A 56,988-nucleotide genomic window follows, 5' to 3' on the forward strand; every position below is an offset into this window, starting at 1 on the left:
CAGCACTGCCCGCAGGCGCGAGGACGAGGAGACACTCCGGAGGGGCCCCGCCCCAACCGGCCGGTCCCGCCGAGGCAAAACCAGCCCCGCCGGCGTTTGAGGCGCGGGGTCCGGGGCGGAGCCCCGGCAGCGGAGCCCCGCCGGGCACGGCGATCGGGGCGCGGCGGCAGAGCCCCGCGGGGCACGGGCGGGACCCGCCCGAGGGAAACCGGCCCCGCCGGGAGGCTACGGGCGGCCCGTGATGACCGCGGCCAGGGCGGTCCCGCAGGGGAAGGCGCCCGACGCGGTGAGGTCGGCCAGGGCCCACAGGAGCTTCGCCACGTAGATCCGCTCCACCGGCAGCGCGTGCCGGTGCCCGAACTCCGTGGCGAAGGCCTCCAGGGGGGAGGGGATGCGGGCGTAGCCGCCGTGGTCGTACCCCTCGGCCAGGCTCCACTCCCCGGCCGGCCCCCCGAACGCGGCCGCCTGGAGGGAACGTATCTCCGCCCCCAGGAACCCGCCCGCCAGCACCGGGACGCCCAGCGCCCGCTGCCCGGGCTCCAGCCCGGCGGCCAGCCCGGCCAGGGTCCCGCCGGTCCCGCAGGCCACGGCGACCACATCGGCCGCACCGCGCAGCTCCCGGCCCAGTTCCGCGCAGCCCCGCAGGGCGAGGGCGTTGCTCCCGCCCTCCGGGACCACGTACGCGCCCTCCGCCCCGGCCTCGCCCACCAGCCGCGCCAGCACCTCCGGCTCGGCCTTGCGCCGGTACTCCGACCGGGCCACGAAGTGCAGCCGCATGCCGTCGGCCGCGCACCGGGCCAGCGAATCGTTGAGCGGCCGCCCGGCCAGCTCGTGCCCGCGCACGATCCCCACGGTCTCCATCGCGAGCAGCCGCCCGGCGGCCGCGGTGGCCCGCAGGTGGTTCGAGTACGCCCCGCCGAAGGTGACCAGGGCCCCGTGCCCCGCCTCCACGGCGGCCCGCAGGTTCGGCGCGAGCTTGCGCCACTTGTTCCCGGGCAGCTCGGGGTGGACCAGGTCGTCCCGCTTGAGCAGGAGACGGACGCCGTGCCGCTCGAACCTGTCGTCGCGGACCTCTTGCAGCGGCGAGGGCGGGCGGGGGCGCAGTTCGGGGTGGTCCACCCGTCCATTGTGGGGCGCCCCCGCCCGGGGCTACTTCAGGCGTTCCGTGATGCGGTCGCGCATGGACTGCATCGTGAAGCCCTTCGGGTCGATCTTGCCCGGCTGCCATTCCAGGTGGCCGATGACCGAGCGGGCCGTCCAGCCGTGGACCCGGCAGATCGCCGCCGCCGCGCGGGCGATGGCGTCCAGTTGGACCGCCGGCCACGGGTCCTTGCCGTCGCCGAGGTTCTCGCACTCGAAGCCGTAGAAGTGGCGGTTTCCGTCGGTGTCCGCCTCGTTGTCCGGCGGGAGGCGCTTCTCCGCGATGACGGCCGCCAGGACGTCGGAGTCCCCGGCGCCCGCGTGGTTGGCGCGGCCGTAGCCGACCAGGTGGACGCGGCCGTCCTTGGTGATCACGCCGTGGCAGAGGGGGCCGGGGAGGTCCTCGTCGCCCTCGCGGCAGAGCCGGACGGTGTAGGCGGTGCCGTGGGTGACGGTGTGGTGGATCATCACCCCGTTCACCGGGCCCCAGGGGCCCTTGTGGTTGCGGTTGTGGGTGCGCCAGGCGCCGACCTCGACGACGGTCAGCCCTTCGTGGCGCAGTGCGTTGATGAACCGGTCCGCGGACATGGGTGCGGCCATGGCCGCCTCCTTCGTTGCGGTGCTTGGCGGACACCCTGCGTGTCCGCCTGGTCACGCTACGGTTTAGTGGAGGCGGCCCTTCCGCCGCTAGGGCGGGATCCGGCCACTTATCAGGCGGAAGCCAGCCACATGTCGGGGCCGAACACCTCGTAGTGGATGTCCGCGGCCGGTACGCCCTTGGCGAGCAGCTGCTCGCGCACCGCCCGCATGAAGGGGAGCGGGCCGCAGAGGTAGGCCTTGGTGCCGGGGGCGACGGGGACGGACGCGAGGTCCATGAAGCCGGTGCGGTGGCCGGGTTCGGCCGATTCCTCGTACCAGAAGTGGGCGGCGGCGTCCGCGAGCTTGTGGGTCAGGGCCTGGTGGTCGCCCCGCAGCGGGTGGTCGGCCGGGGAGCGGTCCGCGTGCAGCACCGTGACCGGGGCGGCGTACGCGGTGTCGGCCAGGTGCTCCAGCATCGAGAGCATCGGGGTGCAGCCGATGCCCGCCGAGGCGAGCAGGACCGGCGCGCCGGAGTCCCGGAGGGTCAGATCGCCGTACGGCGCCGAGACGCGCAGGGTGTCGCCGGCGCGGACGCGGGCGTGCAGGTGGCCCGAGACCTCGCCGTCGGGGCCCGCCGCGGCCGGGCCGTGCACCCGCTTGACGGTGATGGCGCGGACCGGGGAGCCGGGGGAGGTGATGAGGCTGTACTGGCGGATCTGGCGGGCGCCGTCGGGGAGTTCGACCTGGACGGAGACGTACTGGCCGGGCAGGTGCGCGGGGGCGGGGGCGCCGTCCGCCGGGGTGATCCGGAAGGTGGCGCAGTCCGCGGTCTCCTCGACGCGGGCGGCGACCGTCCACTCGCGCCAGACGTCGCCGGCGAGCACCTGCTGCTCGGCGTACAGGCGCTCCTCGATGGCGATGAGGGCGTTCGCCATCAGCCAGTAGACCTCGTCCCAGGCGGCGGCGACGTCGGGGGTGACGGCCTCGCCGAGCACCTCCGCGATCGCCTCGAACAGGTGCTGGTGGACGACCGGGTACTGCTCGCGGGTGACGCCGAGCGACGCGTGCTTGTGGGCGATGCGGTTCAGCATCACGTCCGGGCGGGTGTCGGGGTGTTCGACGAGGTGCGTGGCGAAGGCCGCGATGGAGCCGGCGAGGGCCTGCTTCTGGAGGCCGGCGCTCTGGTTGCCCCGGTTGAAGAGGTCGCGGATCAGCTCCGGGTGGGCCGCGAACAGCTTCGTGTAGAAGAGTTCCGCGATCTCGCCCATGGCGGCCCCGACGGCGGGCAGGGTGGCTCGTACGGTCGCCGTCGACTTCTCGGAAAGCATGCGGAACTCCTCGCGTGTGGGTGGTGCAGGGGTGCAGATGGTGCAGTTAATTGGCATCTGAGATGCGTATTTTCGGCCCGAAAAAAGGTCCGCCGCGGTGCGGACCTCCGTTCGAGCTTGCCGTCAGCCTGAGCCTAGGCGGACCGGCGACGGGCGGAAACCGGCCATCAGGCCCTGGCCGTCAGGGACTTTCGGCCCCTGTCGGCGGCCCGCCCGAAATGCCCAGCAGCAGCGGCCCCGTCGGGGCCGCGACCAGGTCGTTCACCGTCAGCGGGTCCAGTGTGGCGAAGAAGGCCTCCTGGGCCCGGCGCAGCGCGCCGCGCAGCACGCAGGCGGAGCGGAGCGGACACGGCACGGTGCCGTCGCAGTCGACGACGTCGCCCGCACCCTCCAGCTCGCGGACCACGCCGCCCACCGAGGCGGCCCGGCCGGCGGGGGTCAGGGTGAGCCCGCCGCCCCGCCCGCGCCGGGCCTCGACCAGGCCGAGGTGCTGCAGCCTGGCGACCACCTTGGCGGTGTGCGTGTACGGCACCTGCATGGTCGCCGCGACGTCCCGCGTGGTCGGGAGGTCCGTCTCCGCGACGGCCAGGCGCATCAGGATGCGCAGCGCCAGGTCGGTGAATCGGGTCAGCCGCATGGGTCGACCGTAGAAAACTTGAATCCGAAGTGCAAATTAATGGCCGGAACTGGGTGGGGTGCGAGGTGCGCAGGGGGCGTGCGGGGGGAGCGGGCGACCCCAAAGGGTGCCCCGCGCTCGTACGGAGTAGTCCCACCCTTTTGTGTAATGGTCTCATCACGCTACGTACTGAAAGGCTGCATCCTGCAGATCCATGGAGTGATCGAAGGGGAAATTCATGTCGGTCCAGGCAGGTTCCGAGTCCGAGGCCCAGACGCCGCAGCGCAGTCTCGGGACATCGGCCGCACGGAACTTGGCAACCACGACCAAGTCCGCGCCGCAGATGCAGGAAATCACCTCGCGGTGGCTCCTGAAGATGCTCCCGTGGGTCTCGGTGCAGGGCGGCACCTACCGCGTCAACCGCCGGCTCAGCTACTCGGTCGGCAACGGCATCGTCGAGTTCGTCAAGACCGGGAGCCAGGTCCAGGTCATCCCCGCCGAGCTCGGCGAACTCCCGCTCCTGCGCGACTACGAGGACGAGGCGGTGCTCACCGAACTCGCCCAGCGCTGCCGGCAGATCGACTTCGAGCCCGGCCAGGAGCTGACCTCCTTCGGCAGCCCTTCCGACCAGGTGTTCCTCCTCGCCCACGGCCGCATCGACCACATCGGCCCCGGCCCCTACGGAGACGACGCCGTCCTGCGGACCGTCGCCGACGGCGCCTTCTTCGGCGAGGACGCGCTCGTCGACGAAGAATCGATTTGGGAGTACACCGCCCGCGCCGCCACCTCCGGCACCGCCCTGGTCCTGACCCGCCAGGACTTCCAGCTGCTCGCCGACCGCGTCGACTCCCTGCGCGCGCACGTGGAGCGCGTCCGGACCCTTCCCGAACAGCGCACCAACAAGTACGGCGAGGCCGCGATCGACCTCTCCGCCGGCCACCGCGGCGAGGCCGTGCTCCCCGGAACCTTCGTCGACTACGAGGCCCACCCGCGCGAGTACGAACTCTCCATCGCGCAGACGGTCCTGCGCGTGCACACGCGCGTCGCCGACCTCTACAACCAGCCGATGAACCAGACCGAGCAGCAGTTGCGGCTCACGGTCGAGGCGCTGCGCGAGCGCCAGGAGCACGAGATGCTCAACAACACCGACTTCGGCCTGCTCCACAACGCCGACTACGACCAGCGCATCCAGCCCCACGACGGCGCGCCCAGCCCCGACGACATGGACCAGCTGCTCAGCATGCGGCGCGGCTCCAAGCTCTTCCTCGCCCACCCCAAGGCGATCGCCGCCTTCGGCCGCGAGTGCAACAAGCGCGGGCTCTACCCGGAGTCGGTGGAGGTCGACGGCCACCGCGTGCCGTCCTGGCGCGGGGTGCCGATCTTCCCGAGCAGCAAGATCCCGATCAGTGACGCCCGCACCACCTCGATCCTCTGCATGCGCACCGGCGAGGACGAGCAGGGCGTGATCGGCCTGCACCAGCCCGGCATCCCCGACGAGATCGAGCCGAGCCTGTCGGTCCGCTTCATGGGGATCAGCGACCAGGCGATCATCTCGTACCTGGTCACCGCCTACTTCTCCGCCGCGGTGCTGGTGCCGGACGCGATCGGCGTACTGGAGAACGTCGAGATCGGCCGCTGGCGCTGAGCGCGGGGAGCGCCGGGAAGGCCGGGATCAGCGTGAACGCCATGAGCGCCGCCCTGACCGCGGGCGAGGGCCGGGAGGCCGCCGTCCTGCTGGAGCGGACGAGGGAAGAGGTCAACCCGCAGCTGCGCCGGACGGTCGAGAGCCTGCCCGGTTCGATGCGGCGGGTCGCGATGTACCACTTCGGCTGGGAGCACGCGGACGGCACGCCCGCCGCGGGCAACACGGGGAAGGCCATCCGGCCCGCCCTGGTCCTGGCCGCCGCCCAGGCCCTGCGGGGTCCGGGCGGGGAGCCGGACGACGCGGTACGGGCGGCGGCGGTCGCCGTGGAGCTGGCGCACAACTTCACGCTGCTGCACGACGACGTCATCGACCGGGACGTCCAGCGGCGCGGCCGGTCCACGGCCTGGACCGTCTTCGGGATACCGGACGCGATCATCACGGGTGACGCCATGATGGCGCTCGCGCTGCGGCTGCTCGCCGAGGACCCGCATCCTGCCTCCGCGGAGGCCGCGGCCCGGCTCACGGCCTGCGTCATCGAGCTGTGCGGGGGCCAGCAGGCGGACTGCGCCTTCGAGCAGCGCCCGCACGTCCCGCTCGACGAGTGCCTCACCATGGCCACCGCCAAGACCGGGGCGCTGCTCGGCTGCGCGTGCGCCCTGGGCGCGCTGTACGCGGGGGCCGGGCCGGAGGAGGTCGAGGCGATGGACGCCTTCGGCCGGGAGGCCGGGCTGGCCTTCCAGCTGATCGACGACCTGATCGGCATCTGGGGGGATCCGGGCCACACCGGCAAGCCCGCCGGGGCGGATCTGATCGCCCGCAAGAAGTCCCTCCCGGTCGTCGCCGCCCTCAACTCGGGCACCGCGGCGGGCGAGGAACTGGCCGCCCTGTACGCGGGCCCCATGACCGGGGACGACGTACGCAGGGCCGCCGAGGCGGTGGAACGGGCCGGCGGGCGCGACTGGGCGCAGGCCCAGGCCGCGGACCGGATGGGCCGGGCGGTGCAGCAGCTGTCCCGGGCCGTCGCGGACCTCGGGGCCGCGGGCGGGCTGCTGGCGCTGGCGGAGTTCGTCACGCGCCGCACGCGGTGAGCACGCGGTAGGCAGGCGGGGGAAGGCCTGTTCCGGCACCGTACGGCGCCGGAACAGGCCTTTCCGCATGATCGGGCCAACTCTAGGATCCCTCAAGGACGTTGGGACTTGAGCGAAGGGTGTGCCCAGTGGTAATGGAGATACGTCAGGCGGATCGGTCGGACCGGGACGCGGTGGCGCGCCTGCTCGACGAGGCCTTCCGCACCGACCCGGTGAGCAGCTGGGTCTTCCCGGATCCCGCGCACATGGCCGCGGTGCACGGCAAGTTCCTCGGAGTCTTCGTGGACGTGGCGCTCGCCGAGGGCCGCATCGACTACGCCGCGGACGGTTCGGCGGCCGCGCTGTGGCTCCGGATCCCCGCCGGAGAGCCGGAGGGCGAGGACGAGATCCCGGCGAAGATGCGGGCCGTGGCCGACCCGGACAACGAGCGCTGCGAGCTGGTCGGCCGGCTGACGGGTGCGGTGCACCCCACGGCGGAGGAGCACGAGTACCTGCTGATGATCGCCGTCGCTCCCGGCAGCCAGGGGCGGGGGCTGGGCTCCGCACTGATGCGCCCGGTGCTGGAGCGCTGCGACCGCGAGGGAGTCCCGGCCTACCTGGAGGCGAGCAGCGAGCGCAGCAAGGCGCTCTACGAGCGGCTGGGGTGGGAGTTCACCGGAGAGGCGGTGCAGCTGCCGGACGGGCCGCTGATGTGGCCGATGTGGCGCAAGCCGCAGTCGTAGGAAGGCGGGGCGGCGGGAGCTTGCGTAACCACTTCATCTGAAGTACTTTATTCGACGTGCCCCGGTGCGGTGGCACTGTCGAACGGAAGAGAATCGCTTGCGCAAGCTCACGTACTTCATCGCCACCACGGTCGACGGCTTCATCGGAGCCCCGGACGGCGATGCCGATTTCATCTACGCCTTCGTGGACCCCGAGTTCGTCGACCACCTGAAGGTCGAGTACCCGGAGACCATCTCCGCCGGCGGGCGCGAGCAGCTCGGGCTCGCGGACGCCGCGCCCCAGCGCTTCGACACGGTGATCATGGGGCGCAACACGTACGAGCCGGGCCTCAAGGTCGGGATGCCCAGCCCCTACGGCCACATGCGCGAGCAGTACGTCGTCTCGCGCTCACTCGCCGAGGCGCCGGACCCGGAGGTGCAGCTGATCAGCGGGGACGTCGTCGCGAAGGTCCGCGAGCTCAAGGCGCAGGACGGCCTGGACATCTGGCTCTGCGGCGGCGCCGACCTTGCGGCCCAGCTGGTGGACGAGATCGACGAGTACATCGTCAAGACCTACCCGGTGTTCGTGGGGACCGGTATGCCGATGTCCCGCGCCGGATTCGGGGTGCGCCCGCTGGAGCTCACCGGCTGCACCGCTCTCGGCGGCGGCCAGGTCATCACCTCGTACGCCGTCAAGCGCTGACCGGGCAAAAGTGGAAAACCGGCCTACCGTAGAGGTATGGCCGGTGAACAGCGGCGGCGCCCGCACGAGACGATCGCCCCGCACGCCGGGCACGAGCAGCAGACGTGCCCGACGTGCGGGAGCCCCGTCGAGACGGTGCTGAGGCGGCGCAAGTCCCTGGGGATCTTCATCCCGTACTGGACTCCGGGCCCCTGCCGGAACCCGGAGTGCCCGAGTTACGTCGCGGTCTCGGAGGGCAGCGGCTAGCGGTCAGCCCTTCGTCCCCGCTCCGGAGGCGACCAGGCCGTTGGCCCACAGCTGGTTCACGCGCGACCGCTCGGTGCTGTTCGGGTAGGGGTTCGTGCACGAGGTGCCCGGGCCGCCGCCCGACATCAGCTCGCTGCACGGACCCGAGTAGTGGTCCGGCAGGCCGAGCACGTGACCGGTCTCGTGCGCGGTCACCCGGGTGGAGTCGTACTGCTGGTTCTGGCGGTAGTCGAGGAAGATGTAGCCCCGTCCGTGCCCGTCCGTGCTCGCGTACGAGCCGCGGGAGTCATTGCCCTCGCGGTACGAGAAGTTCCCGCCCGAGGACACCTCCTGCAGCTTGACGTTGGAGACCGAGCTGTTCCATATCTGGGTGGAACGGGCTATCTGCGTACGGAAGCTCGGCGCGTTGCGGGTGTTGTACGTGACGGTCACGGCCAGCACGCCGGGGTTCGCGGCGCGCTGCTCGGCGACCGCACGCCGGACGGCGTCGAAGAAGGCGCGGTTGGCGGCCTCGTTCTCCGCCGAACGCTCGTACGCGGCGTACGTCGAGGCATTGCCGGCGGCGGGTGCGGCGCTGGCGGTGGGGGCGATTCCGCCGAGGGCGGCGGCGAGGCCGAGGCCGATGGTTCCGGCCAGCGCGGCCTTACGGGAGTGGCGCATGTGGGGGAGCTCCTACTCGTCCGGTGCGGTGGGGGGTGGTCGTTCGGTACCGGAGTCTGCGGGAGCGGAAGCGGGCGGCGGATGATGTCAGCCGCCGATAACGCGGGCTTATCGGGGAGGTTTCGGAAGGTCAACCTCCTTGAGAATGGCGGGATTCGAGGGCCTGAAGACGGCTGGTGCGGTTCGCCCGGCCCGGCCTACCCTCTGGGGCATGGAGCTTGAGGTCAGGCACCTGCGGGCGCTGTGCGCCATCGCCGACGCCGGCAGCCTGCACAAGGCCGCCCGGCAGCTCGGCGTGAGCCAGCCCGCCCTGACGACTCAGCTGCGCCGCATCGAACGGGCCCTGGAGGGCGAACTGTTCCTGCGCGAGCGCACCGGCTGCCGGCCCACCCCCTTCGGCCACGCGGTCCTCGGCAGGGCCCGGCCGCTGCTCGCGGAGATGGCCGCGCTGGTCGCGGACGCGCGGGCGCAGGCCCGCGGCCCCCGGCTGAACCTCGGCTCCACGGCCAGCCGGGCCCTGCCGGGGTGGCTGCGCCGGCTGCACCGGCGGATGCCGGACACCGAGACCTCCCTGGTGGTGGACGTCTCCGCCAACGCGCTGCTGAGGATGGTGGCTTCGGGCCAGCTGGACGTGGCGTTCGTGCACGAGGTGGAGGGCAGCCCGCTGACGGTGCCGGCGGGGCTGCAGCTGCGGGTGCTGATGGAGCGGGAGCCGCAGTTCGTGTCGATGTCCAGGGACCATCCCGCCGCGCGCTCGCCCGTGGTGGAGTTACGGGACCTGGCCGAGGACAGGTGGACGGTCGACCCCTCGGTCGACGGTGAATGGGACGGCCTGCGGCGGGTGTTCGCGGGGGCCGGGCTCGACCCGCCGGTACTGCACGCGGACTACCACACGGCGACCTCGCTGATCGTCTCCGGCGAGGCGGTGGCGCCGTGCCAGCCGACCTCCGGGCCGCGGGATGACATGGCCATCCGGCCGCTGTGCGGGGATCCGCTGGCGGTGCGGCTGCTGTTGGCGACGCGGCCGGGTGCGCACGGGGAGGTCTTCGAGGACCTCCGTGCGGCGTACCGCGAAGCGGCCCTGCGCGCCGCGCCGTACCGTGCATGGCTCCGCCACCACGCGAGCCCCCTCCTGGAAGCGGCCTAGGGGGTGTCCGGCGGATCATGGCCGGGCCCGGCCCGCCTGGCACCGCGGCTTGCCGCGTTGTCGTCGGTCGCCAATGCTCCGCAGTGGCTCCCTCCTCCGCCTTGCAATCCACGGCACCAGACGACCCGGGCTGTCCGACCCTGATCCGCCGGACACCCCCTAACCCCGCCCCCCGGGGCTCCGCCCCGGACCCCGCGCCTCAATCGCCGGCGGGGCTGGATCCGCCCCCTGCCGGCTCGTAGGTGTGCGCCTCTCCCAGCCCGTCCGGCGTTCGTCTTTCGGCCCCGCCGGCGGTTGAGGCAGGGGGTACCCCCAGCGGTAGCCGGGGGAGGGGCCGGGCGGAGCCCGGGGAACGGTGGAAGGGCGGGGCGGGGAGAGGCTCCGCGCAGCGGCACCCGAGGGTCCGGCGGCCCCGTCCTCGGCGCTCTCCGCATCGGCCCGGTCCGACTCGACCGGCCCCGTATCGGCCGCGCCCGTATCGGCCGCGCCCGCACCGGCCCCGGTCCGGCCCGCGTGGCCCCGCACCGATCCGCCCGCGCCCCCCGTCACGGCATTCGCTTGACTTCGCCCAACCGCGATATATCGTGTTGACCAGAAGACGCGATATGTTGCGAGCGTCGAGCCCCCGTCCGTGCACGCACCGAGAAAGGATCAGCACCATGGCAGAGCAGAAGACGTGGTCGGCCGCCGAACCGCAGAAGCTCACCTTCGAGGAGCCGGTGACCGAGCTCCGCGTCCGGCTCATCAGCGGCACGGTCAACGTCGTCGCGGCGGAAGACGGCCCGGCCCGGCTCGAGGTGACCGCGGTCGACGGGCCGCCGCTGTACGTGGTGCAGGAGGACGGCACCCTCACCGTCTCCTACGAGGACCTGCCCTGGAACGGCTCGCAGAGCTTCAAGACATGGCTCGAGTCCAAGCCCTGGAAGGCCTGGACCGGCAGCTCCGCCTCCGGCCGCAAGGCCTGGGAGCGCAGCGCGGCCGTCACCCTCACGGTCCCCGCCGCCACGCACGTACGGGTCGCCGTCGTCGACGCCACCGCGTTCGTGTCCGGGATCTCCGGCGGCACCGACGTCAACGGGGTGTCCGGCGACGCCACCCTCGTCGGCCTCTCCGGCCAGGTCAAGGCGCACACCGTCTCCGGCGGCGTCGAGGTGCAGTCCGTCACCGGCGAGCTCGGGTTCCACTCGGTCTCCGGCGGTCTGACCGTGGTCGACGGAACGGCCACGAGCGTACGGGCCGACTCGGTCAGCGGTGACATGCTCATCGACCTGGACCTCGACCCGGCCGCCGCCCGGCCCGTGGACATCGCGCTCACCTCGGTCTCCGGTCAGGTCGCGATCAGGCTCCCGCACCCCGCCGACGCGCGGATCGAGGCCAACACCGCCACCGGCGGGGTCTCCAACGCCTTCGAGGACCTGCGGGTCTCCGGCCAGTTCGGCTCCAAGCGGATCACCGGCACGCTCGGCGCCGGCACCGGCACCCTGCGGGCCACCACCGTGTCGGGAGGGATCGCGCTGCTGCGCCGCCCGGCCGCCGACACCACGGAAACCCCCCTCGCGCTCGACAAGAAGGTGCTCTGACATGCCGCCCGTCTTCGCCCACGGCCGCCTCCGCCTCTACCTCCTCAAGCTCCTGGACGAGGCCCCCCGCCACGGGTACGAGGTCATCCGGCTGCTGGAGGAGCGCTTCCAGGGCCTCTACGCGCCCTCCGCGGGCACGGTGTACCCGCGCCTGGCCAAGCTGGAGGCCGAGGGCCTGGTCACGTACGCCACCGAGGGCGGGCGCAAGGTGTACTCCATCACCGACGCGGGCCGCGCCGAACTGGCCGACCGCAGCGGTGAACTCGCAGACCTGGAGCTGGAGATCCGCGACTCCGTGACCGAACTGGCCGCCGAGATCCGCGACGACGTCCGGGGCGCGGCGGGTGACCTGCGGCGCGAGATGCGGGCGGCCGCGTCCGCCTCGGCGACCCGGGTCGACGACGAGTCATGGAAGACGATCAAGGAGGAGATGAGCAAGGCCCGCGCGGAGTGGAAGGAGCAGGCCCGTCGCGCCAAGGACGAGAGCCGCCGGGCCCGTGAGGAGGCGCAGACGGCCCGCCGCCAGGCCAAGGAGGCGCAGGAGCGGGCCCGCGAGGAGGTCCAGCGCATCGCGGGGCAGCTGCAGGAGCAGTTCGCCAAGTCGGGGGGCGTGCTGGGGAACCTGGCCGGTGCGTGGCTGGGTGGCGGCGGTACGGCGCACGCACCCGCGGGGGGTGCGGCTGCCGGGGCCGGCGGCTCTGCCGGTGGCGCTACCGCGGGGGACTGGGCCGAGGACCTGGTCGCGTCCGGGGACCCGGCCCGCGACCTGGACCGGCTGCTGGACCGCTTCCGCGACGAGGTCCGCGATGCGGCGCGCGACCACGGGGTGACGGCGGAACGGGTGGCCGAGGCGCGGGCCGACCTGGCGGCCGCCGCGGCCCGCCTCTCGGCCACCCTCCGCGCCAAGCCGTAGAACGGGCTGCGGGATGCCGCTGCGCGGAGCTGCTCCCCGCCCCGCCCTTCCGCCGTTCCCCGGGGCTCTGCCCCGGACCCCCGGTCCTCGAACGCCGGACGGGCTGAAACCGCCCGGACGTGCGAGTCAGGCTGCCAGGGCGGATTCTGCCGTGGTGTAGGTGACGCCGTGGTCCGTCAGGACTTCGGCGGGGGTGCCGGGGCGGGACAGGAGTGCCAGGAGCAGGTGCAGGGTGCCGATGTGGCGGTCCTTGCGGCCGAGCGCGATGCGCAGGGACTGCTCCAGGGCCTTCTTCGCGCCCTGGGTCAACCGGACGTGGCGGCCGGCCGGTTCCGGGCGGCCCAGGGCCGAGCGGAGCGAGTCGCCCAGCGTGCGCCTGCGCGGCCCCGGGGCCGACAGGGCGCCCTCGCCGTGGGTCTCCTCGATGCGGGTGACGATCTCCGTCACGTCGATGCCGAGGTCCGCCAGGGCCTCTTCGTCGGCCCTCGACATGCCGCCCCGGCGGCGGGCCGCGGCGAGGTCCGCGGCCACCGAGGCCCGGTCGACGCCCAGGGGGTCCAGGGCGCCCAGGGCCAGCAGGGAGAGGAGCAGGTGCTCCTCGGTGACCGTCGCGGCGCCCGCCTCGCGGGCCTCGGCGACGGCGCCCGTGACCGCGGCGCGGGCGTCCTGGGTGAATCGCTCGAACATCAAAGCCTCCCGTGCTTCTTGTGCACGGCCTGCCGGCTCACGCCCAGCTCGGCCGCGATCTCCTGCCAGGACCACCCCTGCGCGCGGGCACTGCGTACCTGTACGGCCTCCAGCTGCTCCAGCAGTCTGCGGAGGGCGGCCACGGCACGCAGGCCCACGCGCGGGTCACGGTCACCGGCCCGTTCGGCGAGGTCGGTAGCTTCCGTCATGCATGTCAATGTAGGTTGACGCGGGAGGTTCGTCAACCCCGGTTGACATGCCCGGAGGGGCGGGGCGTCAGGGCCGCAGGACCACCTTGCCGAAGAGGTCGCCCGATTCGACCTTCGCGAAGCCCTCCCGCGCCCGGTCCAGCGGCAGGACCTCGTCGATGACCGGCCGCAGGCCCGTCGTCGCGCAGAACGACAGCAGGTCCTCCAGCTCGTCCTTCGAGCCCATCGTGGAGCCGACGACCTTGAGCTCCAGGAAGAAGATCCGGGTCAGCTCGGCGTGCGCCGGGCGGTCTCCGCTCGTGGCGCCGGAGATGACCAGGGTGCCGCCGGGGCGCAGGGACTTCACCGAGTGGGACCAGGTGGCCGCGCCGACCGTCTCGATCACCGCGTCGACGCGGTGCGGGAGGCGGGCGCCCGGCTCGAAGGCGTCCACCGCGCCCAGCTCGACGGCCCGCTTGCGCTTGGCCTCGTCGCGGCTGGTGGCGTAGACCCGCAGGCCCGCCGCCTTGCCCAGCGCGATGGCGGCGGTCGCGACCCCGCCGCCCGCGCCCTGGACCAGTACCGAATCGCCGGGGCGGACGCCCGCGTTGGTGAAGAGCATGCGGTACGCGGTCAGCCAGGCGGTCGGGAGGCAGGCGGCCTCCTCGAAGGACAGCTCGGCGGGCTTGCGCAGCACGTTCCAGGCGGGGACGGACACCTGCTCGGCGAAGGTGCCCTGGTAACGCTCGGTCAGGATCGAACGGGGCTCGTCCGGGCCGACTCCGTGGCCGCTCTGGCCGATCACGGAGTGCAGGACGACCTCGTTGCCGTCCTGGTCGATCCCGGCGGCGTCGCAGCCGAGGATCATCGGGAGGTTCTCCTCGCCGAGGCCGACTCCGCGCAGCGACCACAGGTCGTGGTGGTTGAGGGAGGCGGCCTTGACGTTCACGGTCACCCAGCCGGGCCGGGCCTCGGGAGCGGGGCGTTCGCCCAGCTCGAGGCCGTTCAGCGGCTGGTCACGGTCGATTCGGGCGGCATAGGCAGCGAACATGACGCGACGCTACCGCTGGGTAGGCGCGGGGTTCCAGCCCCTCCGGGACCGGGAGGGTGAGGTCTTCGTCGCACCGTGCCGGTACGAAAGCGGGCGGGGCCCGGCCGGATCGCTCCGGCCGGGCCCCGCCCGTACTGCTCAGCCCGTCGGTCAGGCCAGGCGGGCCACGCCGTCGGCCTTGGCCGCGGCGGCCACGGCCGTGGCGACGGCCTCGGCGACGCGGGTGTCGAACGGCGACGGGATCACGTACTCGGCCGTGAGCTCGTCGTCGGCGACGACACCGGCGATGGCGTCGGCAGCCGCGATCTTCATGTTCTCGGTGATCCGGGAGGCGCGGACCTTGAAGGCGCCCGCGAAGATGCCCGGGAACGCCAGGACGTTGTTGATCTGGTTCGGGAAGTCCGAGCGGCCCGTGGCCACGACCGCCGCGTACTTGTGCGCGACGTCCGGGTGGACCTCCGGGTTCGGGTTGGCCATGGCGAAGACGAAGGCGTCCTTCGCCATCGAGGCCACGGCCTCCTCCGGAACCGTGCCGCCGGAGACGCCGATGAAGACGTCCGCGCCGGCCAGGGCCTGCTCCAGCGAACCGGTCTGGCCGGTCTTGTTGGTCAGGCCCGCGATCTCCGCCTTGACGTCCGTCAGGTCGGTGCGGTCCGCCGAGACGACGCCCTTGCGGTCGGTGACGCAGACGTCGCCGATGCCCGCGTCCACGAGGATCTTCGCGATGGCGATGCCCGCGGCGCCGGCGCCCGAGATCACGGCGCGCAGGTCGCCGAGCGTGCGCCCGGTGAGCTTCGCGGCGTTGCGCATGGCGGCCAGCGTCACGATGGCCGTGCCGTGCTGGTCGTCGTGGAAGATCGGGATGTCGAGGGCCTCCTGGAGGCGGCGCTCGATCTCGAAGCAGCGGGGAGCGGAGATGTCCTCCAGGTTCACGCCGCCGAAGGACGGGGCGAGACGGATGACCGTCTCGACGATCTCGTCCGTGTCCTTGGTCGCGAGCGCGATCGGAACCGCGTCCACGCCGCCGAACTGCTTGAAGAGGATGGCCTTGCCCTCCATCACGGGGAGGGAGGCCTCGGGACCGATGTCACCGAGTCCGAGCACGGCCGTGCCGTCGGTGACGACGGCGACCACGTTGGACTTCCAGGTGTACTCGTTCACGAGCTCGGGCTGCTCGGCGATGGCGGTGCACACCTTCGCCACGCCCGGCGTGTAAGCCAGGGACAGGTCGTCCTTGTTGTTGACAGGCACGGTGGCCTGGACGGCCATCTTGCCGCCCCGGTGCAGCGCGAACACCGCGTCCGGGTTGTTGTCCGTAACGCTGTTGTCACTGCGAGGGTTGACGATCTCCGCTGCCACTTGATGTGACCCCTTAAGTCCTTTGAATCGTTGAGGGTGGCCACTCCTGGTTAAGGGGTGGGCGGGCACCGAGTACGTACTCCGCTTCGACGGTTGGCCCGTCTCCGCAGAGGGGAGGTTCGTACGCGCGGGCGCGCCGCACGCGCGCCCTGAGCCCCGGATGAGGGGTGTAAGGATCTGTTCTACCCGAAGAACGCTCACCCAGACGAGTCGATTCCGCCTCGACTGTAGGCCTTCTGTCCCGCTTTTGGCTAAAAGTCCAAAGCTTGATGTCCGACAGGCGAGACGAGCAGAAGAAACTCTTGAGAAAACGCCTGGTCACGGCAGTATCTGCGGCATCGACGGCCCTGCTCCGCAGTCCTGTTGGGTCACCCCGGTCGCCCGTTATGCGATTTTGACCTGACGGGCACCCTGAATGTCTCAGTCCGAATGGCAAGATGCCGTAATCACACAAGGTCGCGACACCCGATGGTGCGTGTCCGACCGCTTCTCGATCCTTTTCCACCAGCCGGAGGAACGAAGCCATGACCGCAAGCACCACCCGTCGTACGACCGCCGCCCGGTCCCGGATCGCCGCGGTCGGCGCGATCGCGGTCGCCGGCGCCCTGGTCCTGACCGGCTGTGGCGACCAGACGGAGAAGGGCTCCTCCGCGACCCCCTCCGGCGGCACGCAGAAGGACAGCTCGGCCCCCCTCTTCTCGGCGCTGCCGAAGAAGATCCAGGACGCGGGTGTCATCAAGGTCGGCACGGACTCCGCCTACGCCCCGATGGAGTTCGTCGAGGGCGGCAAGATCGTCGGTGTCGACCCCGACATCGCCGAGGCGCTCAGCAAGCAGCTCGGTGTGAAGTTCCAGTTCACCGCGGGCACCTTCGACGGCCTGATCACCTCGATCTACACGGGCCGCGAGGACGCGATCATGTCGTCGATCACCGACAACAAGAAGCGCCAGGAGGGTCTGGACGACAAGGGTCAGAAGATCGGCAAGGGGATCGACTTCGTCGACTACTTCTCCTCCGGCCTCTCGCTCCTCGTCAAGAAGGGCAACCCCGAGGGCATCAAGTCCATGGACGACCTCTGCGGCAAGACCGTGGCCGTCCAGCGCGGCACGATCTACGAGGACACCTTCAAGGCGCAGGCCGAGAAGTGCGGTGACAAGAAGCTCACCATCCAGGCCTTCGACACCGACGCCGAGGCGCAGACCCGCGTCAAGGCCGGCGGCGCCGTCGCCGACCTGAACGACTACCCGGTCGCGGCCTACACGGTGAAGACCTCCGGTGGCGGCAACGACTTCGAGATCGCCGGCCAGCAGAGCGACGTCGGCCTCTTCGGCATCGGCGTGAGCAAGGAGAACACCCAGCTCCGCGACGCCCTGAAGCAGGCCCTCGACGCCGCGATCAAGGACGGCTCCTACGCCAAGGCGCTGGAGAAGTGGAACGTGCAGGACAGCGCCGTCAAGTCCGCGACGATCAACGCCGGCCAGTAGGTCAGTCCCGCCCCGCTCCACGCTCCACTGAAGGGCAGTCATTGTGACTGACAAGATCGAAAAGGGTCCGGCCGATAACCAGCCGGCCGGACCCGGCGCCTCGGGTACCCCGTACGAGGCCATCAAGGCCATCCCGGTGCGGCACTACGGCCGCTGGGTCAGCGGCGTCGTCGTCGTCGCGCTGCTGGGCTGGATCGTCTACGCCTTCGCCAACGGCAACGTCATCTGGCAGACGGTCCGCGGCAAGCTGTTCGACCCGGCGGTCCTGAGCGGTCTCGGCAACACCGTGATCATCAGCGTCTCGGCCATGGCCCTGGGCCTCGCGCTCGGCATCGTGTTCGCGGTGATGCGCCTGTCCAAGAACCCGGTGACGGGCGCCGTCTCCTGGCTCTACATCTGGTTCTTCCGCGGCACCCCGGTGTACGTGCAGCTGCTGGTGTGGTTCAACCTGTCGCTGATCTTCCAGTACATCAACCTCGGTCCGATCTACAAGAACGAGACCGTCGACGTCATGACCCCGTTCATGGTCGCCCTCCTGGGCCTCGGCCTGAACGAGGGCGCCTACATGGCGGAGATCGTCCGGGCCGGCATCCAGTCGGTCGACGAGGGCCAGACCGAGGCGGCCCACGCGCTCGGCATGCCGCAGTCGAAGACCATGCGCCGGATCGTGCTCCCGCAGGCGATGCGCGTGATCATCCCGCCGACGGGCAACGAGTTCATCAACATGCTGAAGACCTCCTCCCTGGTCTCGGCGGTGCAGTACACGGAACTCCTGCGGGCTTCGTCGAACATCGGCAACACGGCCGGTGCCATCATGGAGATGCTGTTCGTGGCCTCCTTCTGGTACCTCGCCCTGACCAGTGTGTTCAGCGTCGGCCAGTACTACCTGGAGCGCCGCTTCGCCCGTGGTTCCACGCGGAACCTGCCGCCGACGCCGTTCCAGCGTCTGAAGGCCAACCTGAACATGTTCCGCCGTACGGAGGTCGCGCGATGACCGCTCAGCCGATGGTCAAGGCCGAGGGCGTCCACAAGTCGTACGGCGCCGCCCACATCCTCCGCGGGATCGACCTGGAAGTCGCCCCCCGTGAGGTCTTCTGCCTGGTCGGTCCGTCCGGCTCCGGCAAGTCCACCTTCCTGCGGTGCATCAACCACCTGGAGCGCATCAACGCCGGCCGGCTCTCGGTCGACGGCGAGCTGGTGGGGTACAAGCAGAAGGGCGACAAGCTCTACGAGCTGAAGGACAGCGAGGTCGCGGCCCAGCGCCGGGACATCGGCATGGTCTTCCAGCGCTTCAACCTCTTCCCGCACATGACGGCCATAGAGAACGTCATGGAAGCCCCGGTCCTGGTCAAGGGCGAGTCCAAGGCGGTGGCGCGCGAGCGTGCCGTACGCCTCCTGGACCGCGTGGGCCTCGGCGACAAGGGCGGGAACTACCCCTCCCAGCTCTCCGGCGGCCAGCAGCAGCGCGTGGCGATCGCCCGTGCGCTGGCCATGGAGCCGAAGCTGATGCTCTTCGACGAGCCCACCTCGGCGCTCGACCCGGAGCTGGTGGGTGACGTCCTGGACGTCATGCGGGACCTGGCCGAGTCGGGCATGACCATGATCGTGGTCACGCACGAGATGGGCTTCGCCCGCGAGGTCGGCGACAACCTCGTCTTCATGGACGGCGGTGTGGTCGTCGAGTCGGGCAACCCGCGGGACGTGCTGGGCAACCCCCAGCACGACCGCACCAAGGCGTTCCTCTCCAAGGTGCTCTAGCGCTCCGCGGGAAACGTGGTCGGGGAGCTGCGGGCCGGCCGTGGCTGGTCGCGCAGTTCCCCGCGCCCCTGAAGGGGCGTGGACAAGGGGCGGTACGGATCTCCGTACCGCCCCTTTCCGCTGCCGCCGGAAAGTTACTGCTTCAGTCCTAGGACCAGTGCGTCCGAGGGGGAGCGCCAGACCGCACGGGCCTCCGCGAACCCGGCGCCGAGGAGCGTGCGCACGTGCCAGGCCTCGGGCGGGGTGTCGCCGTCGGCGTGCTCCCCGTAGATCGCGAAGCGCTGCTTCACCGGCTCGGCCAGCAGCGGGTCCGCCGCCGCCAGCGCCCACCACTCGCGCCAGTCCGCGGCCCCGGCCGCCTTCGCCGCGTCCATGGCCGCGTGCCGGTGGGCGTGCTCGGCGGCGTCGATGCGCGGGGTGGCCGGGTCGGGCATGTGGTCGGCGTTCATGAACACCCCGCCCGGGGCCACCAGCGGCGCGATCTGCCCGTAGAGGACGGCGAGGTCCTCGCTGTGCAGCCAGTGCAGGGCGGTGGCCGTCAGGACCGCGTCGTACGTCTCGTGGGGGAGCGCGGAGCGCCAGTCCGGGTCCTTGAGGTCGGCGGTCACGAACGTGACCCGCGGGTCGCCGGCGAAGTGGCCCCCGGCGATCGTCAACAGCGCGGGGTCGAGATCGACGCCCGTACTGGTGGCTCCCGGGAACCGCTTGAGGACCCGGTCCGTAATACTTCCCGTACCGCACGCGAGATCCAGCACCCGGGGGGTGGGGCCGACCAGCGCCTCGACCATGTCCAGCATCACCCGGAACCGCTCCTCGCGGTCGGGCATGTACCACTCCTGCTGCCGGTCCCAGCTGTCCTGCCAGGCCTGCCAGTACTCGGTGGTGGTGGTGCTGTCGGTGGTCGCCGCGTCCGCTGCAGTCGCGGTATCCGCCGTATTCGCCATCACGAACCCCTCCGTACGTAATACCCTCGAAGACATATCAGCCGTTACCCGAGACATTAATCCGCATCCGTAAGGACTACAAGTGGAACTGGCCCATTACTCGGACTTCGCCGTGCGCCTGGTCAACACCGAGGAGCCGGCCCGCAACAAGGACTCGCTCACCTCGGTGGACGCCGTCCGCGCCCTGTTCGGCGCCAGCCAGCAGATGGCCCGCCGCGTCACCGACACCGACGTGACCCGCTTCCGCAACGTCCGCGCCCGGCTGCGCGCCGTCTTCGAGGCCGCCGACAGCGGCGACCACGTCCTCGCCGTCGACCTGCTGAACTCGCTGCTCATGGAGTTCCCCGTCAGCCCCCAGGTCTCCGGCCACGAGACCCTCGACGAGACCGGACAGCCCGACTGGCACATCCACCTCGCCGACCACCCCTCGAACGCCTCCGCCGGCTACGCCGCCATCGCCTCCTTCGGGCTGGCCTTCCACCTCACCGCGCACGGCCCCGACCGCCTCGGCCTCTGCCAGGCCGCGCCCTGCCGCAACGCCTACCTCGACACCTCCACCAACCGCTCCCGGCGCTACTGCTCCGACCGCTGCGCCACCCGCGCCAACGTCGCCGCCTACCGCGCCCGCAAGCGCCTGGAGGCCGAGGCGTCCGCCCGCAGCGGCCGCAGCGCCGAGACCGCCCAGGAGAGCCACGCCCTCAGCGAGCGCTGACCCTCCTCGCGCGCCCGCAGCCGCAGGAACGCCGTCGCCAGCACCAGCTCGTCGGGCACCGGCCCGTACACGGTGCTGTCGCCGGTCTCGTTGTACGGGTTGTCGCCGAGCACCCACCAGCAGCCGCCCGGCCGCCGCTCCGCCGCCCGCTTGACCACCAGCAGGTCCTGCTGGAAGGGGTGGCGCAGCACGACCACCGCACCCGGCCGCACCCGGGCCCCGTAACGGACCAGCAGCTGGTCGCCGCTGAGCAGCGTCGGCACCATCGACGCCCCCGTCACCTCGACCAGCCCGAACTGCTTCCGCGGGCGTCCGTTCTCCACCATCCGTGTCCTCCTCGTCACACCCGCATGCTGCCCCACGGCCCCGTACGTTCGCTCACCGGTCCGGCCGAGCACCTGGACTTTTGTCCTAAGCCCATGGGGGCGCCCGCGAAATCCGGTTCTCCAGCGAGTAATCTCCCCCCTGAGAAGACGATCACGAGGAGGACACACTCCAATGCTTTCCCGCCTCTTCGCCCCCAAGGCGAAGGTCTCCGCCCACTGCGACCTGCCGTGCGGCGTGTACGACCCTGCCCAGGCCCGCATCGAGGCCGAGTCCGTCAAGGCCGTGCAGGAGAAGTACCAGGCCAACGACGACGCCGACTTCCGCGCGCGCGCCATCACCATCAAGGAGCAGCGCGCCGAGCTCGCGAAGCACCACGTCTCGGTGCTGTGGAGCGACTACTTCAAGCCCCCGCACTTCGAGAAGTACCCGCAGCTGCACACCCTGGTCAACGACACCCTGAAGGCCCTCTCGGCCGCCAAGGCGTCGAACGACCCGGCGACCGGGGCGAAGGCCCTTGAGCTCATCGCCGAGATCGACCGCATCTTCTGGGAGACCAAGGCCGCCTGATCCGGCGCCTCGTGCCACCCCGCGCGCCGCAGGCCGGCGCGCAAGCGAGAACGGCCCGACTGCCTCCGTGGCAGCCGGGCCGTTCTCGTGCTCAGCGGTGTTCCCGTCGTCGTGGGCGGCGCCCCGCTCACTCGTCGGCGTCGTCGTCCTCGTCGTCCAGGCGGGCCAGCCAGGTCGCCAGACGCTCCACCGGGACCTCGAAGTCCGGGTTCAGGTCGACGAACGTGCGCAGCTGCTCGGCGAGCCACTCGAAGGTGACCTCCTCCTCGCCGCGCCGCTTCTCCAGCTCCTCGATGCCGCGATCGGTGAAGTACAAGTCGGGCTCCGTGTCTCCGCGTCCAATGGGGAATGATTCCCGCCAGGATAATCCGCCTACCGGCAGGGACCTCCCGCCGGCGGCGGCGCCGGGTCTAGCCTGGATGCCTCACGAGCGGGGGGCGCGGATGACGGACGGGCGCACGAGCGGGTCCGTACGCGCCTTCGAGCTCCTCGAGCCCCTCGTTCTGGCCGCGACCGTACGCGTCCACGCCCCGCCGGACGGGTATGGAACCCCTGGGCCCGGGACCACCTGGGGGAGCGGCTTCTTCATCGCCCCCGGCTGGGTCCTGACGTGCGCGCACGTGGTCGGCGAAGGGGGTGGGGCCACCATGCGCATCACCGGGCGCGAGGTCGGCATCACCTTTTCCTCCGCGGGCACCGGCGGCACCGGGACCGTCGTGGGCCGCGTGGAGCGCGTACTGCCCGAACGGCTGGAGGAACGGCGCCCCGCCCGAGGCGCCCTGTGGGACCTGCCCGACCTGGCCCTCGTGAAGGTGCTCTCGCCCGTCTCGCACGCCTGCGTCTGGCTGACCGACCGCTCCCGGCCCCGCTTCGACGAGGCCGCCTACTTCGGCTGCACCGAGGACCTCGGCACCCCCGAGATCACCGGACGCACCACCCGGCTGCTCGGCATCGCGGGCAACGGCGCCGCCATCCGGCTCGGCGACGACGACGAGATCGAGCCCGGCATGTCCGGCGGGCCCGTGGTCGACCTCGCGCGCGGCGAGGTGGTCGGCGTGGTCAAGGCCCGCCGGCACACGGGAGGCGGGGGACTCGCGGTGTCCGTGGTGCAGCTGAGGACCCTGCCGGCCGGCGAGGACGGGGAGACCGGGCTCTACCACCGCGTCATGCAGGCCCACGACCGGCACCACTACGACGAACACCTCAGCGACCTCGACACCCGCCGGACCTGGACCGACGTGCAGGACGAGCTCGCCGCGCCGGACGGAGACCCGTACGGCGGGCGCGGCCGGCTCGCCCCCGGCGAACGCACCGCGCTGTTCGGGCTGCTCGCCGAACTGCCCCCGCCCGGCTCCTCCGAGGTCGTACGCGCCCTCGTCGAGGCCGCCCGCGGCGAGGAACCGGACCCGCACCCGCCCGCCCCGCTGAGCTGGCGCGACGGCATCGGCATGCTGTACGACCCGCCGAGCGGCCGGGGCGAGGCAGAGGCCATGCTCCGCTACGCCACGGACGTGAGCGTGGCCGGCCACCGCGAGCCGTCCGCCCCCGGCGCGGACGAGGACCTGTGGGAGTGGACCCGGGCCGCGGCCGTGCGCCTCTGGCGCCCCCAGCGGCGCGAACTGGGCGAACGCCGGGAACGGGGCCTCGTGGACCGGGCGGAGCGGATGCGCGCCATGGCCGGGCGGGTGGTGCGCGGCCCCGCGGCCCGCCGGGCGGACGGTCTGACGGGCGGTGCCTCGGCGCTGCTGGAGCTGTGGGCGCACGCCTGGGAGACGGACGTGTACGACTGGCGGGTCTCGGTGCTCGCGGGCCCCGCGCACCCGGGGCGGCTGACCCCGGTGGACTCCGGCGTACGGGCCGTGATGCGGGAGCTGCCGGAGGTGCTGCGGGCCCCGCTCGCCGAGGCCTTCCGGCGCGCGGACACCGACGAGGCGGCCGCCATGCTCGAAGTCGCCGTCGACCCCGAGCTGTTCGGGGCGGCGGTGGACGACTGGCGGCTCGTGGGCGGACTGCCGGTGGGGGTGCAGCGGCCGGTCGTCTTCCGGTGGGCGGCCGGCAGCCGGGCGCCCCTGCCCGAGGCCGCCGCCCGCTGGGCCCGGGTGCAGGCGGGACCGCTCCTGGACGAACGGGCCGACTGCGTGCGCGGCCGTCCGCGCAGCCCGGCGCCGCAGTGGTCGGCCGGGCTCCCGGACAACACCGTGCCCGTGCACTGCCGGGCCCCGGCGCGGGAACCCGCCCTCGGCTCGCTGCACGCCGTACGGGACGCCGGCTACGGGGTGGTGGTGATCCGGCGGCCCCCGGCCGACCCGGCGGCACCCTGCGCCCCCTTCCACCGCGGACAGCGGGAGGAACTGGCCGCCGCCGCCCGGGGCGAGGCGCTGCCGCGGCGCCTGCAGGCCCTGCGCGGGCGGATGTACGAGGCGGATCCCGACGCCTACTGGGCCGCGGGATCGGGACTGGTGTGGGAGGACCCGGCGCGGCCGCTGCCGGACGACGAGCCTCTGCAAGGCGATCTGTGACGGCGCGGCAGGACTCGACGAGGGAGCGTCCATGAACGACGAGTGGCTCATCTACCGCGGTGTCGGAGAGCCCCATGACGGGATCGACGCACTGCCCGACCCGCCGCCGTGGCGGGACTTCGACGGCGCTCCGGTGGACGAACCGGAAGACCCGGAGGCACCCGGCGGCTCCCCGGCGGCCGGCGCGGCCGGCGCGGCCGGCGCGGCCGGCGCGGCCGGCGCGGCCGGCGCGGCCGGGGCGGCCGACGGGGCCATCGCGCGGCGCCTCGGCGCCCACCGCCAGGCCGCCGAGCTGCACCGGCCCGAACCCGAGGAACTCGAGGCCATCAACGCGGCGTTGTACCTGCGGCGGCCCCTGCTCGTCACCGGCTTCCCCGGCACCGGCAAGTCCACCCTCGCGCACGCCGTGGCCCACGAGCTGAAACTGGGGCGGGTGCTGCGCTGGCCGGTGGTCTCGCGGACCGTGCTCCAGGACGGGCTGTACCGCTACGACGCCCTCGCGCGCCTCCAGGACGTACAGATCGCGGCGAGCGGAGGGGGCCGGGACGGCGGCCCGGGCGGCGTGCCCGGGATCGGCAAGTACATCCGGCTCGGACCGCTCGGGACGGCCCTGCTGCCCACCGCGCGGCCCCGCGTACTGCTGATCGACGAGCTCGACAAGAGCGACATCGACCTGCCGAACGACCTGCTCAACGTGCTGGAGGAGGGCGAGTTCGCACTCCCCGAGCTGGAGCGGGTCGCCGACACGGAACCCGAGGTGCGGGTGCTCACCGACGACGGGGCGAAGGTGACCGTCCGCGGCGGCCGGGTGCGGTGCCGGGCCTTCCCCTTCATCGTCCTCACCAGCAACGGCGAACGGGACTTCCCGGCCGCCCTGCTGCGCCGCTGCATCCAGCTCAAACTCGGCCAGCCCGGCGAGAAGCGGCTCGCCACCATGGTCCGCGCCCACCTCGGCGAGGAGGCCGCCCGCTCGGGGGCCGACCTGATCCGGGAATTCCTGAGCCGCTCCCAGTCGGAGCTGGTCGCCGCGGACCAGCTGCTCAACGCCGTCTACCTCACGCACTACGCCGCCCCACCCACCCGGGAGGACCTCGCGGACCTGCTCATCCAGCGCCTCGACCGCCCGAGGTGACCGGCCGTGCCCGAGCCCGATCCAGCCGTGCCCGAACCGGCCGCGCCCGCACCGCCCCCTGACCCCGCCGCGCCCTCACCGGCCCCTGACCCCGCCGCGCCCTCACCCGCCGCGCCCTCACCCGCCGCGCCCTCACCCGCCGCGCCCGCACCCGTCGCACCCGCCATCCGCGAACTGGCCGCGCTGCTGAGCGCCGCCGGACTCGACCCGTCCCCCGAGGAGATCGCCGACGCACTGTGGCTCGCCGGGCGGCTCCGGCGGCCGGGACGGCGCACCGGGACGCCCCCCGGGCGGGTGCGGGTCCCCGGCACGGAGGCGGAGGAACCGGTCAGGCCGCCGCCGGCCGACCCCGAACGGGCCGAGCCGGAAGCGGAGGACCAGGTCAGGCTCTACGCACCCGGCGCCCAGCCGCCCGCCGAAGCGGAGGTGCAGGGCGCGGAGTTCCCCGGGCACTCCGGCGTGCCCGTACGCGTGCCGGGCGCGGCCGCACTGCCGCGCATCCTCGACATCCAGCGGGCCCTGCGCGCCCTCCAGCGGCACCGGCCGCCCGCCCCGCCCACCCGCAGGGTGCTCGACGAACCGGCCACCGCCGAGGCCAGCGCGCGGGCCCTCGGACTGGTCATCCCGGTGCTCAGGCCGGAGAGCCGGCGCGAGGCGACCGTACGGCTGGTGATGGACGCATCGCCGTCGATGGCCGTCTGGCAGGACATGTTCGAGGAACTGCGCTCCGTGTGCGAGCGGCTGGGTGCCTTCCGCGACGTCCAGGTGCACTACCTTCACCGGCTCGCCGACGGCACGGTGGTGCTCGGACGCGGCCCCGTCGCCGGAGCCGGACTGCGCTCCGCGGACCAGCTGCGCGACCCGACCGGACGGGCCCTGACCATGGTGGTCTCCGACTGCGCCGGACCGATGTGGCGCGAGGGCACCGCCCAGCGGCTCCTGCACCGGTGGGCCGAGTGCACCCCGTGCGTGGTCGTGCAGCCGCTGCCCCAGCGGCTCTGGGGGCGCAGCTGGCTGCCGACCGAACGGGGCACGCTCGCCCGGGTCGAGGGAGCCGGCGGGAGGCTGAGGTTCCGGCCGGACCGGCCGCCGCTGCCGGGACGGCTCACCGGAGGGCTGACCGTGCCCGTGCTGCCGCCCAGCCCGACCGCCCTCGGCGCATGGGCCCGCCTCGTCGCCGGACTGGGCAGCGGGCCGGTACCGGCCGAGGTGGGCCGGGTGCTCGCCGACCATCCCGGCGCGACCCCGCCGCCGCCCAGGGCCGCCCGGCCGCCGCGCGAGCTGGTGGGACGGTTCCGCTCCTCGGCCGCGCCCCGCGCCGTACAGCTCGCCGTGTACCTCTCGGCGGCGCCGCTCACGCTGCCCGTGATGCGGCTGGTGCAGCGCACGATGCTGCCCGACTCGGAGCCCTCCGACCTCGCGGAAGTGCTGCTCAGCGGGCTCCTGCGGCGCACCGGCCCGACCGCCGGGCAGTGGTACGAGTACGTGCCGGGGGTGCAGGACGTGCTGCTGGGCCCGCTGGGGCGGGACGAGGCCGCACTGGTGCTCAAGCACTGCTCCGAATACGTACTGGCGCACTTCGGGCGGGGCGTACGGAACTTCCCCGCGCTCGCCGTCTCGCAGCTCACGGGCGCACCCGCGCCCGCACCGGCGGCCGAGGGCCCGGCGGACGGCGCGGCGACCGCCCAGCCCGGGCGGCTCCCGCAGGCCTTCGCCGAGGTCTCCGCGAAGGTCGTACGGCGCTACCTGCCGGGGATCCCGGGGGAGGACCCGGGAGACGGCCCGCTGATCCGGGAGCCGCTCCCGCCGCCGGTACGGGCCCGGGCCGTACGGGCCGCCCGCGCCCGGCTCGCGGACGGCGAGGCGGACGGCGACCCGCGGGCCCTGTACGAGGCCGTGGCCGTGCTGCGGCGGGCGGTGGCGGCCCCGCCCGGCCCCGGCGACCCGCCCGAGGAGGCCGAGACGGAGCTGGCAGGGGCCCTGCTGCGGCTGTGGGCCGCCCAGCGGGACCCGGAGCTGCTCACCGAGGCCGAGCGGGCCCTGACCGGCCTGCGGACCCCGCCCGCGCGGGGCCTGCGGGGCCGGGTGCTCCACGAACGGGCCCTGGCCGCCGTCCCCGACGCGGAGCTGCTGGAGGCGGCCGACCGGGAGTTCGCGGCCGCGGGCGCCGCAGCCGCGAACCCGCGGCTGCGCCGGGACTGCGCCGTACGGCGGGCCGAAACCCTGATCCGGCTCAGCGCCCTGCGCGAGGACCCCTCCGCCCTGCGCGAGGCCCGTGCCGCCCTCGAACCCCTCGCGGGCGCCGCGCCCGGCCTGAGCCCCGTCTTCGTCCCGCACCCCGAGCTGCAACTGGCCCTGGGCCGCGTCCTGCTGGCACTCCTGCCCCACACGCCGGCCCCGGCCGACCGCACGGCCCTGGCCGAGGAGGCCGCCGCCCGCCTGACCACGGCCCTCACGGCCCTCCTCGCCGACCCCGCGACGCGGACCGCGGAACGGGGCGCCGAACGCGCCCGGCGGGTGGCGGGCGTACGGGTGGAGCTGGCGGGGGCGCTGCACCACCTGCCCTGGCGGCTGGGGGAGGCCGCCGGACAGCTGGCGACCGCCCTGGAGGAGGCCGGCGGGGATCCGGAGCTGCGGGTGGCCGCCCTCGTGGGCCAGGCCCGGCTGCACCGGGCCCGGTACGCCCGGGACGCGGACCCGGCGGCGCTGGAGGACGCCGCCGAGGCGTACGGCCGGGCCCGGCGGCTGATCCCCCGCGACGCGGAGGTCTTCACGGAACTGCTGCCCGAATGGGGCGACGTACTCCTGGACCGGGCGCGGGCCGCCGACGGAAGGCGGTTCACCGGCGCGGCCGTGCGCGTACTGCGCGACAGCCGGGCGGCGGTCCCGCAGTCCGACCCCGGCTCCGCGCACCGGCTGCGGCGCCTCGCCACCGGCCTGCGGCTGCGCCACGCGTACGAGGGTGACGCCGTCGACCTGCTGGAGGCGGAGCACCTGCTGGAGCTGGCCGCCCGGCAGAGCCGCAGCCCCCTCGACCGGGCCCGGGCCCTGCGGGACCACGGCGACGTACAGCAGGAGATCCACGCCCACACCCGGGCCCTGGACCGCCTCGACCGCGCGGCGGACTCCTACCGGCGGGCCTGGCGGGCGGCCCTGGAGGCCGACCGGTCGGAGCACGGGGAGCACGGGGAGCACGAGGAGCGCGCGGACGGCGCCCTCCGGCTGGCGGCCCGTGTGCAAGAACTGCGCGGGGAGGTGCTGGAGAGGCTGGCCCGCCCCCGCGCGGCCCTCGACGCGTACCGCTCCGCACTGGACCTGTGGACGCGGCTCGGCCCGGACGCCGACGAGGAGCGGTGCGAGGCCCTGCGCACCCGCGCGCGCGCCCTCGAAGCCGACCTCTGAGCAGTTTCCGCACGCCGGAGGAGGGGAAAGGGCAGTGGACCGTCGAAGCCGCAGGAAGCCGAACCAACAGGGGGACGGGCAGCCCATGGTGACTCAGCATCAGGAAGCAGTCGCGCGCCGCGAGTGCTCTGGACGGCTGCCGGACCTCTCCGGGCTGGACCTGGCCGCGCTGCGCGGGATAGACGACCCCGCGCTCGCCCACGTGATCGAGGGCATGGTCGAGCGCGTGACCCACCCGGCCGAGATCCTGAACGCCTACGACGACCCGGGAACCTGAACCGCCCCTTCCGGCATTGCGCGATCCCGACACGGGTTTGACCACTTTCCGCCGTTAGCAGGGACCCGGCGGGGGGCAGGGATGGACCGTCCGCAGCGGGGAGGTGCAGCGATGAGCCGAACGATCACGAACGGGTGTGGGTCCGCTGCACGGGGCTCCGCCCCGGCCCCCCCTCCTCAAACGCCGGAGGGGCTGGATTTCCCCGGGCCGCGAGCTTCGACGGTCCGGCCCGGTCCGCCGGGGCCGGGCCGGAGCCCCGGCAGCGGAACCGCGCCCGCGCGAGCAGGCGGCGGCTCGTGACCGCCGTGCCCGCCGCCTTCCACGTCCCCTCCCGCACCCTGCGCGCCCTCGCCTCCACCGAACCCAGCGCCGACGGCACCCGCCTGGTGCGCGACGTACGGCGCTCCAAGCGCCTGCTCCTGCTGCGCGCGGTCCTCGACGCCGCCCCCGGCGGCCGCTCCGGGGCCGCCGCCGACCACTGGGCCCTCCTCGAGGAAGCCGAGCGCCGCGACCCCGACGCGGTGCGCGACGTACTGCACTACCCCGCCACCGGGGTATGGGCCGAGGAGACCCTGCGCCGCCTCCACGCCCCCTCCGGACCCCCGGCCGACCTCGGCCACCTCGGCGCCCTCGCCGTCGCCGCCGCCCTGCGGGCCCGGATCGCCTTCACCCACACCCTGCGGCCCCTCCACGGCCGGCTCGCCCTGCCCACCCTCGGACTGCTGCGCCCCGACCGCCCCGGCCCGCTCACCCTCACCGAGCGCTCCTGGGACCCCGAGGACCCCGCCATCCTGCCCCTGCACGCCCTGCCCGGGGGCCGCACCGCCCTCGACGACCTCGACCCCTACCGGGCACCCGGCCCCGCCCGCCCCGCACCCGTCCGGCCCGCCCGCCGGCTCACACCCCGCGGCCACAAACGCTGGGACACCCAGTGGACCGGCGCCCTCACCCTGCTCCAGCGCTACGACACCACCCGCGCCCAGGAGACCGTCCAGCTGCTGCGCTCCGTCGTACCGCTCGGCGGCGGCTCCCGGTCCAGCGGCGCCACCCTCCCCGCCGCCGCGGGCTCCGTCCTGGCCCGCGCCCAGGCCCCGCCCGCGCTGGCCGCCACCCTCGTCCACGAGGTGCAGCACGGCAAACTGACCGCCCTCACCGACGTCCTGACCCTGCACACCGCCGACCGCACACCCCGCCACTGGGCCCCCTGGCGCAGCGACCCCCGCCCGCTGGAGGGACTCCTCCACGGCACCTACGCCCACCTGGCCCTCGCCGGTTACTGGCAGCGGGCCGCCCTCTACGGAGCCCGCGGCGCCTGGGCCCAGCACGCCCGGATCCGCGCGCAGGTGGCCTGCGTACTGCCCGTCCTGTGCGCGCACGAGCGACTGACCCCCGCCGGAAGGGAGTTCACGGAGGCGATGGCCGCCGCCGAACGTGCCATGGACGAACTCCCGCCCCCCGGAGACCAGCACACCGCCGCCCGCCGCGCCGTCGACCGCGAACGCCGCGCCTGGTGCGAAGAACACCCCGAACTCGTCCCGTTCGTACAAGGTTGACGGACCGTCCGCTGCGGTAGGTTTTCAACCCCGTCCACTGCCACTGCCCGGATTCCAGGGAGACGGCCGCATGACCACCGGTACTCGGCAGGACCAGGGCCCAGCCGCCGGCCCGCAGCGCTTCGTCATCAGCTTCGCGGGCTTCAACCGCCCCTGGGCCGTGTGGATCGCCCACCGCCTCGAGGAGCACGGCCACCGCGTGTCCCTCCAGCGCTGGGACCCGCAGAACAGCACCGGCCTCGACCAGGCCCTCGACGACCTCGCCCGCTCCGGCAGCCGGGTCCTCCTCGTCCTGTCCGAACGCTACTTCTCCGCCGGCACCCACACCGACGAGGAGTGGAACACCGCCCTGCGCACGGTCACCGACGACCACCCCGACCGGTTCGCGGCCGTCTGCCTCACCGACGCGCCGCTGCCCAGCGCCGTGGCCGTGCTGGAGAAGACCGACCTGTGGGGCCTGGACGCCTACGAGGCCGAATACCGCGTGCTGCGCCGCCTGGAGCTGCCCACCGACCGCATCGGCACCGAGACCGGCCGGCGCGGACCCCGCTTCCCCAACGACCCGCCCGAGATCTGGGGCCGCGTCCCGCGGCGCAACCCCCGGTTCACCGGACGCAACGACGTCATCGGCACCCTGCGCGAAGCCCTCGCCGAAGCCCCGCCCGGCGCGTCCACCGTCACCCTCCTCGGCCTCTCCGGAGTCGGCAAGACCCAGGTCGCCACCGAGTACGCCTACCGCTTCGCCTCCGAGTACGACGTCGTGTGGTGGGTCCCCGCCGAGGACCGGCCCACCCTGCGCGAACGCCTCGCCGACCTGGCCCCCGCACTCGGCCTGCCGCGCGGCGCGGGCAGCTACGGCGAGCAGATCCGCGCCGTACTGGAAGCACTGCGGCGCGGATCCCCGTACGGCCGCTGGCTGATGGTCTTCGACGGCTGCGACAACCCCGACGACCTCATCGACCTGCTGCCCTCCGGCGCGGGCGACGTCATCATCACCTCCCGCAACCGCGAATGGGCCACCCGGCACACCAACCTCGTCGAAGTCCCGCTCTACGCCCGGCCCGAGTCCGTCACCTTCATCCGCCGCCGGGCCCGCCGCCTCACCACGGACGAGGCCGACCAGCTCGCCGAGGCGCTGGAGGACTACCCGCTCGCCCTCGACCAGACCGCCGGCTGGCTCGCCGACTCCCCGCTGACCGTCGGCGACTACCTGGCGCTGCTCCAGCGCCGCCTGGACTCCCGCGAAGCCGTCACCGTCTCCGACGACTACCCGCTGCCCTTCCCCACCGCCCTGGCCATACTCCTCAACAACGTACGGGAGAACTTCCCCGACGCCCTCGCCCTGCTCAGGCTGTTCGTCTTCTTCGCCCCCGGCCCGGTGCCGCTGCGGCTGCTGCGCGAGTTCCCCGCCGACGACGTGCCCGAACAGCTCGCGGGGCTGATCAACGACCAGATCCGGTGGAACGCCGCCCTGAACAAGCTCGTCCAGTTCTCCGTCGTCCGCCTGGAGTACTCGGACCTGTCGGACGACGAGGGCGGCGGCGGGCTCGAAACCGTGCAGCTGCACCGCATGGTCCACGGCATCGTCCGCGAGAACCTCTCGGAGGAGGAGGCCGAACCGCTCTCCCGCGCCGTCCGCCAGGTCCTCGCCGCGGCCGACCCCGGCCGGCCCGCCGACTCCCGGCTCTGGCCCCGGTACGCCGAACTCATCCCGCACCTCGGCCCGTCCGGGGTCGTCACCAGCACCAACCCGCGCATCCAGACCTTCCTGCTGCACTGCCTGCGCTACCTCGTCCTCGCCGGGGAGTACCGCACCTGCCTGCGGCTGTCCGAGGAGACCGACCTGGTCTGGCGGACCATGCTGGGCGAGGACCACCCCAAGGTCCGCGAGCTCAGCTACCACTACGGCGGAGCCCTGCGGAACCTCGGCCTGTTCCGGCGGGCCGAGGCCCTCACCCGGGCCCGCGCCACCGAACTCACCGAGGAGCGGGGCGACCGCGACCTGGAGACCCTGCGCGCCACCAGCTCGTACGGCGGGGTCCTGCTGTGCATCGCCAAGTTCGAGCCGGCCCGGGAGATCTTCGAGCACTGCCTGAACACCTACCGCGAGCTGCTCGGCGAGGACGACTCCACCACCCTGGCCGCCCAGAACAACCTCGCCGCGACCTACCGCCTCCTCGGCCGCTACCAGGACTCCTACGACCTCGACCTGGACACCCTGCGGCGCCGCGAGCGCGTCCTGAAGGCCCACCACATCTCCACCCTTTCCTCGGGCATCGCCTGCGCCATGGGGCTGCGGCTGATGGGCCGCTACCGCGAGGCACAGACCCGCCAGGAACAGGGCCTCAAGGTCAACACCCAGGTACTGGGCCTCGACCACCCCCAGACCCTGCGGGCCGAGCACAACCTCGGGATGTGCCTGCGCCGCTCCGGGGACATCGCCGGCGCGGGCCAGCGGCTGCGGATCGTGTGGGAGCGGGCCACGCGCGTCTTCGGCGTCGACTACCCGTGGACGCTGATGGTCGCCTCCGACTACGCGACCTACCTGCGGGAGTACGGGGACGTCGGCGAGGCCCGCCGGATCTCCGAGGACGTGGTCCGCGGCTACCAGTCGCAACTCGGCCTCGCCCACCCGTACAGCATCGGCACGGTCGGCAACCTGGGCCTGATCCTGCGCGCCCAGGGCGAACGGGCCGAGGCCCTGTCCCTCGCCGAACAGGCGCTGGTCGGCATGCGGGGCGCGCTCGGCGACCGCCACCCGTGGACGCTGGGCTGCGCGCTGAACGCCACCGGGCACCGCAACATCACCGGGCACCGGGAGGACGCGCTGTCCCTGAGCCGGGAGACCCTGCGGGGCGCGGAGGAGGTACTGGGGCCGGACCACCCGATGACGCTGAGCGCGCAGATCGCCCTGGCGGCGGACCTCCGCTCGGTCCGCGAGGACGAGGAGGCGGGCAAGCACGAGGACGCGGGCATCAAGGCGCTGACCCGCACCCTGGGCGCCCAGCACGTCCACACGGTCTCCGCGAAACAACGAGTCCGCCCGTACTGGGACTTCGAGCCCCAGCCGTAGCCCGCGGGGAGGCAGGGGCGGGGCGTGCTCCGCCACCGCCCCCCTTCCGTCCTACGGGAGGTGCGGCGGGAGGATCGCGTAGCTCCCGCCGGGCGCCGACTCCTTGCCGTCGGCGTACACGGCGGTCACCCGGTAGAAGTGGGTGGCACCGGTGGCCGGGCCCGAGTCCGTGTACGCGGTGCCGGTGACGGGCTTGGCGGTCAGCTTCTCGTACGCCTTGGTGGCCGGGTTCCACCGGTAGGCCAGGTAGCCGGTGGCGTTCGGTACCGCGTTCCACGTGAGTTCCACGGCGGTGCCGGAGGCTGCACGGGCGGCGCCGAGGGCGACCGGTCCGTCCTCGGGAGTCTCGACGGACGGCGTCACGTCCAGCTCGGTCACGCTCGTGACCGCGGCCTCGCCGGTCCACTGGAAGCTCGAATTGCCCGTGGTGTCGACGGCGTCGACGAAGAAGCACCGCTCTTCGCCGTCCGGCAGGGTCTCCACCAGGTACGAGGTGTCCGTCTTGCCGAGGTACGCGCTCACGCCGGCCGAGCAGACCTCGCCACCGAGCAGGGTTCCGCTGTGGACCTCGTAGCGCTGGAGGTCGGGAGCCGGGTTGGCGTTCCATTTCAGGACGATGCCGTAGGCGGTGGCCTGCGCGGTCAGCCCCGTGACCGCCGGGGGCGGGGTCCGGTCCGTGGCACCGGTGGTGACGGTGGCCGTGCCGGAGTCCACGGAGGTGTTGCCGGCGTACCGGTCGGTGCCCCAGCCCTGCACCACGTAGTGGTACGTGGTGCCGGCGGCGGTCCCGTTGTCCTGGCAGGTCCACTGGACCTGCCCGTCCGGCAGGGTCTTCGAGGTGCGGCTGCCGCAGAACACCTCCGCCGTCCGGGTGTCCACCGGGAGGGTGGTGGAGCGGAAGACGCTGAAGCCCTCGTAGGCGCCGTCCGTTCCGGGGCGGACCTTCCAGGCCAGGTCGACGTAGCGACCCGCCGCCGGAGTCGCGGCGACCTCGTGCGGCGCCGCGACCGGCCGGCGGGCCGTCGCCGCCTCACCGAAGCGGGAGGCCCGGCCGGCCGAGTCCAGGGCCGAGACCTGGTACGCGGAGACGACCGAGCGCGGGGCGTCGGTGTCGACGAAGCCCGCGGTGGTGGTCCTGCGGACCGTGGGGTCGCCGGCGCGCTTGACCAGGTAGCCGGTGGCTCCGGGGGATGCCGGCCAGGTCAGGGAGATGCCCGTGTCCGCCGCGGTGGCCTTCAGCGGCCCGGGGACGGCGGCGGTGGACGTGGTCACCGGCTGTCCGGCGGTCGCGACGGAGAGGTTTCCGGCCAGGTCGACGGCGCGCACCTGGTACTGGTAGGTACGGCCGGCGCCTTCGGGCGGCTGCTCGGTGAAGGAGGTCGCCTTCGTGGACCCGACCCGGGTCCAGGTGGAGGTGCCCTCCGGCCGTCGGTAGACCCGGTAGCCGCCGAGGTCCATCTCCTTGTTCGCGGCCCAGGCCACCTTCACCTGCGCTGTGGTGTTGTCGAGCGCCGACGTGACGCCGGCCGGGGCGACGGGCTTGACCGTGTCGTCGGCCGCCGAGGTCCGGGGCGCGTAGCCGAACTTGACGCCGGCGGCGCCGGTCCAGTTGGCGGCGTTGACGCGCAGGGTGTGGGTGCCCGGCGGAATCGTCACGTTCACGGTCTGCGTCTGGTCGGCCGAGACGTCCTTCCACAGGTCGATCTGGCGGACCCCGTCGAGGTAGACGCGTATCCCGTCCTGGCCGGAGGCGGTCAGGGTGAACGGTCCGCCCGACCCGAAGTCCCGGACCAGGGTCCAGCGGACGCCGAAGTTGTCGGCCGGCAGTCCGGCGGCCGGGGCACCGAGACCCCAGTTCTCGTCGACCGCGGTGTCGCAGTCGGTCCGTACGGGCGTCCCGGTGAACGTGGCGTCGGGGAAGAAGACGCGGGTGAACCGGGGCGACGTGCAGGTCACTGATGCGGCGGCGGTGTCCGCGGCGGCGGAGGAGGTGCCCGCGGCGGTGACGAGTCCGCAGAGGGTGGCGACGGCTGCAGAAGCGGCGATGCCGCGAAGCAGCCGGGGAGTTGTGGTCACGTAGGGGAAGCCTGTCCGTGGAAGAAGAAGGACGGGCGGTCACATGTGGGGCTGGTCTTCCGCCGAGCGGACTCTACTGGCCGCGTGCCGGGTCGCGCGAGGGCGATTCCCCACAGCCGGAAGGCCCGGCCCTCTCGACAGGGGGCCGGGCCTTCCGGGTGCTACGGGGATCAGGCTTCGAAGACCTCGTTCAGCAGCAGCTGCTGCTCCGCCTGGTGGCGCTTCGCGGAGCCTACCGCGGGGGACGAGCCGTGCGGACGCGAGATGCGCCGCAGGCGCTCGCCCGCCGGGACGTCCGCGCCGACCGCCAGGTCGAGGTGGTCGATCAGGTTCAGCGCGATGAACGGCCACGCACCCTGGTTCGCCGGCTCCTCCTGCGCCCAGATGTACTTCGCCGCGTTCGGGAACTTGGCGATCTCCGCCTGGAGCTCCGCACCCGGCAGCGGGTACAGGCGCTCGATGCGGATGATGGCGGTGTCGGTGATGCCGCGCTTCTCCCGCTCGGCCTCCAGGTCGTAGTAGACCTTGCCCGCGCAGAACACGACCTTGTTGACCGCGTTCGCGTCCACCGTCGTGTCGCCGATGACCGGACGGAACGAACCGGTCGTGAACTCCTCCGCCTTCGACGCCGCCGCCTTCAGACGCAGCATCGACTTCGGGGTGAAGACGACCAGCGGCTTGTGGTGCGGGTTGTGGACCTGCCAGCGCAGCAGGTGGAAGTAGTTCGACGGCAGCGTGGGCATGGCCACCGTCATGTTGTTCTGCGCGCACAGCTGGAGGAAGCGCTCCGGGCGGGCGGACGAGTGGTCCGGGCCCTGGCCCTCGTAGCCGTGCGGGAGGAGCAGGGTGACGCCGGAGGTCTGGCCCCACTTCTGCTCCGCCGAGGAGATGAACTCGTCGACGACGGTCTGCGCGCCGTTGACGAAGTCACCGAACTGGGCCTCCCAGAGGACCAGCGCGTCCGGACGGGCCAGCGAGTAGCCGTACTCGAAGCCCATGGCCGCGTACTCGGAGAGCAGCGAGTCGTAGACGTTGTACCGGGCCTGGTCGTCCGACAGGTACAGCAGCGGGGTGTAGTCCTCGCCCGTCTCCCGGTCGATGAGGACCGCGTGACGCTGGCCGAAGGTGCCGCGGCGGGAGTCCTGGCCGGACAGCCGGACCGGGGTGCCCTCCATGAGCAGCGAACCGAAGGCCAGGGTCTCGCCGAAGCCCCAGTCGATGGTGCCGTCGTCGATCATCGCCGCGCGGCGCTGCAGCTGCGGCAGCAGACGCGGGTGGACGGTGACGCCCTCGGGGATGTTGACCTGGGACTCGGCGATGCGCTTGACGACGTCCTGCGAGATCGCCGTGTTCACGGCGACCGGGAAGTCGGCCTGCGGGGCCGGGGCCGGCGCGGCGACCGCGGGCTGCGTGGCGGCCTCGCGGACCTCCGCGAAGACCTTCTCCAGCTGGCCCTGGAAGTCCTGCAGGGCCTGCTCGGCCTCTTCCAGCGTGATGTCGCCGCGACCGATGAGGGACTCGGTGTACAGCTTGCGCACCGAGCGCTTCTTGTCGATCAGGTCGTACATCAGCGGCTGCGTGAACGCCGGGTTGTCCGACTCGTTGTGACCGCGGCGGCGGTAGCAGATGAGGTCGATGACGACGTCCTTGTTGAACGCCTGGCGGAACTCGAAGGCCAGACGGGCAACGCGGACGACGGCCTCGGGGTCGTCGCCGTTCACGTGGAAGATCGGCGCCTCGATCATGCGGGCCACGTCGGTCGCGTACATCGAGGAACGCGAGGACTCCGGGGCGGCGGTGAAGCCGACCTGGTTGTTGATGACCACGTGCACGGTGCCGCCGGTGCGGTAGCCGCGCAGCTGCGACATGTTCAGCGTCTCGGCGACCACACCCTGGCCGGCGAAGGCCGCGTCACCGTGCAGGGCCAGCGGGAGGACGGTGAAGTCCGTGCCGCCCTTGTTGATGACGTCCTGCTTGGCGCGGGCGACACCCTCGAGGACCGGGTCGACGGCCTCCAGGTGCGAGGGGTTCGCGACGAGCGAGACCTTGATCTGCTCGCCGTCCAGGCCCGTGAAGGTGCCCTCGGCGCCCAGGTGGTACTTCACGTCGCCGGAGCCGTGCATCGACTTCGGGTCGAGGTTGCCCTCGAACTCGCGGAAGATCTGCGCGTACGACTTGCCGACGATGTTCGCGAGCACGTTCAGACGGCCGCGGTGGGCCATGCCGATGACGACCTCTTCGAGGCGGGCCTCGGCGGCCGAGTCGATGACGGCGTCGAGCAGCGGGATGACGGACTCGCCGCCCTCCAGGGAGAAGCGCTTCTGGCCGACGTACTTCGTCTGCAGGAAGGTCTCGAAGGCCTCCGCCGCGTTCAGGCGGCGCAGGATGCGCAGTTGCTCCTCGCGCTCCGGCTTGGTGTGCGGGCGCTCGATGCGGTCCTGGATCCAGCGGCGCTGCTTCGGGTCCTGGATGTGCATGAACTCGACACCGGTGGTGCGGCAGTACGAGTCGCGCAGCACGCCGAGGATGTCGCGCAGCTTCATCATCGACTTGCCGGAGAAGCCGCCGACCGCGAACTCGCGCTCCAGGTCCCACAGGGTGAGGCCGTGCTCGGTGATGTCGAGGTCGGGGTGCTTGCGCTGCTTGTACTCCAGCGGGTCGGTGTCGGCCATGACGTGGCCGCGGACCCGGTAGGAGTGGATCAGCTCGAAGACGCGGGCGGCCTTCGTGACGTCGTCGTCGTGCGAGGCGTCGATGTCCCGGAGCCAGCGGACAGGCTCGTACGGGATGCGCAGCGCCTCGAAGACGTCGTCGTAGAAGCCGTTCTCGCCGAGCAGCAGGTTCGCGACGATGCGCAGGAACTCGCCGGAGGCCGCGCCCTGGATGACCCGGTGGTCGTAGGTCGAGGTCAGGGTCATGACCTTGGAGATGCCCAGCTTGTTCAGGGTGTCCTGCGAGGTGCCCTGGAACTCGGCGGGGTAGTCCATGGAGCCGACGCCCATGATGACCGACTGTCCGGGCATCAGGCGGGGCACGGAGTGCACGGTGCCCAGGCCGCCGGGGTTGGTGAGGGAGACCGTCACGCCGGTGAAGTCGTCCATCGTCAGCTTGCCGACGCGGGCGCGGCGGACGATGTCCTCGTAGGCCTGCCAGAACTCGAAGAAGTTGAGGGTCTCGGCCTTCTTGATGCCGGCGACGACGAGCTGGCGGTCGCCGTTGGCCTTCACCAGGTCGATGGCGAGGCCGAAGTTCACGTGGTCGGGCTTGACCAGGGTCGGCTTGCCGTCCTTCTCCGCGAAGGAGTGGTTCATCGACGGCATGGCCTTGATCGCCTGCACCATCGCGTAGCCGATCAGGTGCGTGAAGGAGATCTTCCCGCCCCGGGCGCGCTTCAGGTGGTTGTTGATGACGATGCGGTTATCGAACAGCAGCTTCACCGGGACGGCGCGGACGGACGTGGCCGTCGGGACGTCGAGGGAGGCGTTCATGTTCTTGGCTACGGCAGCCGCCGGGCCGCGGAGCGTCACCAGCTCGGGGCCCGTGGGGGCCTCGGTGGCGGGCGCGGCCTTCTGCGGGGCTACGGAGGGGGTGGCGGGCGCGGCCGGTGCGGCGGCCGGGGCCTGGGAGGTGACAGTCACAGCAGGGGCACCAGAGGGGGTGGCAGGAGCAGGGGCAGGAGCTGACACAGGCGTGGGCGGCACTACGGGTGCCGCGGTGGCGCCCGCCGCCCCCGTGGCGGCGGCGTCGACGACCTGAGGAGTTCCGGCGACGGTGGTGGCGGCCTGTGCGGAGGCGCCGTCCGTCGTCGGGGTCTTCACGGGCTCTTCGGCCTTGACCGGAGCGGCAGCGCCCCCCGGCTTGTAGTCGGCGAAGAAGTCCCACCAGGCCCGGTCGACCGAGTTCGGGTCCTGGAGGTACTGCTGATAGATCTCGTCGACGAGCCACTCATTCGCGCCGAAGCCTGAGGCGGGGTTCTTCCCGCCTTCTGCTGCTTCGGTCGTGGTGCTCGGGTTACTGGGGGACTGTGGCGACACGGCGGCAACCGCCCTCTTCCGCTTCACAAGGTATGGACAGCGGGAATAAAGGCTACGCCTCCTGAACCGTGAGATGCAGACCGGACGGGAGATCCGTCGCGTAGGTCACATCGAACGGCGGGTTTCACCGTCTGGAATGGCGGGAAACAAGCGTGGTTCGGGTAGGGGGCACCGAGGTTGCGACCCCCACGGCTTCGCACCCCTGACGGACCCCGGCGCGTGTGGCCGAGATCATTTCCTTCCCACTCGAACCCTACGTCAACACGACGCCTATGAGCTGCCCGGAAGCGTGACGAGGATGCGGCAGCCGCGTGACGATTCGGCCACTCCGATCCGGCCCCCGTGCAGCTCCACGGCCCAGCGGGCGATCGCCAGGCCCAGCCCGGTGCCGCCGTCGCCGCCCCGCGCACTGCCCCGGTTGAACCGCTCGAAGACCCGGGCGCGCTCCGCCTCCGGGATGCCGGGGCCCTCGTCGCGCACCTCCAGCGCCAGGCTCCCGGGCGCGTCACCCGCCCGCGCGCGGACCGTGACCCGGCCGTGCGGGGGGCTGTGCTTGACCGCGTTGTCGATCAGGTTCGCCACCACCTGGTGCAGCCGCTCGGCATCCGCGTACGCCGTCAGCTCCGGCGGGAAGACGTCCAGGTGCAGGTGCACGTCGTTGCGGGTGTGCCCGCCCGAACCGGACAGCAGCCCCGGCCGGCCCGCGGCCGCCAGCCCCGACTCCTTCAGCACGCCCGACAGGTACGGCCACACCTCGAACCGCCGCGCCTTCAGCGGGACCACCCCGTTGTCCACTCTGGACAGGTCCAGCAGGGTCTCCACGAGCCGGCCCAGGCGCTCGGTCTGCTTCAGCATCGTGCGCATGGTCTCCGGATCGGCGGCCGAGACCCCGTCGACCACGTTCTCCAGCACCGCCCGCAGCGCCGCGATGGGCGTGCGCAGCTCGTGCGAGACGTTGGCGACGAGCTCCTTGCGGTGCCGGTCCACCGCCTCCAGGTCGTCCGCCATCAGGTTGATCGTGGCGGCCAGGTCGCCCAGCTCGTCCCGGCGCCCCGCCCCGCGCACCCGGCGCGTGTAGTCCCCGTGCGAGATCGCCCGGGCCACCGTCGTCATGTCGTCCAGCGGCGCCGTCAGGCTGTGCGCCACGAACTGGGTGATCAGCATCGAGGCGATCACCGAGAAGACCGTGATGAAGCGCAGCTCGGTGGCGGTGCGCAGGGCCACCAGGATCAGGCCCGTGGTGATGAAGACCGAGACCACGACGAGCGTGCCCAGCTTGGTCTTGATCGAGAAGGGCGAGAAAGGCCGCAGCCCTTCCCCCGGCGGCCGCCGGCCGGTCACGCCTGTGCCGGGGTCTCCAGGGCGTACCCGACGCCGTGGACCGTACGGATCCGCTCCGCGCCGATCTTCCGCCGCAGCGCCTTGATGTGGCTGTCGACCGTACGCGTCCCGGACGCGTCGGCCCAGTCCCAGACCTCCGCCAGCAGCTGCTCCCGGGAGAGCACCGCCCGCGGGGTCCCCGCCAGGCACACCAGCAGGTCGAACTCGGTGGGCGTCAGGTGCACGTCCTCCGCCTGCACCCGGACCCGGCGCTGCGCGTGGTCGATCTCCAGGTCGCCCAGCCGCAGGGTGGCCCCGCGCGGGGTGTGCGCGGCGAGGGTGGCCCGCTCCACGCGCCGCAGCAGGACGTGGACCCGGGCGGCGAGCTCGCGCATCGAGAACGGCTTCGTCATGTAGTCGTCCGCGCCGACCCCGAGCCCGACCAGCAGGTCCGTCTCGTCGTCCCGCGCGGTGAGCATCAGCACCGGGACCGGGCGCTGGGCCTGGACCCGGCGGCAGACCTCCAGCCCGTCGAAGCCGGGCAGCATCACGTCCAGGACCAGCAGCTCGGGCAGCCAGCTCTCGGCCGCGGCGACGGCCGCCGGGCCGTCCGCGGCCGTCTGCACCTGGAAGCCCTCGGCGCGCAGCCGGGCTGCGATGGCCTCGGCGATGGTGTGGTCGTCCTCGACGACGAGTACGCGCCGCTGGGCGCCAGGGGTCGCCGAAGCGCCGTTGTGGGTGGTGTGCGTCTGTTCCATGTCCCGTCCCGGTGCCGACCCGTGCCGGTCAGTGTGAGCCGATCCGCCCGACCTGATCCGTGTGATCCGTCTGGTCCGTCTGATCCGCTGATCTCGTGTGTCAGGGGTGCAGCGTAGAGGAGGCTCCGGCGTGCGGCTATGCAGGGTTCCGATAGGCCGTTTTGGATCGAAAGTCCTGATGGGGGCCGGTATGGGAGGGGTGAGTGCTGCGTCGGAGGCCGTGTCGGAGCCCGTGTCGGAGGCCTACCCCGTGAACGGGGGGAGGGCCGCCAGTACGGCCTCCAGGGCGGGCGGCATCGACCCCTGGTCGGAGGCCACTTCGAAGCCGTCGTGGACGAACGCGTACGTGTACCCGTCGTAGATCACCGGGCCGCCCGTGGAGACCCTGGGCAGGTGCGCGAAGTCCGCCTTCGCGAGGGCCGCGTTCAAGGCGTCGAGTTCCTGCGGCGACATCTTGCCGGTCCCCGCGGGCTGCGCCTTGACGTCGAGGCGGGTCCAGGAGCCGTCGCCCTTGACGACCACGGTGTGCGTCTGGCCGGCGAAGCCGCCCGTGCGGGTGACGCGTACGAGGGTCTCGGTGGCGTTGCCCGGGTTCCGGCTCGGGGTCTGGCTCTGGCCCTGGCCCGGGCTCCGGCCCGGGTTCGTGCTCGGGCTCTGGGAGGGCGGCGGGGGCTTGTCCCCGGTGGAGGTCGGGGAGCCGGACGGGAGGCCCGACGGGAGGCCCGACGGGGCGCGGGACATCGAGGCGTCCGGCGAACCGGCCGGCCCGCAGCCCGCCAGGACCGCGGCGCCCAGCAGGACCGCCCCGGCCAGCCGTACCGCCGCACCCGGCCGTACCGCCGCAACCGTTCGGAACGTACGCACACCCACCTCCGCAGGTACTCGGACCGAACCACGAGTATGGAGGCCCCACAGCCGCAGCGACAGCACCCCGGAGGCCGACATCCCCCGCATCGCCCCCTGGCGCGTGCTGCCCCCGCTGCTCGCCGTCCTTCTCGGCCTCTGGGGCCTGGAACGCGGCGGCAGCATGTGGCGCGACGAGTCCGTCACCTGGCAGGTGGCCCACCGGCCGCTCGGCGGGATCTGGCGGCTGCTCGGCGAGGTCGACGCCGTCCACGGCCTGTACTACCTGCTGATGCACGGGGTGTTCGCCGCCTGGGACGGCGGCCTGTGGGCGCTGCGGCTGCCCTCCGTCGCCGCCACCGCGCTGGCCGCGGCGGGGGTCGCCGCCGTCGCCCACCGGCTCGCGGGGGAGCGGGCGGCGCTGCTCGCCGGCCTCGGGTACGCGGTCCTGCCGCCCGTGCAGATGTACGCGCAGGAGGGGCGCTCGTACGCGCTCGTCGCGGCGGCGGTCGTGTGGGCGACCTACCTGATGCTGCGCGAGCGCTGGACCGCCTACGCGGTGGTGCTGCTGCTGGGCTGCTGGCTGCACGAGTTCGCGGTGCTGGCGCTGCTCGCGCACGCGTTCGCCGGGTGGCGCTCGCGGGGGTGGCGGGTCGCCGCCGGGGCGGTGGTGCTGCTGCTCGTGCCGCTGGCCGTGGTGAGCGCGCGGCAGGCGCAGCAGCAGCTCGGCTGGCTGGGGCGGCCGAGCTGGCAGGACTGGACGGCGTACGGGGTGCTCGCGGTCGGCTGCCTGCTGCTCGCGCGGGGCGCGGAGCGGGGGCTGGTGCGGGTCGCGCTGCCGCTCGCGGTGGTGCCGCCGGGGCTGCTGATGGCGGTGTCCCTGGTGCACCCCTGGTACGTCGACCGGTACGTCCTGTACGCGCTGGCCGGATTCGTGCTGCTGGCGGGGGCGCGGCTGGCGGAGGTGAGGCCGGCGGAGGTGCGGCCGGCGGGGGTGCGGGGGTGGTTGCCGTGGCTGCTCGTGGGCGTGCTGCTGGTGCCGCCGTTCGGGTGGTGGTCGGTGTGGCTGCGCACGCCCGACAGCCGCAAGGACGACGTCCTCGCGGTGGCCGCGGCGGTCCGGGAGCGGGCGCGGCCGGGGGACGCGGTGGTGTTCATGCCCTCGCGGCGGCGCGAGTGGCTGCTGTCCTCGCCGGGGGTGTACGGGGGGCTGCGCGACGTGGCCCTGGACCGCTCCCCGGCGGGCTCGCACAGCCTCCAGGGCACGGAGCTGCCCCCGGAGGCGGTGCGGGCGGCGCTGCTGGCCTCGCCCAGGGTGATCGCCCTGCTGGACCCGGAGGGCCAGCCGCTGGACCCGTACCCGGGGGAGGCGGTGAAGCGGGAGGTACTGGCGGCGGGCGGGTTCGAGCGCTGCTCGGTGACGGCGGTGCGGGGGGCGCGGGTGGCGGTGTTTGCGCGGGCGGGGGAGTGCGGTTGAGGCGGTGCCGGGGCGGGGTGGCTCCGGGGGGCCGAACCCAGCCCCACCGGCGTTCGAGGAGCGGGGTCCGGGGCGGAGCCCCGGGGAACGCTGGAAGGGCGGGCAGGGGACCCGGCCCCGCGCAGCGGCCGCCCGGACCCCGCCGCGCCGATCCGGGTGCGCAAGGATGAGGCGGCCAGCCCCTACGCACCCCCCGGAGGCCCCGCATGACCGCAGCCGAGATCCCGGTACCCGGCCCCCTCGTCGACACCGACTGGCTCGCCGACCGCCTCGGGCAGGGGGTCGTGGTGTTCGACGCCTCCGTCGGGGCCCACCGGGGCGCATCCCGGCGCATACCCGGCGCCCGTCCCTTCGACCTCGACGGCGTGCTGTCCGACCACACGGCCCCCGCCCCGCACACCATGCCGGGTGCGGGGGAGTTCACCGAGGCGATGCGGGCCCTGGGTGTGGACGACACCGCGACCGTGGTGGTCTACGACGCCGCCGGCATCTACTCCAGCGCCCGCGCCTGGTGGATGCTGCGCGCGATGGGCTTCGACCGGGTCGCCGTGCTGGACGGGGGGCTGCCCGCGTGGGCTGCCGCCGGGCTGCCCGTCGAGGACACCGCCCCGTACTACGGCGGCCCCCGGGGCTCGTTCACCGCGCGGCCCCGGACCGGGCTGGTGGTCGGCGCCGAGAGCGTCGCCGCGGCCCTGACCGACACGGCCGCCGCCGTGCTCGACGCCCGTACGCGGGAGCGCTTCGCGGGTACCGCCCCGGAGCCGCGGCCCGGGCTGCGCGGGGGGCACATGCCGGGCGCGCTGAACCTGCCCTTCGGTGAACTCCAGGGGCCGGACGGCCGGATGCGGCCCGCCGGGGAGCTCCGGGAGGCCTTCGAGGCGCTGGCGGGGGACCGGGAGCGGCTCTACTTCAGCTGTGGGTCGGGGGTGACCGCCTGCGTGCTCGCGCTGGGTGCGGACCTCGCCGGGTACGGCAGCCTCGCCGTGTACGACGGGTCCTGGAGCGAGTGGGGGCTCGAGTCCGCGGGGCGTCCGGTGACGACCTGAGATCACCCGGACGGGCGGATTTCCCGGGCCTTGCGGGGGTACGGAACGGCAGTCCTGACCCACCCGTCCCATGGAGAACCCCGTGCCCGAGAAGAACGGCCCCTACGAGGCAGGTACTCCCTGCTGGATCGACCTGATGGTCCCGGACCAGCAGAGTGCGATCGACTTCTACAGCGACCTCTTCGGCTGGCAGGGCGAGGTGGGCCCGCCGGAGACCGGCGGCTACGCGGTCTGCTCGCTCAAGGGCAGGCCGGTCGCCGGGATCATGGCCGCCATGAACCCGGACGGCACCACCCCCGACCCGATGCCCCCGGCGGTCTGGACGACGTACCTGGCCTCGGACGACGTCGACCGGACCCTCGGGCAGATCGGCGAGGCCGGCGGCAAGGTGATGATGCCGGCCATGGACGTCACGGACATCGGCCGCATGGCGGTCGTGTCCGATCCGCAGGGGGCGGTCTTCGGGCTGTGGGAGGCGAAGTCGTTCACCGGTGCCGGGATCGTCAACGAGCCGGGCGCGCTGATCTGGAACGAGCTGAGCACCACCGACACGGATGCCGCGGGCCGGTTCTACGCGGCGGCGCTGCCGATGACGCCGAAGGCGTCCGGGACGGAGGGCGCCGAGGGCTATGTGGAGTGGCAGGTCGGCGGCCGGGCCGTCGGCGGCATGATGACGCTGGAGAAGGCCCCGCCCGGGACCCCTCCGCACTGGATGGCGTACTTCTCCGTGGACGACGTCGACGGCGTCACCGCCGCGGCGGTGCGGGCGGGCGCCACCGTCCTGGCGCCCCCCTTCGACATGGTGGCCGGCCGGATGGCCGTACTGGCCGACCCGCAGGGAGCCGTGTTCTCGGTCATCGCCGCCTCGATGGCGGAGCAGCCCGCCTAGGCCACGCCTAGGCCGGCAGGGTGCCGCCGGTGTTGCGGATCATCTGGCGGAGGACCTTCGGCGTGGTGACGTAGTCGGCCTCGGCTACGCCCTCGTGGATCCGGCCGATGATGGCGGGGGCGTGCCGCTTGAGGTCGAGGCGGGCCTCCTCGCCCGCCTCGGTGATCCACAGCCGCCCGTCGCCGTCGCGGGCGAGCCAGCCCCGCTCCAGCAGGTCAAGGGTCCGGGGGTTAACCCCACCCGGGGTCCGGGTACCGGCCCCATCGGCCGCGCCCCCGTGGCGGGCGAGCATCGTGGCATGACTTCTCACACCGCGTCAGCCCGCACCGCAGCCGTCGTCCTCGGGGCCGGACTCCTCCTGGCCGGCTGCTCCTTCACCGACGGCCCGAAGAAGACGGCGACCGCCGACGCCACGGTCGCCGAGGCCGTCACCGCCGTGGAGCTGGGGGACACCCGGGCCGGCTCCATCGAGGTCACGCCCGGTACCGGGCCCGGCGTCACGGTCCGCCGTACCGTCCACTACCGCGGGGACAGCGCGCCCGTGCCCGGCCAGAAGGTCACCGGCGGGGTGCTCACCTTCACCGACGGCTGCTCCGGCACCTGCTACGTCGACTACCGCCTGGAGGTCCCGGCCGCCGCCACGGTCAAGCTGGAGAGCAGCAGCGGCCGCATCTCGGTGACGGGCGTGGCGGCGGCCGAGGTGAAGGCCGACTCCGGCAAGGTCGCCGCCGAGCGGATCGCCGGCCCGCTGAAGATCCGTACGTCCTCGGGCGCGATCAGCGCCACCGGCCTGTCCGGACCGGACGCGGACGTCCGCTCGGACTCGGGCGACACCCGCCTGGACTTCGCGAAGGTCCCCTCCTCCGTGCGCGCCGAGACCTCCTCGGGCGACGTCACCCTGAAGGTCCCCTCGGCCCCCTACCTGCTCGCGGTCGCCACCACCTCCGGCACGCAGGACGTCACGCTCCCCTCGGACCCGGCGGCGGCCTCCCGCCTCGCGGCGAAGACGACCTCGGGGGACGTCCGCATCTCCACCGTCTGAGAGGTGTTCGCCCCCGGCGAACGGGCGTTGGGGAACATCGGGCCGCGCAGATGCATTGAGTCGGCGTAGCTCAACTTCACTGCCGGAGGGAAGATCATGGCTTCGACGTCCGTACCGCTCACTGTGCCCGTGCTGCCGCTCGACGACGAGGTCGTGCTGCCCGGAATGGTCGTCCCGCTGGACCTGTCCGACACCGAGGTGCGCGCAGCCGTCGAGGCGGCGCAGGCGGCGGCGGGCAGCGGGAAGCCCAAGGTGCTGCTCGTGCCGCGCATCGACGGGACGTACGCCGGGACCGGTGTGCTCGGGACCGTCGAACAGGTCGGGCGGCTCTCCGGCGGAGACCCCGGCGCGCTGATCCGCGGCCTCGGCCGGGTCCGCATCGGGGCCGGGACCACCGGGCCGGGGGCTGCGCTCTGGGTCGAGGGCGAGACCGTGGAGGAGAGCGTCCCCGATCCGCTGCCGGGCGCCGTGACCGAACTCGTCAAGGAGTACAAGGCGCTCGCCACCAGCTGGCTCAAGAAGCGCGGGGCCTGGCAGGTCGTGGACCGGGTCCAGCAGATCGAAGGGGTCTCGGCGCTCGCCGACAACTCCGGCTACTCGCCCTTCCTGACCGTGGCCCAGAAGGTCGAGCTGCTGGAGACCGCCGACCCGGTCGCCCGCCTCCGCCTCGCAGTCAAGGCGCTCAGCGAGCACCTCGCCGAGCAGGACGTCGCCGAATCCATCGCCAAGGACGTCCAGGACGGCGTCGACAAGCAGCAGCGCGAGTTCCTGCTGCGCCGCCAGCTGGAAGCCGTACGCAAGGAACTGCGCGAGCTGAACGGCGAGAAGGACGGCGAGGAGTCCGACGACTACCGCGCCCGCGTCGAGGCCGCCGACCTGCCCGAGAACGTACGCGAGGCCGCGCTCAAGGAAGTCGACAAGCTGGAGCGCTCCAGCGACCAGAGCCCCGAGGGCTCCTGGATCCGGACCTGGCTCGACACCGTCCTCGAACTGCCCTGGAACGAACGCACCGAGGACCAGTACGACATCCAGGGCGCGCGGGCGATCCTCGACGCCGAGCACGCCGGACTGAGCGACGTGAAGGACCGCATCACCGAATACCTCGCGGTCCGCAAGCGGCGCAGCGAGCGCGGGATGGGCGTCATCGGCGGCCGCCGCGGCGGCGCCGTCCTCGCCCTCGTCGGGCCGCCCGGCGTCGGCAAGACCTCCCTCGGCGAGTCCGTCGCACACGCCATGGGCCGCAAGTTCGTCCGCGTCGCCCTCGGCGGCGTCCGCGACGAGGCCGAGATCCGCGGCCACCGGCGCACCTACGTCGGCGCGCTGCCGGGCCGGATCGTACGGGCGATCAAGGAGGCCGGGTCCATGAACCCGGTCGTCCTCCTCGACGAGATCGACAAGGTGGGCTCCGACTACCGGGGCGACCCGGCCGCCGCCCTGCTGGAGGTGCTGGACCCCGCCCAGAACCACACCTTCCGCGACCACTACCTGGAGGTCGAACTCGACCTCAGCGACGTGGTCTTCCTCGCCACCGCCAACGTCCTGGAGGCCATCCCCGAGGCGCTCGCCGACCGCATGGAGCTGGTCCGCCTCGACGGCTACACCGAGGACGAGAAGGTCGTCATCGCCCGCGACCACCTGCTGCCCCGGCAGCTGGACCGCGCCGGCCTCGGAGCCGACGAAGTGGTCCTGGAGGAGGACGCCCTGCGCAGGCTGGCCGGCGAGTACACCCGCGAAGCGGGCGTGCGCACCCTGGAGCGGTCCATCGCCCGCCTCCTGCGCAAGGTGGCCTCGCAGCACGAGCTGGGGGAGCGAGAACTGCCCTTCCGGATCGGCGCCGACGACCTCCGCGCCCTCATCGGGCGGCCGCACCACGTGCCGGAATCCGCCCAGGACCCGGCCGAGCGGCGCACCGCCGTCCCCGGCGTGGCCACCGGACTCGCGGTCACCGGCGCGGGAGGCGACGTCCTCTTCGTCGAGGCCTCACTGGCCGACCCGGAGACCGGCGCCGCCGGACTCACCCTCACCGGCCAGCTCGGCGACGTCATGAAGGAATCGGCGCAGATCGCGCTGAGCTTCCTGCGCTCGCACGGCGCCGAACTGGAACTGCCCGTCGCCGACCTGAAGGACCGGGGCGTGCACATCCACTTCCCGGCCGGCGCGGTCCCCAAGGACGGCCCGAGCGCCGGCATCACCATGACGACCGCCCTCGCCTCGCTCCTCTCCGGGCGGACGGTCCGCACGGACGTGGCGATGACCGGCGAGGTCTCCCTGACCGGGCGGGTCCTGCCGATCGGCGGGGTCAAGCAGAAGCTGCTGGCCGCGCACCGGGCCGGGCTGACCACCGTCATCATCCCGAAGCGCAACGAGGCCGACCTGGACGACGTCCCGGCCGAGGTGCTGGAGGGGCTGGAGGTCCACCCCGTGACGGACGTCCGCCAGGTGCTGGCGCTCGCCCTCGCCGAAGCGGAAGTCGCCCTGCCGGCCGCCGCCTGACACCGGGTCCGGCCCGGGTCCCCGTCTCCGGCGGGGTCCCGGGCCTTTGCCTTGCCCCCTGCGAAATACTGGCTGCTCACACACCACCGAAGGAGCCGTACGTGCACGGGAGCGAAGACCAGGAGTTCCTTGCCCTGGAGCGGGAACTGTCCGTCTTCCTCCGACGGGCCCGAGCCTCCTCCGGCGAGATGGCCCGCGAGCTGCACCCCGAGCTGGAACCCGCCGCGTACGGGCTCCTCGTACGCCTGGAGGCGGCCGGCCGGCAGCGGGCCACCGAACTGGCCGCGTACTTCGGCGTCGGCAAGGCCACGATGAGCCGCCAGCTGCGGGCGCTGGAGGTCCTGGGCCTGGTCGCCCGCGAGCCGGACCCCGCCGACGGGCGGGCCTTCCTCGTGGGCCTCACCGACGAGGGCCGGTCGCGGTTCCTCCGCGTCCGGGACGCGCGGCGCGAGCAGTACATGCGCAAGCTGGCCGACTGGGACCGCGGTGAGGTGGCCGAACTGGCCCGTCTCCTGAACCAACTGAACGCGGGCGGCGAGTAGCCCTCCCCGCGGCCCCTGCCGGAGTGCCCCGCCGCTCGCGCTGCCGCCGTCGGGGTCGGGTGTGCGGCGGGGCGCCCCCGCAGGGCGTCGAACGCAACCGCCCTCCGCCCTCCGGCCCCGTGAAACGTTCGACGGCCGAGGAGGTGCCCCGCCGCGCGCCCGGGCCCGGCGGCCCCTGCGTGTGCGGGCCCCTGCGTGCGCGGCGCCTCACCCCACCCCGCCCCTTCCCGGCGTACCGAATGTGCGGCTCCGCCGCGTGGGGGCTCCGCCCCAGACCCCGGTCCTCAAACGCCGGACGGGCTGGAGGGTGCGGGCTGGATGGAGGGGGTGGCGGCGCCCGCGGCCCGGTGCGGTTAGAGCTCTGCGTAGGCCGCTGTCGCGTCGTCGTGGCGTTTGCCGCGGGGGACCGTACGGGACGGGTCGGATTCGATCGCGCGGACCCGGCCGATCAGGGCCTCCGCGCCCTCCTTGCGGAGCAGCGCCAGGCACTCCGCCCAGTCGCCCTCCCCGAACGTGTCCGTCCACCGGCTCGCCCCGTCCGTGAGCGCCGCCACCGCCCGCACCCGGTGGCGCGGCCACCGCCCCGTCACCGCCCGCCGAGCCACCGCAGGATCCGCCGCCGCCGTGAAGAAGCCGCCCTCCGCGTTGCGCAGCGCGTCCGTCGCGGCCACCGACCGCAGGACCTCCCGCGGCACCCGGTCCAGCCGGTCGTCGCGCACCGCCGTCACCTCGCCCCCGGGCGCCTGGAGGAGCAGTACGGAGTCCGAGAGCACGAGGTGCTCCACGTACTCCTCGTCCCAGCGGACCATCACCACCGTCGCCTGCGGCGTGCGGACGTGAGAAAGGTCACACGCCCCCCGATGGGCATCGGCCGTGCCGCGGATCGCCTCCGCGAGGATCCCGTCCAGCGGCATGTCCCGCCGCGATCCGGACAGTTCGGTCAATCGGCCGCCGAGCCGGGCCGTGAACCACGGCACCCCGTGCGTGCACCCGTCCTCGCCGCTCGGCGGGGTGACCCCGTCCAGGGCGACCAGGACCCCGCCCCCCGAGGCGGGGATCGCCGCCGACACCCAGTCCTCATTGGGGCGTTCCCGGTTGCCGGGGGCGGAAGCGAGGTCGATGCGCATGCGGACATACTGCCCGCCCGGCGGTGCCGCGCGCAGTCAGGTCCGTACCAAATCCCGGGACCCGGGCGGGAAAGGGCGAACCGCGCCGCGCCCGCCCCGCAGGGGCGCCGGCCGCCGCCCCGCGCCGGTGTGGGCGCGCATATTGCCAAAGCCCCCATCGATCTTTCAACCGCCCGTCCACGGCGCGGCTCTGGAGCCACCTGTCCGAGTTGGAAGCCAACTCATCCGTGATGTTCACTCGTTCGAGTGGCCGGGTGGGCGATGTGCGGCTCTCTCCCCAACACGCTGCAAAGGTCTGAAGCGGTACGAGGGGGCAGGGGGCGTTTACTTGTTGACCGGCCGTTACCTCGGCCACACGAGTAGACGAGCAAGAGCACACGTACAGGATTGCGAGCACCGGTGCAGAAGAAGCGGTCTCGGAAGAACGGCACCGCCACCGACGGCCCGGCCCCCGCAGGACGACGCGTCCGCGTGCGCCGCAGGCTGGTCGTCGGAGTGGCGGTCACCGGCCTCACCGTCCTCGCGGCCGGCGCACCCGCCGTCGTCTCCGCCACGAGGGAACTGAACGACTCCCAGACCCTCGTCACCCTCGCGGAGCAGACGGGGCAGGCGCTCACCCTGACCCACCTCCTCGGCGACGAGCGCGACGCCGTCGTCGAGTACGCCGCCAAGGGCCGCCCCGGCAACGCCAAGGGCCCCGTCCAGGAGCGCATCGCCCGCACCGACCGGCAGCTCGCCGAGGTCCAGGCCGATGCCGACGAGGCGACCGCCCGCTCCCTCGCCCGGATCCGGGCCGTCCGCACCGAGGCCGTCGACGGCAAGGGCAGCGCCCTCGCCGCCCACCAGGCCTACGCGGGCGTCATCGCCGAACTCCTCGCCCCCGGCGACCGGCTCGCCGAGCTGACGCCGCCGCGCGCCACCGCGGCCCTCGCCACCACCCGGCCCCTGGCCCCGCTCGCCCAGGCCGTGGAGCAGGCCTCGGCCACCCGCGGACTGCTGCTCGCCGCGCTGGCCGTCCCCCGCGGCGAGCAGCCCCCCAACTCGGCCGTGGTCGACGAACTCACCACCGCCGCGCAGCGGGCACGCGTACGCGAACAGGCCGCTCTGGACGACTTCGCGCGGGCCGCGCGCCCCGACGTACGGCAGACCCTCGCCGCCACCGTCACCGGCCCCGAGGTCAAGACGGCCGACGACTACCTCAAGAAGCTCACCGAGCGGCCCACCCTGAACTCCGCCGACCGCAAGACCGACGCGGGCGCCGTGGGTTCCGCGCTCACCGCCCGCCTCGACCGCATGCGGTCCGTGGAGTCGACGCTGGCCGGCCAGCGGTCCTCCGCGCTCGCCGCGCAGCGCGACGACGACGTGACCCGGCTCGAACTGGTCATCGCGGCGATGGGCGTGCTCTTCCTCTTCGCCGTCGGCTTCGCGACCGCCGTGGCGCGCTCGCTCACCCGGCCGCTGTCCGTCCTGCGCCGCGGCGCGGAGCGGCTGGCAACGCCGGAGGGCTCGGTGGAGCCCGTGCGGTTCACCGGCCGCAACGACGAGTTCGCCGAGGTCGTGCGCCATCTGAACGCCGTCCGCGAGCAGACGGTCTCCCTGCACACCCGGATCGCCGGGCTCGACGCCGACAAGCGCCGGATCAACGGCCGCAACGAGGCGCTGACCGCCGGCCGGGAGGCGCTGGAGGAGGAGCTGACCAAGCTGCGGGCGGGTCTGGAAGAACACCGCCGCATCATGTCGACGACCTCCGTCTCGCTGTCGCTGCGCACCCTGGGCCTGGTGGAACGCCAGCTTTCGGTCATCGAGGAGCTGGAGTCCAAGGAGCAGGACCCGGACCGGCTCGCGACCCTGTTCAAGCTGGACCACCTGGCGACGGTGATGCGCCGCCACAACGAGAACCTGCTGGTCCTCGCCGGCCAGGAGCACGGCCACGGCCAGGGCCTGCCGGTCCCGCTCGTCGACGTCATGCGGGCCGCCGTCAGCGAGATCGAGCGCTACGAGCGGGTCGACCTCGCGGCGCTGCCCGCGTTCACCCAGGTCGCGGGACACGCGGCCGACGACATCTCGCACGTGCTGGCCGAGCTGCTGGAGAACGCGACGACGTTCTCGCCGCCGGACGTGAAGGTGAAGGTGTCCGGGTGGCTGCTGGACTCCGGTGACGCGGTCCTGTCCGTCGTGGACGAGGGCATCGGCGTCACCGAGGACCGCCTGGAGGCGCTGAACGCCCGCCTCTCCACCCCCGACGCGTACGACGAGGAGTCCGAGGAGGAGCACGGCCTCGGCCTCGGCCTGTACGTGGCCGGCCGGCTCGCGGCCCGGCACGGCGTGACGGCGGAGCTCCGCGCCCCCCGGCACGGCGGCACCGAGGCGCTGGTCGTCGTCCCCGTCTCCCTCCTCCCGGCCACCCCGCCGGCCACCCCGGTCCACACCCTGTCCACCCCGGGCGGGCCCGCCCTGCGCCTGCCGGGCGTGATAGCGGAGGCGAACGAGAACACCCTCCTGGCCCGCCCGCGCGGTGCGGACGCCGTGTCCGCTCGCACGGAGCCGACGGATGACACCGTGCTCGGCGGGGATCCGGATGCCGCCTTCGGCGCGGCCGCGGATGTCGAAGCCGCCTTCGGCGCGGCCGGGGACGTGGAGGCCGCCTTCGGCGGAGCCGGCGACGTCGATGCCGCCGACGTCGATGCCGCCTCTGGCGCGATCGGTGACCTGGACGCCGCCTTCGGCGTGACCGCCGACGTGGCTGCGCAGGCCGGGTCGTCCGGCGGAGCCGCCGCGGCCGAGCCGGCTGCTGCCGATCCGCTGTCGCTGGTCCAGGGGGCCGACGCCGACGCCCTCGCGGGCGACCCGGAGCACGCCCTGGCCCCCTCGGAGCAGCCGCGCCCGCGAGCCGGCGACGGCGCGGGGCTGCCCCCGGCCGACCAGGTGTTCACCGCTTCGGGCCTGGCGGAGCCGGTCGCGGGCGGTGCGACCCCGGACGGGGCCGCGCTGCCGCCCGCCGACCAGGTGTTCACCGTGTCCGCAGCGGCGGCGGCCGAGGCCGCCGATCCGGCGGAGACCCCGGGGGCGGGTTCCCCCGAGGAGCAGCTGCTCGCGAGGGTCGTGCCCGATGCCGACGCGCTCGCCGCCGGGGTGCCGGACCCCGAGTCGGCTGTGCCGGCCGCGGCGGACGATGCCGACCGCGTGGCCGACGTACAGCACGCTCCGGCGGAGCCGGACCCGCACACGCACACCCCCGCCGAGGGGAACTGGCTGCCCCGCCAGGGCAGCCACCCCGACGGCGAAGACGTCACCGACAAGGGCCTGCCCAAGCGGACCCCGCGCTCCGTCACCGCCGCCGGACGCGCCGACGACGTACGTCCCGCCCCGCCCCGACGCGTGGACGCAGACGAGCTGCGGCGCCGGCTGGGCGGCTTCTACCAGGGGGCCCAGGACGGGCGCCGGGTCTTCGCCGCCGAGGTGGCGGAGGCGGCGGCCGGAGCGCAGGAACAGGGCGAGGGGCACACCGACCAGGGGGACACCGCACAGGAGGCACGCACATGACCGCGCCCAGTACGTACGGACTGAGCACCCAGGCCCGCAACCTGCAGTGGCTGCTGACCGACCTGGTCGAGGAGGTGCCCGGCGTCAATTCCGTGGCCGTCGTCTCCTCGGACGGGCTGCTGCTCCTGTCGTCCGACCCCGGTGCGGCCGCACCACGGGCCAAGAACACCGCCACGGGCCCGCGCGGAGCCTCCGCCGACCTCGCGACCATCGTGTCGGGCCTCGGCAGCCTCACCACCGGCGCCGCCGCCCTCATGGACGGCGGATCCGTCAAGCAGACCATGGTGGCCATGGAGCACGGCTCCGTGTTCGTCATGGCCATCAGCGACGGCTCGCTGCTGGGCGTGCACGCCACCCCGGACTGCGACATGAGCGTCGTCGCCTACCACATGGCCCTGTTCGTCGGCCGCGCCGGCCACGTCCTGACCCCCGAAGTCCGCAGTGAGCTGCGCCAGTCGATGGAGAAAACCCCGTGAGGAGTCCGGCCTCCGACCGGCTGCCGATACGCGGCGCCGACCGCCGCCCCGCCCGCGTCCGCCCGTACTCCCTCACGGGCGGCCGGACCCGGTTCACGCAGGTCCTGCTCGTCGAGACCTTCGTCGCCGCCCTGGAGACGAAGGCCTCGCAGCCGCAGAAGCCCGACCGCATGCCCGAGATGCGCGCCATCGTCGAGGTGACCCGCCGCATGCGCACGATCGCCGAGATCGCGGCGCTGCTGAAGCTGCCGCTCGGCGTGGTCCGCGTACTCGTCAGCGACCTCGCCGACCAGGGCCGGATCCGCGTCTACGGGTCGGGCCACGGCACGGGCCGTCCCGACCGCGCGCTGCTGGAAAGGGTGCTCAGTGGTCTTCGCCGTCTCTGACGAACCGGTGTCCCCGCCGGAGTCGGACGACGAGCCCGTCCAGCCCTGGCAGTACGACCGCTCCCGCGCCCCCGTCGCCGTGAAGGTGCTGGTCGCGGGCGGCTTCGGCGTCGGGAAGACCACGTTCGTCTCCTCCCTCTCCGAGATCACCCCGCTGCGCACCGAGGCGGTGATGACCCAGGCCAGCGTCCCGACGGACGACCTGTCCGGCACCCCGGACAAGAACACCACCACCGTCGCCATGGACTTCGGCCGTGTCACCCTCGACGACGATCTCGTTCTGTACGTGTACGGGACCCCGGGCCAGGAGCGCTTCTGGTTCATGTGGGACGACCTCGTGCGCGGCGCCATCGGCGGCATCGTGCTGGCCGACACCCGGCGGCTGCGCGACTGCTTCCCCGCGCTCGACTACTTCGAGACCTGCGGGCTTCCGTACGCCGTGGCGGTGAACCACTTCGAGGGCTCCGACTCCTACGAGCCCGAGGACGTGCGCGAGGCGCTGACCGTGCCGCCGCACGTACCCGTTGTGATCATGGACGCCCGCCACCGCCGGTCCGTCGTCGAATCCCTGCTGACGCTGGTGGGGCACGCCCTCGACACCACTCCCGATTCCGAATAGTCCGAACAGAGAGTGTGAGAGATGCGCAAGATACTCGTCGTGGGAGCCGGCCAGGCCGGTCTCCAGCTGGCCCTCGGACTCCAGGCGAAGGAGTACGACGTCACCCTCATGTCCAACCGGACGGCGGACGAGATCCGCACCGGGCGGGTCATGTCGACGCAGTGCATGTTCGACACGGCGCTCCAGCACGAGCGTGACCTCCAGATCAACTTCTGGGAGCAGCAGGCGCCGAAGATCGAGGGCCTCGGCGTCTCGGTCGCCGCCCCCGACGCGGGCCGCGCCGTCGACTGGATGGGCCGGCTCAAGGGGTACGCGCAGTCCGTCGACCAGCGCGTGAAGATGGCCGGCTGGCTGGACGCCTTCACGCAGCGCGGCGGGCAGCTGGTCATCCACGGCGCGTCCGTCGCCGACCTGGACTACTTCTCCCGCGCGTACGACCTGGTGCTGGTCGCCGCCGGCAAGGGCGAGCTGGTGTCGATGTTCGAGCGGAACGCGGTGCGTTCCCCGTACGACGCCCCGCAGCGCGCGCTGGCCGTCTCGTACGTCCACGGGCTCGGCCCGCGCCCGGAGCACCCGGAGACCGAGGCGGTCCGCTGCAACCTGGTGCCGGGCGTCGGCGAGCTGTTCGTCATGCCGACCCTGACGACGTCGGGGCGCGCGGACATCCTGTTCTGGGAGGGCGTCCCGGGCGGCCCGCTGGACGTCTTCAACGGCGTGCGGGACCCGAAGGAACACCTGGCGCTCACGCTGGAGCTGATGGAGAAGTTCACGCCCTGGGAGCACGCGCGGGCGAGGAACGTGGAACTGACGGACGCGGGCGGCACCCTGGCGGGCCGCTACGCGCCGGTGGTCCGCAACCCCATCGGCCGGCTGCCGGGCGGCGGGCTGGTGCTGGGCGTGGCGGACGTGGTCGTGGCGAACGACCCGATCACGGGCCA

General features: G+C 73.1%; 48 protein-coding genes and 1 pseudogene (1 of these 49 only partly in view). 30 read left to right on the plus strand and 19 right to left on the minus strand.

From position 1 onward, the window contains the following. Positions 1-225: 225 nt before the first annotated feature. The 4 genes from ACIGFK_RS20910 to ACIGFK_RS20925 form a co-directional block, all read right to left on the minus strand. Positions 226-1,119 carry a 1-aminocyclopropane-1-carboxylate deaminase/D-cysteine desulfhydrase gene (locus ACIGFK_RS20910; protein ID WP_400053071.1) on the minus strand — a complete coding sequence of 298 codons (894 nt, stop codon included), beginning with the start codon at positions 1,117-1,119 and terminating at the stop codon, positions 226-228. Between the two features lie 30 nt (positions 1,120-1,149). Continuing rightward, positions 1,150-1,740: an N-acetylmuramoyl-L-alanine amidase gene (locus ACIGFK_RS20915; protein WP_376661624.1), complete on the minus strand. Its 591-nt coding sequence runs from the start codon at positions 1,738-1,740 to the stop codon at positions 1,150-1,152. Between the two features lie 110 nt (positions 1,741-1,850). Then, positions 1,851-3,047 (minus strand): globin domain-containing protein, encoded by a 1,197-nt coding sequence (locus ACIGFK_RS20920; protein WP_400053073.1) that lies wholly within the window; start codon positions 3,045-3,047, stop codon positions 1,851-1,853. A gap of 181 nt (positions 3,048-3,228) precedes the next feature. Further along, complete coding sequence (locus ACIGFK_RS20925; protein ID WP_376661622.1) at positions 3,229-3,684, minus strand: RrF2 family transcriptional regulator; 456 nt, start codon at positions 3,682-3,684, stop codon at positions 3,229-3,231. A 217-nt stretch (positions 3,685-3,901) separates the two neighbouring features. On the opposite strand from ACIGFK_RS20925, the gene ACIGFK_RS20930 reads away from it, so the two are divergent. The 5 genes from ACIGFK_RS20930 (at position 3,902) to ACIGFK_RS20950 (ending at position 8,046) form a co-directional block, all read left to right on the plus strand. Beyond that, a complete protein-coding gene (locus tag ACIGFK_RS20930) occupies positions 3,902-5,308 on the plus strand; it encodes a family 2B encapsulin nanocompartment shell protein (protein ID WP_376661621.1) in 1,407 nt (468 codons plus the stop codon). A gap of 41 nt (positions 5,309-5,349) precedes the next feature. Next, the gene (locus tag ACIGFK_RS20935) at positions 5,350-6,396 is read left to right on the plus strand and encodes a family 2 encapsulin nanocompartment cargo protein polyprenyl transferase (protein WP_386470509.1); all 1,047 of its coding nucleotides are present in this window, start codon (positions 5,350-5,352) and stop codon (positions 6,394-6,396) included. 134 nt (positions 6,397-6,530) lie between these two features. Next, positions 6,531-7,118 (plus strand): GNAT family N-acetyltransferase, encoded by a 588-nt coding sequence (locus tag ACIGFK_RS20940; RefSeq protein WP_400053075.1) that lies wholly within the window; start codon positions 6,531-6,533, stop codon positions 7,116-7,118. A 97-nt stretch (positions 7,119-7,215) separates the two neighbouring features. After that, positions 7,216-7,800: a dihydrofolate reductase family protein gene (locus tag ACIGFK_RS20945; RefSeq protein WP_376661618.1), complete on the plus strand. Its 585-nt coding sequence runs from the start codon at positions 7,216-7,218 to the stop codon at positions 7,798-7,800. A gap of 36 nt (positions 7,801-7,836) precedes the next feature. Beyond that, the gene (locus tag ACIGFK_RS20950; protein ID WP_376661617.1) at positions 7,837-8,046 is read left to right on the plus strand and encodes a hypothetical protein; all 210 of its coding nucleotides are present in this window, start codon (positions 7,837-7,839) and stop codon (positions 8,044-8,046) included. Positions 8,047-8,049: 3 nt separating this feature from the next. Here the strand turns inward: ACIGFK_RS20950 and snpA are convergent, their stop codons facing one another. Further along, positions 8,050-8,706 carry a snapalysin gene (gene snpA / locus ACIGFK_RS20955; protein ID WP_376661616.1) on the minus strand — a complete coding sequence of 219 codons (657 nt, stop codon included), beginning with the start codon at positions 8,704-8,706 and terminating at the stop codon, positions 8,050-8,052. 211 nt (positions 8,707-8,917) lie between these two features. On the opposite strand from snpA, the gene ACIGFK_RS20960 reads away from it, so the two are divergent. The 3 genes from ACIGFK_RS20960 to ACIGFK_RS20970 all read left to right on the plus strand — a co-directional run bounded on the left by ACIGFK_RS20960 (position 8,918) and on the right by ACIGFK_RS20970 (position 12,346). Beyond that, the gene (locus tag ACIGFK_RS20960; RefSeq protein ID WP_376661615.1) at positions 8,918-9,853 is read left to right on the plus strand and encodes a LysR family transcriptional regulator; all 936 of its coding nucleotides are present in this window, start codon (positions 8,918-8,920) and stop codon (positions 9,851-9,853) included. Between the two features lie 659 nt (positions 9,854-10,512). Next, positions 10,513-11,433, plus strand: a complete 921-nt coding sequence (locus ACIGFK_RS20965; RefSeq protein ID WP_376662457.1) for a DUF4097 domain-containing protein — start codon at positions 10,513-10,515, stop codon at positions 11,431-11,433. 1 nt (position 11,434) lies between these two features. Next, positions 11,435-12,346 carry a helix-turn-helix transcriptional regulator gene (locus ACIGFK_RS20970; RefSeq protein ID WP_376662458.1) on the plus strand — a complete coding sequence of 304 codons (912 nt, stop codon included), beginning with the start codon at positions 11,435-11,437 and terminating at the stop codon, positions 12,344-12,346. 126 nt (positions 12,347-12,472) lie between these two features. Here ACIGFK_RS20970 and ACIGFK_RS20975 read toward each other — a convergent pair whose 3' ends face one another. The 4 genes from ACIGFK_RS20975 to ACIGFK_RS20990 form a co-directional block, all read right to left on the minus strand. Beyond that, positions 12,473-13,033 carry a Clp protease N-terminal domain-containing protein gene (locus ACIGFK_RS20975; protein WP_386470500.1) on the minus strand — a complete coding sequence of 187 codons (561 nt, stop codon included), beginning with the start codon at positions 13,031-13,033 and terminating at the stop codon, positions 12,473-12,475. Next, positions 13,033-13,242 (minus strand): helix-turn-helix domain-containing protein, encoded by a 210-nt coding sequence (locus tag ACIGFK_RS20980; RefSeq protein WP_042818984.1) that lies wholly within the window; start codon positions 13,240-13,242, stop codon positions 13,033-13,035. The genes ACIGFK_RS20975 and ACIGFK_RS20980 overlap by 1 nt, the downstream gene beginning before the upstream one ends. Positions 13,243-13,309: 67 nt before the next feature. Next, positions 13,310-14,272: a zinc-binding dehydrogenase gene (locus ACIGFK_RS20985; RefSeq protein WP_376662488.1), complete on the minus strand. Its 963-nt coding sequence runs from the start codon at positions 14,270-14,272 to the stop codon at positions 13,310-13,312. Between the two features lie 150 nt (positions 14,273-14,422). Then, positions 14,423-15,631 (minus strand): NADP-dependent malic enzyme, encoded by a 1,209-nt coding sequence (locus tag ACIGFK_RS20990; protein ID WP_376656706.1) that lies wholly within the window; start codon positions 15,629-15,631, stop codon positions 14,423-14,425. Between the two features lie 524 nt (positions 15,632-16,155). Here ACIGFK_RS20990 and ACIGFK_RS20995 point away from each other — a divergent pair. From ACIGFK_RS20995 to ACIGFK_RS21005, 3 genes are read left to right on the plus strand one after another with little or no spacing between them, the layout of a single operon-like run. Beyond that, positions 16,156-17,115 carry an ABC transporter substrate-binding protein gene (locus ACIGFK_RS20995; RefSeq protein WP_376656705.1) on the plus strand — a complete coding sequence of 320 codons (960 nt, stop codon included), beginning with the start codon at positions 16,156-16,158 and terminating at the stop codon, positions 17,113-17,115. 43 nt (positions 17,116-17,158) lie between these two features. Continuing rightward, entirely contained in the window at positions 17,159-18,109 is a 951-nt protein-coding gene (locus ACIGFK_RS21000; RefSeq protein ID WP_376656704.1) for an amino acid ABC transporter permease, read from the plus strand. After that, the gene (locus ACIGFK_RS21005) at positions 18,106-18,873 is read left to right on the plus strand and encodes an amino acid ABC transporter ATP-binding protein (RefSeq protein WP_376656703.1); all 768 of its coding nucleotides are present in this window, start codon (positions 18,106-18,108) and stop codon (positions 18,871-18,873) included. Before ACIGFK_RS21000 ends, ACIGFK_RS21005 begins: the two co-directional genes overlap by 4 nt. Before the next feature lie 134 nt (positions 18,874-19,007). On the opposite strand, the gene ACIGFK_RS21010 is transcribed toward ACIGFK_RS21005, so the two are convergent. Continuing rightward, the gene (locus ACIGFK_RS21010) at positions 19,008-19,817 is read right to left on the minus strand and encodes a class I SAM-dependent methyltransferase (RefSeq protein WP_376656702.1); all 810 of its coding nucleotides are present in this window, start codon (positions 19,815-19,817) and stop codon (positions 19,008-19,010) included. A gap of 82 nt (positions 19,818-19,899) precedes the next feature. Between ACIGFK_RS21010 and ACIGFK_RS21015 the strand changes: the two genes are divergently transcribed. Further along, positions 19,900-20,529 (plus strand): CGNR zinc finger domain-containing protein, encoded by a 630-nt coding sequence (locus ACIGFK_RS21015; RefSeq protein WP_376656701.1) that lies wholly within the window; start codon positions 19,900-19,902, stop codon positions 20,527-20,529. Here the strand turns inward: ACIGFK_RS21015 and sodX are convergent. Then, on the minus strand, positions 20,433-20,855 hold the full coding sequence (gene sodX / locus ACIGFK_RS21020; RefSeq protein ID WP_376656700.1) for a nickel-type superoxide dismutase maturation protease: 423 nt from the start codon (positions 20,853-20,855) through the stop codon (positions 20,433-20,435). The two genes, ACIGFK_RS21015 and sodX, sit on opposite strands and share 97 nt — an antisense overlap. 172 nt (positions 20,856-21,027) lie before the next feature. On the opposite strand from sodX, the gene sodN reads away from it, so the two are divergent. Further along, on the plus strand, positions 21,028-21,423 hold the full coding sequence (gene sodN / locus ACIGFK_RS21025; protein ID WP_030709803.1) for a superoxide dismutase, Ni: 396 nt from the start codon (positions 21,028-21,030) through the stop codon (positions 21,421-21,423). 127 nt (positions 21,424-21,550) lie between these two features. Here sodN and ACIGFK_RS21030 read toward each other — a convergent pair whose 3' ends face one another. Beyond that, positions 21,551-21,739: a DUF6104 family protein gene (locus ACIGFK_RS21030; RefSeq protein WP_030709801.1), complete on the minus strand. Its 189-nt coding sequence runs from the start codon at positions 21,737-21,739 to the stop codon at positions 21,551-21,553. Between the two features lie 127 nt (positions 21,740-21,866). Here ACIGFK_RS21030 and ACIGFK_RS21035 point away from each other — a divergent pair, with 127 nt between their 5' ends. The 6 genes from ACIGFK_RS21035 to fxsT all read left to right on the plus strand — a co-directional run bounded on the left by ACIGFK_RS21035 (position 21,867) and on the right by fxsT (position 33,379). After that, entirely contained in the window at positions 21,867-23,942 is a 2,076-nt protein-coding gene (locus ACIGFK_RS21035; protein WP_376656699.1) for a trypsin-like peptidase domain-containing protein, read from the plus strand. Positions 23,943-23,973: 31 nt separating this feature from the next. Continuing rightward, a complete protein-coding gene (locus ACIGFK_RS21040; protein WP_400053082.1) occupies positions 23,974-25,074 on the plus strand; it encodes an AAA family ATPase in 1,101 nt (366 codons plus the stop codon). Positions 25,075-25,080: 6 nt separating this feature from the next. Continuing rightward, complete coding sequence (locus ACIGFK_RS21045) at positions 25,081-28,476, plus strand: SAV_2336 N-terminal domain-related protein (RefSeq protein ID WP_400053084.1); 3,396 nt, start codon at positions 25,081-25,083, stop codon at positions 28,474-28,476. An 85-nt stretch (positions 28,477-28,561) separates the two neighbouring features. Further along, a complete protein-coding gene (fxsA, locus tag ACIGFK_RS21050) occupies positions 28,562-28,753 on the plus strand; it encodes an FxSxx-COOH cyclophane-containing RiPP peptide (RefSeq protein WP_376656696.1) in 192 nt (63 codons plus the stop codon). A 296-nt stretch (positions 28,754-29,049) separates the two neighbouring features. Next, on the plus strand, positions 29,050-30,306 hold the full coding sequence (locus ACIGFK_RS21055; protein ID WP_376656695.1) for an HEXXH motif domain-containing protein: 1,257 nt from the start codon (positions 29,050-29,052) through the stop codon (positions 30,304-30,306). Positions 30,307-30,376: 70 nt separating this feature from the next. Then, a complete protein-coding gene (fxsT, locus tag ACIGFK_RS21060; protein WP_376656694.1) occupies positions 30,377-33,379 on the plus strand; it encodes an FxSxx-COOH system tetratricopeptide repeat protein in 3,003 nt (1,000 codons plus the stop codon). Positions 33,380-33,430: 51 nt separating this feature from the next. Here the strand turns inward: fxsT and ACIGFK_RS21065 are convergent, their stop codons facing one another. The 5 genes from ACIGFK_RS21065 to ACIGFK_RS21085 form a co-directional block, all read right to left on the minus strand. Beyond that, complete coding sequence (locus tag ACIGFK_RS21065; RefSeq protein WP_376656693.1) at positions 33,431-35,455, minus strand: PA14 domain-containing protein; 2,025 nt, start codon at positions 35,453-35,455, stop codon at positions 33,431-33,433. 170 nt (positions 35,456-35,625) lie between these two features. Then, on the minus strand, positions 35,626-39,489 hold the full coding sequence (locus ACIGFK_RS21070) for a multifunctional oxoglutarate decarboxylase/oxoglutarate dehydrogenase thiamine pyrophosphate-binding subunit/dihydrolipoyllysine-residue succinyltransferase subunit (RefSeq protein WP_376656692.1): 3,864 nt from the start codon (positions 39,487-39,489) through the stop codon (positions 35,626-35,628). A gap of 270 nt (positions 39,490-39,759) precedes the next feature. Further along, positions 39,760-40,830 carry an ATP-binding protein gene (locus ACIGFK_RS21075; RefSeq protein ID WP_376656691.1) on the minus strand — a complete coding sequence of 357 codons (1,071 nt, stop codon included), beginning with the start codon at positions 40,828-40,830 and terminating at the stop codon, positions 39,760-39,762. Further along, on the minus strand, positions 40,827-41,567 hold the full coding sequence (locus tag ACIGFK_RS21080) for a response regulator transcription factor (RefSeq protein ID WP_376656690.1): 741 nt from the start codon (positions 41,565-41,567) through the stop codon (positions 40,827-40,829). The genes ACIGFK_RS21075 and ACIGFK_RS21080 overlap by 4 nt, the downstream gene beginning before the upstream one ends. A gap of 243 nt (positions 41,568-41,810) precedes the next feature. After that, positions 41,811-42,431, minus strand: a complete 621-nt coding sequence (locus ACIGFK_RS21085; protein ID WP_400053088.1) for a hypothetical protein — start codon at positions 42,429-42,431, stop codon at positions 41,811-41,813. A gap of 103 nt (positions 42,432-42,534) precedes the next feature. Here ACIGFK_RS21085 and ACIGFK_RS21090 point away from each other — a divergent pair, with 103 nt between their 5' ends. The 3 genes from ACIGFK_RS21090 to ACIGFK_RS21100 all read left to right on the plus strand — a co-directional run bounded on the left by ACIGFK_RS21090 (position 42,535) and on the right by ACIGFK_RS21100 (position 45,822). Next, positions 42,535-43,887: a hypothetical protein gene (locus tag ACIGFK_RS21090; protein WP_400053090.1), complete on the plus strand. Its 1,353-nt coding sequence runs from the start codon at positions 42,535-42,537 to the stop codon at positions 43,885-43,887. 206 nt (positions 43,888-44,093) lie between these two features. After that, the gene (locus ACIGFK_RS21095) at positions 44,094-44,933 is read left to right on the plus strand and encodes a sulfurtransferase (protein WP_400053091.1); all 840 of its coding nucleotides are present in this window, start codon (positions 44,094-44,096) and stop codon (positions 44,931-44,933) included. Positions 44,934-45,015: 82 nt separating this feature from the next. Continuing rightward, positions 45,016-45,822, plus strand: a complete 807-nt coding sequence (locus tag ACIGFK_RS21100) for a VOC family protein (RefSeq protein WP_376656686.1) — start codon at positions 45,016-45,018, stop codon at positions 45,820-45,822. A 7-nt stretch (positions 45,823-45,829) separates the two neighbouring features. Here ACIGFK_RS21100 and ACIGFK_RS21105 read toward each other — a convergent pair. Next, positions 45,830-46,036 (minus strand): annotated as a pseudogene (locus ACIGFK_RS21105) (MarR family transcriptional regulator); the annotation flags it as partial. A gap of 84 nt (positions 46,037-46,120) precedes the next feature. Between ACIGFK_RS21105 and ACIGFK_RS21110 the strand changes: the two are divergent. The 3 genes from ACIGFK_RS21110 (at position 46,121) to ACIGFK_RS21120 (ending at position 49,899) form a co-directional block, all read left to right on the plus strand. Next, a complete protein-coding gene (locus tag ACIGFK_RS21110; RefSeq protein ID WP_386471416.1) occupies positions 46,121-46,864 on the plus strand; it encodes a DUF4097 domain-containing protein in 744 nt (247 codons plus the stop codon). Between the two features lie 96 nt (positions 46,865-46,960). Continuing rightward, entirely contained in the window at positions 46,961-49,357 is a 2,397-nt protein-coding gene (gene lon, locus ACIGFK_RS21115) for an endopeptidase La (protein WP_376656684.1), read from the plus strand. A 101-nt stretch (positions 49,358-49,458) separates the two neighbouring features. After that, on the plus strand, positions 49,459-49,899 hold the full coding sequence (locus ACIGFK_RS21120; RefSeq protein ID WP_376656683.1) for a MarR family winged helix-turn-helix transcriptional regulator: 441 nt from the start codon (positions 49,459-49,461) through the stop codon (positions 49,897-49,899). A gap of 353 nt (positions 49,900-50,252) precedes the next feature. On the opposite strand, the gene ACIGFK_RS21125 is transcribed toward ACIGFK_RS21120, so the two are convergent. Continuing rightward, positions 50,253-51,026, minus strand: a complete 774-nt coding sequence (locus ACIGFK_RS21125; RefSeq protein WP_376656682.1) for a hypothetical protein — start codon at positions 51,024-51,026, stop codon at positions 50,253-50,255. A gap of 399 nt (positions 51,027-51,425) precedes the next feature. Here ACIGFK_RS21125 and ACIGFK_RS21130 point away from each other — a divergent pair, with 399 nt between their 5' ends. The 5 genes in view from ACIGFK_RS21130 to ACIGFK_RS21150 are tightly spaced (at most 21 nt apart) and all read left to right on the plus strand, a layout consistent with a single transcriptional unit that may run on beyond the window. Next, positions 51,426-54,569 (plus strand): nitrate- and nitrite sensing domain-containing protein, encoded by a 3,144-nt coding sequence (locus ACIGFK_RS21130; protein WP_400053095.1) that lies wholly within the window; start codon positions 51,426-51,428, stop codon positions 54,567-54,569. After that, entirely contained in the window at positions 54,566-55,045 is a 480-nt protein-coding gene (locus ACIGFK_RS21135) for a roadblock/LC7 domain-containing protein (RefSeq protein WP_376656680.1), read from the plus strand. Before ACIGFK_RS21130 ends, ACIGFK_RS21135 begins: the two co-directional genes overlap by 4 nt. Then, positions 55,042-55,431 (plus strand): DUF742 domain-containing protein, encoded by a 390-nt coding sequence (locus ACIGFK_RS21140; RefSeq protein ID WP_376656679.1) that lies wholly within the window; start codon positions 55,042-55,044, stop codon positions 55,429-55,431. Before ACIGFK_RS21135 ends, ACIGFK_RS21140 begins: the two co-directional genes overlap by 4 nt. Then, positions 55,412-56,050 (plus strand): ATP/GTP-binding protein, encoded by a 639-nt coding sequence (locus tag ACIGFK_RS21145; protein ID WP_376656678.1) that lies wholly within the window; start codon positions 55,412-55,414, stop codon positions 56,048-56,050. The genes ACIGFK_RS21140 and ACIGFK_RS21145 overlap by 20 nt, the downstream gene beginning before the upstream one ends. A gap of 21 nt (positions 56,051-56,071) precedes the next feature. Next, positions 56,072-56,988, plus strand: partial view of a styrene monooxygenase/indole monooxygenase family protein gene (locus tag ACIGFK_RS21150; RefSeq protein ID WP_400053096.1) — the 5' portion only. Its footprint extends 433 nt past the window's final position; 917 of the gene's 1,350 nt are visible here — the first part of the coding sequence; its start codon is at positions 56,072-56,074; its stop codon lies off the right edge, out of view.

This window comes from Streptomyces sp. NPDC085524, assembly GCF_044541755.1.
In the GTDB taxonomy this organism is placed as follows: Bacteria; Actinomycetota; Actinomycetes; order Streptomycetales; family Streptomycetaceae; genus Streptomyces.

Excerpts from the sequence above, each read along its gene's own strand:
- ACIGFK_RS20965 (WP_376662457.1), top strand. The coding sequence starts at position 10,513 with ATGGCAGAGCAGAAGACGTGGTCGGCCGCCGAACCGCAGAAGCTCACC.
- ACIGFK_RS21135 (WP_376656680.1), top strand. The coding sequence starts at position 54,566 with ATGACCGCGCCCAGTACGTACGGACTGAGCACCCAGGCCCGCAACCTG.
- ACIGFK_RS21125 (WP_376656682.1), bottom strand. The coding sequence starts at position 51,026 with ATGCGCATCGACCTCGCTTCCGCCCCCGGCAACCGGGAACGCCCCAAT.
- lon (WP_376656684.1), top strand. The coding sequence starts at position 46,961 with ATGGCTTCGACGTCCGTACCGCTCACTGTGCCCGTGCTGCCGCTCGAC.
- ACIGFK_RS21005 (WP_376656703.1), top strand. The coding sequence starts at position 18,106 with ATGACCGCTCAGCCGATGGTCAAGGCCGAGGGCGTCCACAAGTCGTAC.
- ACIGFK_RS20925 (WP_376661622.1), bottom strand. The coding sequence starts at position 3,684 with ATGCGGCTGACCCGATTCACCGACCTGGCGCTGCGCATCCTGATGCGC.
- ACIGFK_RS21095 (WP_400053091.1), top strand. The coding sequence starts at position 44,094 with ATGACCGCAGCCGAGATCCCGGTACCCGGCCCCCTCGTCGACACCGAC.
- ACIGFK_RS20930 (WP_376661621.1), top strand. The coding sequence starts at position 3,902 with ATGTCGGTCCAGGCAGGTTCCGAGTCCGAGGCCCAGACGCCGCAGCGC.
- fxsT (WP_376656694.1), top strand. The coding sequence starts at position 30,377 with ATGACCACCGGTACTCGGCAGGACCAGGGCCCAGCCGCCGGCCCGCAG.
- ACIGFK_RS21080 (WP_376656690.1), bottom strand. The coding sequence starts at position 41,567 with ATGGAACAGACGCACACCACCCACAACGGCGCTTCGGCGACCCCTGGC.
- ACIGFK_RS20915 (WP_376661624.1), bottom strand. The coding sequence starts at position 1,740 with ATGGCCGCACCCATGTCCGCGGACCGGTTCATCAACGCACTGCGCCAC.
- snpA (WP_376661616.1), bottom strand. The coding sequence starts at position 8,706 with ATGCGCCACTCCCGTAAGGCCGCGCTGGCCGGAACCATCGGCCTCGGC.
- ACIGFK_RS20935 (WP_386470509.1), top strand. The coding sequence starts at position 5,350 with ATGAGCGCCGCCCTGACCGCGGGCGAGGGCCGGGAGGCCGCCGTCCTG.
- ACIGFK_RS21040 (WP_400053082.1), top strand. The coding sequence starts at position 23,974 with ATGAACGACGAGTGGCTCATCTACCGCGGTGTCGGAGAGCCCCATGAC.
- sodX (WP_376656700.1), bottom strand. The coding sequence starts at position 20,855 with ATGGTGGAGAACGGACGCCCGCGGAAGCAGTTCGGGCTGGTCGAGGTG.
- ACIGFK_RS21010 (WP_376656702.1), bottom strand. The coding sequence starts at position 19,817 with ATGGCGAATACGGCGGATACCGCGACTGCAGCGGACGCGGCGACCACC.
- ACIGFK_RS20970 (WP_376662458.1), top strand. The coding sequence starts at position 11,435 with ATGCCGCCCGTCTTCGCCCACGGCCGCCTCCGCCTCTACCTCCTCAAG.
- ACIGFK_RS20995 (WP_376656705.1), top strand. The coding sequence starts at position 16,156 with ATGACCGCAAGCACCACCCGTCGTACGACCGCCGCCCGGTCCCGGATC.
- ACIGFK_RS21035 (WP_376656699.1), top strand. The coding sequence starts at position 21,867 with ATGACGGACGGGCGCACGAGCGGGTCCGTACGCGCCTTCGAGCTCCTC.
- sodN (WP_030709803.1), top strand. The coding sequence starts at position 21,028 with ATGCTTTCCCGCCTCTTCGCCCCCAAGGCGAAGGTCTCCGCCCACTGC.
- ACIGFK_RS20940 (WP_400053075.1), top strand. The coding sequence starts at position 6,531 with ATGGAGATACGTCAGGCGGATCGGTCGGACCGGGACGCGGTGGCGCGC.
- ACIGFK_RS20975 (WP_386470500.1), bottom strand. The coding sequence starts at position 13,033 with ATGTTCGAGCGATTCACCCAGGACGCCCGCGCCGCGGTCACGGGCGCC.
- ACIGFK_RS20985 (WP_376662488.1), bottom strand. The coding sequence starts at position 14,272 with ATGTTCGCTGCCTATGCCGCCCGAATCGACCGTGACCAGCCGCTGAAC.
- fxsA (WP_376656696.1), top strand. The coding sequence starts at position 28,562 with ATGGTGACTCAGCATCAGGAAGCAGTCGCGCGCCGCGAGTGCTCTGGA.
- ACIGFK_RS21110 (WP_386471416.1), top strand. The coding sequence starts at position 46,121 with ATGACTTCTCACACCGCGTCAGCCCGCACCGCAGCCGTCGTCCTCGGG.
- ACIGFK_RS20960 (WP_376661615.1), top strand. The coding sequence starts at position 8,918 with ATGGAGCTTGAGGTCAGGCACCTGCGGGCGCTGTGCGCCATCGCCGAC.
- ACIGFK_RS20980 (WP_042818984.1), bottom strand. The coding sequence starts at position 13,242 with ATGACGGAAGCTACCGACCTCGCCGAACGGGCCGGTGACCGTGACCCG.
- ACIGFK_RS20920 (WP_400053073.1), bottom strand. The coding sequence starts at position 3,047 with ATGCTTTCCGAGAAGTCGACGGCGACCGTACGAGCCACCCTGCCCGCC.
- ACIGFK_RS20950 (WP_376661617.1), top strand. The coding sequence starts at position 7,837 with ATGGCCGGTGAACAGCGGCGGCGCCCGCACGAGACGATCGCCCCGCAC.